This window comes from Anaeromyxobacter sp. SG64 (assembly GCF_022690745.1).
GTDB classification, from domain to species: Bacteria; Myxococcota; Myxococcia; order Myxococcales; family Anaeromyxobacteraceae; genus Anaeromyxobacter; species Anaeromyxobacter soli.
In genome coordinates this window covers 1-47,136 of record NZ_JALCZB010000019.1, presented here as the reverse complement: position 1 = coordinate 47,136, position 47,136 = coordinate 1, and the positions used below count along the sequence as shown (strand labels likewise).

Below are 47,136 nucleotides of genomic sequence, written 5' to 3'. Positions count from 1 at the left end.
GGCTGCGCCCGCGTGCGCGCGCCCGTTCGCCGGGCTACGAATGGCGCGCGCCGCTCGCGCGGCGCGTCCATGCTCGCCTAGCTCCGGAACCCGAGGCCTCTCTCCTCCCCGCGACGCGGTCACCCCCGCGCGCCCCGGTCCCTCCTGGAGCACGATCATGCCCTCCGTCCGCCTCGAGCGGCTCTCGTTCGCCTACGCGGACTCGAGCCCCATCCTCTCCGACGTCGATCTGCTGCTGCCGTCCGGCTTCACCGCCCTCGTGGGCGAGAACGGCGCGGGGAAGTCCACGCTGCTCGCGCTCCTCGCCGGCGCGCTCGCGCCGGGCCAGGGCCGCGTGCGCGCGGACCCGGAGGGTGCGCTCGTCGCGCTCTGCCCGCAGGAGGTGCACCTGCCGGGCGAGGCGGTCCTCGCGCTCGCCGGGCGCGACGACGGCGAGTCCCGCCGGCTGCGCGCGTCGCTCGCGCTGGCCCCGGAGGAGCTCGGGCGCTGGGGATCGCTCTCGCCCGGCGAGCGCAAGCGCTGGCAGGTCGCCGGTGCCCTCGCGGCGGAGCCCGACGTGCTGCTCCTCGACGAGCCGACGAACCACGCGGACGCGGACGCCCGCGCGCTCCTCGTCGCGGCGCTCCGGCGCTTCCGCGGAGTGGGCGTGGTCGTCTCGCACGATCGCGCGCTCCTCGAGGCGATCGCGCCGCGCACGCTCCGGCTCCACCGCGGCGAGGCGCGGCTGTGGCCGCTCCCGTACGGCGCGGCGCGCGCAGGGTGGGAGGAGGAGCTCCGCGCGGCCTGGGACCGCCGCGGCGCGGCGCAGGAGGCGGCGCGGAGGGGCGCGCGGAAGCTCGACGAGGCGCGCCGGGAGCGCGAGGCGGCGGAGCGCGCGATGAGCGGGAGAGGGCGCGATCCGAAGGATCGCGACGCGCGCACGCTCGGCGCGAAGACGCGGCGCGCGTGGGCGGAGGACGGGCTCGGCGCCCACGTGAACCGGCTCCGCTCGGCGGCGGAGCGCGCGGACGCGGCCGTCCCGGACGCGCCGGGCGCCGCGGTGCTCGGCGGGGCGATCTCCCTCGGGTTCGAGCGAGCGCCGCGCCCGGTGCTCCTCGCGCTCGACGCGGACGTCGTGCGGGCCGGGCCCGCGCCCGTGCTGCGCGACGTGCACGTGCGGCTCCGGCGCGAGGCGCGCGTTCGCGTCGAAGGGCCGAACGGCGCCGGCAAGACGACGCTCGTCGAGGCGCTCCTCACCGGCTCGACGCTCCCGCCGGAGAAGCTCCTCCACCTGCCGCAGGAGCTCCCTCCCGGCGCGCGGGCGCGCCTCCTCGAGGAGGTCCGCGCGCTCGCGCCGGAGCCGAAGGGGAGGGTGCTCTCGCTCGTCGCCGCGCTCGGGAGCGACCCGGCGCGGCTCCTCGCGTCGCGCGATCCGTCGCCGGGCGAGGCGCGCAAGCTCCTCCTCGCGCTCGGGCTCGGGCGGCACGCCTGGGCGCTCGTGCTCGACGAGCCGACCAACCACCTCGACCTGCCCACCGTGGAGCGGCTCGAGGCCGCGCTCGAGGCGTACCCGGGCGCCATCCTGCTCGTCACGCACGACGACGCGTTCGCGGCGCGCGTGCTGGGCGAGCGCGCCGGCGCGCCGGGCGCGGACGCGCGAGCGGAGCGGTGGCGCATCGCGGGAGGACGGGTCGCGCCGGAGTAGCGCGCCGGGGAGGGGCCGCTCAGGCGCGGCGGCAGAGCGCCTCGAGGTAGCGCGACCGCACCTGCTCGGTCGCGAGGAGGCGCTTCGCGGGAGGGAGTCGGAGGACCACGCCGAGGAGCGCGGCGAGGGCCCGGTGGCTGAAGAGCACCCGGTCGTCGAAGACGAGCTCCTGCAGCTTGCCGCGCTCGATTGCCATGAGGACCGCGCGGTGCGCGCCGTTGAGCGGCGTGAGCCGCCGGCGGGCGCGCGGGCGCAGCGCGATGGCCCCGGGAGTGCAGGCGCGGACGCACACGCCGCAGCCGAGGCAGCGCTCCTCGTCGAGCCGCGCCACCGTCCGCTTCGGGTGGCGCGCGTCGTTCGCCGACACCGCCGAGAGCGCCTCCACCGGGCAGGCGCGGACGCATTTCTCGCAGCCGTTGCAGGCCCGCTCGTCCACGGCCGGGAGGAACGCGGTCGTGTGGATGGGGTGCATCACCGCGAACTTCCGCGCTGCGATCATCGCCTCGCAGCAGCAGCCGCAGCAGTTGCAGATGAAGTTCACCGACTCGCGCACGTTCTCGCCGAACTGCACGAGGCCGCGGTCGCGGGCCTGCTGGAGGAGGTCGAGCCCCTCCGCCACGTCCACGGCCCGGGCGTGGCCGTGCCGGACGAGCGAGGCCGCGGAGACGTTGAACGTCATGCAGATGTCCTGCGGCGCGTCGCAGGCGCGGCCGAGGTGCTGCATCTTGTGGCGGCAGTAACAGAGGCCGACGGCGCGGTGCCTCGCGGTCCGGATCACCTCGCTCGCGCGCTCGTAGTCGAGCACGTGCAGGGCGTCGTCCTCCGCGACCGCCTCCTCGTTCACGAACGTCCGCCCGAGCTGCGTCTCGCCGCCGGCGAACAGCGCCCGGACGAAGTCCTCCTCCACGTTGAGGTACTGGTAGAAGAGCTCCGCGAGCGCCTTCTGGTCCAGGTCGCCCCGCACGCGCATCATCGAGAACTCGAAGAACCCCGCCATCGGCGGGGGCAGCACGTAGCGGAAGCCGTCCTTGCCCTCGATGTCCACGAGCAGCGCGCGCGCCGCGAGCGCCTCGAGGACCTTGCGCGCCTCCGCCTCGGTGGTCTTCCAGACGGCCGCGGCCTTCGCCACGGTGAACGGCTTCAGGGGGAGGACGGACACGAGCTCCGCCTCCCGCTCGCTGAACAGGAGCCTCAGGATCTCGAAGAGGCTCCGAGAGGGCGGCGCCCCCTGCGGGGAGCGGTTCAGCCGCTCCGTGAGGCGCTCGTAGACGGATCGCGATGCGTGGTGGGCCATGGGCTCTGGTCTCCGGTCTCTCGCGCCGTGCCTGCCGGGGCAGCACAGCAGAATCGCGGCTCCTCCGGAGCGCTCGAACGGGGGTCGCGACGTTTGGCGCATCGCGTCGGGCCGATTCCGGGGAGGTTCTCGCGCGGGAGGACCTGGCGCCCGGCGGTCCGCCCGTTAATCGAGAGGCGCCGCGCGTGGCCCGTGCGCCCTACCGGCGAGGGGGCTGCAGTCGCAACGTTTCCACGGGAGCGAGACCATGACCCCCAGCGAGCGCGCCATCGCGAGCCTCCCGCCGCACCTGCGCCGGTTCGTCGTCTCGCAGGAGTACGACGCGTACACGCCGCGGGACCACGCCGTCTGGCGCCACGTCCTGCGCCGGCTCACGGCCCACCTCCGCGAGCGCGCCCACCCGCGCTACCTCGCGGGGCTCGACGCCACCGGCATCGAGGTGGAGCGCATCCCCAGGCTCGACGAGATGAACGTGAAGCTCGAGCGGGTGGGCTGGTCGGCGGTGGCGGTGCGCGGGTTCATCCCGCCGGCGGTGTTCACCGAGCTCCAGAGCCGGCGCGTCCTCGCCATCGCCGCGGACGTCCGCACCCACGAGCACATCGAGTACACGCCGGCGCCGGACATCGTGCACGAGAGCGCCGGCCACGCCCCCTTCGTCGCGGACCCGACCTACGCCGAGTACCTGCAGCGCTGCGGCGAGGTGGGCTTCCGCGCGATCGCCTCGGTCGAGGACCAGGCGGTGTTCGAGGCGATCCGGAACCTCTCCGTCGTGAAGGAGGACCCGACGGCGGGGCCGGAGGAGGTCGCCCTCGCCGAGCGGCGGCTGGCGGAGGCCGCGGCGAGCGTCCGCTACGTGTCCGAGTCCACGCGGGCGAGCCGCCTGTACTGGTGGACCGCCGAGTACGGGCTCGTCGGGGCGCTCGACGCCCCGCGGCTCTACGGCGCCGGCCTCCTCTCCTCGATCGGCGAGGCCGTCCACTGTCTCACGCCCGCGGTGAAGAAGGTCCCGCTCACGGCGGCGTGCGCCGACGTCGCCTACGACATCACGCGCATGCAGCCCCAGCTCTTCGTGGCGCGCGACTTCGACCAGCTCTTCGAGGTGCTCGACGAGTTCTCGAAGACGCTCTCGTGGCGGCGCGGCGGCGATCACGGCCTCGAGGAGGCGCGGCGCGCCCGCTCCGTGAACCACCTCGTCCTCTCCGGTGGGCGCGAGCTGTCGGGTCGGGTGGTGGGGCGCGTCGAGGCGCTCGCGAGGGTCGGGCCCGGCCTCCGCAGCGCGCTCGCGCGGCTCGACGGCCCGGTGCTCGTGTCGCGGGGCGGCATCGCGCAGGGGAAGCCCTGGCCCGGCGACGTCGTGGTCGCCTTCGGGCGCGCGGAGCTCCCGGAGCGCGGGGCGTTCGGCGTGACCTTCCCCTCCGGCCTCTCGCTCCAGGGGTTCGCGGTCGGCGGCGGCGAGGTGGTGAACCTGCGCGGCGCGATCGCGGGGCGGCCGCTCGACCTGCCCTCGTGGTCGCTCCTCTTCGTCTCGGAGGACCTCAGCTCGGTCGCGGGCGGCCCCGCGGATCCGGGCACGTGGGACCGCTGGTTCGGCGAGCTGGCGTCGTTCACCGAGGGAGAGGGCGAGGCGCGGGCGCGCGCGCGGAAGGCCGAGGCGCTCCCTGCGCCGCTCGCCGCGCTCTACGCCGAGGTGCGGCGCCTGCGGGAGGCGGGCGCGCCGTCACGCGAGCGGCTCGCGGAGATCCGCGAGGCCGCGGCGGCGTTCACGGAGGACTGGCTCCTGCGCGCGGAGGTGGACGAGCTCCTCGGCGTGCCCGCGCCCGCTTGAGCGGGGGAGCGCTCAGGAGACGTGGTGCGTGCCGGTGCGGTGCCAGCGCGCGACCCCCGGCTCGCCGGGGCGGCGCCGCGCCAGGTGCACGGCGAGCTTCGAGTCGTTCACGCGGATGTGGAAGCGCAGCCACTCCGGGAGGCGCGTGCCGAGCCAGACCGCGACGAGGGGCGTCGGGCCCTTCTCGCGGAGCTCGTCGCGCATGCTCGCGAAGTCCGCCATGAACAGCTCGTGCGCGGCCCGGTGGCGGGAGCGATCCGGGTAGAGCGTCTCGTCCATGAGCCGCTCCTCCGATGCGAGGTTCTCCACGATGGCGTCGGCGAGCCGGCTCACGGCGCGCTCGGCGCCCTCGCGCGTGCCGGCGAGCGATCGCGCGGCGTCCTCCAGCCGGCGGAAGATCTCGACGTGCTCCTCGTCGAGCTGGGTGTGGTTCACCGTGAGCTCTGGCGTCCAGTCCGCGGACATGATCGCCTCCGGTGGACCGACGATCTCGCGCCGCGCGGCGACGGACAAGTACCGCGAGCGCCTCACCCGTGAGTGCGGGACCGGCGCCTCGCCGCTCCGCCGGCGCCTCCGGGATTCACCCGATGACCGAGCGGGACGGATCCCCGTTCGAGGCGCGCGCGGTCGCACGCGATCGGGCGGTGTGGCCGGCGATCGCGTCGCTCACCGGCCCGCGGCCCGGATCCCGGCCGCGTCCCGGCAGCTCTGCTCCTCGCCGAGCGCGCACGCCTCCTCGAGGTAGGCGAGGCCGCGGGCTGCGTCCGCCGGACGGCCGTCGCCGGTGGCGTGGCGGTAACCGAGCATCCGCGCGACGCGGGCAGCGGAGCGGCGGACGTCGTCGCGGAGCGGCGCGCCGGCCGAGGTCGCGAGCTCTCGCAGCGCCTGGAGCGCCCCCTCGAGATCTCCCTCGTGCGCCCGTACGAGCGCGCGGAAGTAGGCGAGCGCGGGCGAGCGCTGGCCGCGTGCCTCCGCGATCGAGAGGAGGCGGCGCGCCTCGGCGGGGTCCTCGCGCCCGAGCGCCGCGTGGACCTCGCGCTCGAGCTCCTCGGCCTGGAACTGGGTGGTCCCGGGGCGTGGCCAGACGGCGAGGAGCACCATCGCCACGAAGGCGAGGCCGAGCGCCGGCCACGGCCAGGCGGCGCTCGAGGCGGGCCGCGTGAGGAGCCACGCGGCCGCGACGCCGGCGCCGAGCCCGCCGCCGTGAGCGAAGTCGTCCGCCGGGAGGCGCCCCGGGTAGAGCCGCGAGGCGACGAAGCCGAGCGCGAGCGCGCCCAGGACGAGCGCGACGTGCGGCGCGGCGAGGAAGCGCCGCACGCTCCCTGCCCGGCGCAGCTCCAGCACGAGCAGGGCGCCGACCATCCCGAACACCCCGCCGGAAGCGCCCGCCACGACCGCGTCGTGGCCGAGGAGCGAGGCGGCCGAGGCGACGACGATGCTCGCGAGGTAGAGGGCGAGGAAGCGCACCCGCCCGAGCCGCCGCTCGACGATGGGACCGGCGAGGAGGAGCGCGCCGAGGTTCATGGCGAGGTGCTGCCAGCCGCCGTGCAGGAACCCGGCGGTCACGAGCCGCCACGCCTCGCCCGCCCACACGCGGCTCCGCTCCAGCGCGCCGAGCTGGACGAGCAGCGCGGGGTCGCTCGGGTCGCCGCGCGACAGGACGAGCGCGAAGAGAGCGGCGTTCACCGCCGCGAGCGCCCAGGTGACGGCCGGCGCGGTGCGCGTGCGAGGAGGCGGGGGAGGGGAGGCGAAGCCGTGCATCGGCGACGAGCATAGCGGGCGCCGCCGTGCGTGCACATCGCACAGGGGTAGGCGCGACCCTTCGGCGCGCCCGCGTGGACGGGCGAGCTGCACCTCCAGTGATCTCGACGCGTTGACTCGTCGTGCAATGCGAGCTGTGCGGCGGTGTGCGTTCGCGCCGCTGGTCGATCGTCAGACGAATGCCGCGCACCGCGAGTGACTTGAACCCATGGTGATCCAACCGGTTGCGATGAAGATCGAATCCGGCGTTGACATCGAGTGAATTGCGCGCGCAGTCTATGCCCCGACGGCACGACAATAGCGACCTCGTCGAAAGGCGAGCAGGCAAAAGCCCGGACCCACGCGGTCCCAGGGCCGACCGAATGCCGGTGAGTGCGTGATCGCGCACCCCCGGATGCGATCCCAGGGGTGGGCATGGTTCGCGCGACGCGTGGGTACCTGATCGTCCTCGGCGGCATCATCGCCGCGGCGTGCAGCGGCGGCTCGACGCGCGAGTCCGTGCCGTACACCGCGACGGCGGCGCTCGGCGCCTACGAGGACGGGTCGGGGCGTCTCGGCCTCGCGGTGCTCACCACGATCCGGAGCGACGCGGGCGCGGGGCCGGAATCGGACTGGCTGCTCGAGCTCGGGCGCGACGGTGCGGCGCTCGGGAGGCCCGCCGCGTACGCAGCCGGCGCCGGCTACGCGGTCTCCCTCTGGCCGGACGTCGCGCCGGTCGAAGGTGCGGCCTTCCAGATCGTCGCATCCAGCGGCGGGCAGACGCTGGCGACGGCCGCGACGCTGGCTGACGCGATCCCGCTCGCGGTGCCCGGCGCCGCGCTCTCTCTCGACGGGACGCGCCTGGAGTGGGGCGACGTCGCCGGCGCGGAGGCGTACGCGTGCGTCCTGACCGCGAACGGGGCGATCCAGGAGCAGCAGGTCTCGGCGGCTGCCGGCTGCGACGTCTCGGCGCTCCCCGACGGCTCTTACCTCGCGTCGATCCAGGCGCTCGGCGCCGATCCGACGGCGCTGGCGCCTGGAGTCGCTCCAGCGATGCCGCGGAGCTTCCGCGTCTCGCAGGCACGGCTGGGGTTGCTCCTGCGTGCCTCTGGAGCGCCGCTCGTGCTTCGCGCCGCCGGCGGGCGCATCGACTACGGCCTCGTCCCCGGGCTGGCGATCTGGGTCGGTCTCTCGGCGCCGGACGAAGCGCCGGACGGGGGCGTCTGGTCGATCACCGTGACCGGTCCCGACCTGCCGGAGTCGGATCCCCTGCGCTTCGAGCTGCCGGTCAACTTCACGAAGCGGCTGGTCTGGGCCTACGGCCTGCCGCCGACCCCCGGGCTCTACACGCTGGTCGCGAGCGACGGGGTCGAGTCGATCACGACGCAGTTCGCCATCGCGCCGCCGCTCCCGCTGCCGCTCCCCGAGGGCGTGTCCGCCAGCGGCGACGTGAAGGGCGGCGCCCACGTGACCTGGGCCCGCGTCCCGGGCGCCCAGAGCTACTTCGCTTCCGTGTGGCTCGGGAGCTCCTACGTCGCCGGGCAGTGGGTGACGGGCACGTCCGCGGATTTCCTGGCCGGCACGTTCACCTCGGGGCTCACCTACGAGGTCTACGTCGCGGCGGCCGACTTCGACGTCACGGCGGGTCCTCCGCCGACGCGCGTCTCCGCATCCGAGAACAGCTACACCCCGGCGCGCTTCGCCGCGCCGTGAATCGGGGGCATGGAAGCATGGTCCGCACGAATCGAAATCTCCCGGCCGCGTGCCTCATCGCCCTCGCCGCCTTCGCCGGCTGCAGCCGGTCGTCAGCCCCGGAGCACATCGTCGGTCCGACGATGCGCCTGTCGCCCGTCAGCGTGCAGGGCGGCGCGGGGACCGATCTCTTCGCCGTCGCGGACCGGGACACGACGACGGGGACGCCCGTCAGCGGGCTGCTCGACGTCGTGGTGCGCTTCGACCACGCCGTCGAGATCCGGGCCGTGAAGGTGCGCGGCGACGGCCTCTCCGTAGCCGTCCCGGGGCAGGGCGAGCTCCCGCTCACGGGCAGCTGGGGGGCGATCTCGTTCCCCGCGCCCGTCGTGGCCAAGGAGCTGACCGTTCGCGTGAGCGGCGCGGGGACCGCGGCGATCCTCCAGGAGCTCGAGGTCTGGGGCGCCGGTCGGAAGCGCTCGCCGCGGAGCGTCGCGGCGATGGCGGAGGCGACCCGCGCCGACGCGACCGCCTTCGAGGACGTGCGCGTCCTCGGCGCCACGCCTGCCGCGGCGACGCTCGATCCCACCGAGAGCAACGGCGGCGCCCGGTGCCTGAAGGCCACCTTCCCCAGGGTCGAGGTGGCCGGCGCACGGCGGGCGTACCTCGCCTACGAGGCAAACGTCCCGCGCGCCTTCGCGCTCGAGCGGATCCTCGACGGCGACGCGGTGACGGGCGGATTCTGGGTGGGGAACGTCGCGACGCCGAGGACGCTCGTCGACGAGCTCGACCCGGAGCGGCTGGGGACGGCGAGCGGGGTCACCCTCTGCGTGCCACCCGACGCGACGGGGAAGGTGCAGGTGGCGGGGCTCCGCCTGCTCGTGGTGTCGGACGACGGGCTCGATGTCTTCGATCGAGAGACGCACCTGAAGCAGGCGGACGCGGTGGACGGTGAGGCGACGCCGTCGCCGGTCTCCGGGACCGTGGAGCTCACGCTGGATCGTCCGATCGCGCTCGACGACGGCTCCGTCCGGCTCGGATCGGCGCCGTTGACGCTCGCGGCGCTCGAGCTGCGGGACGCGAGCGGCTGGGATCGGGTGCCGGACGTGGAGCTCGCGACGGAGTCGAGCACGCTGCCCGTGGCGGGGCGCGAGGCGAGCGCGCTGCGGCTCGTCTTCCCGTCGTCCGCGCGCGCCGACGTGCCGGCGGCCAGCGTGGCGGAGATCTCGGTGGCGGGCAGCGGCGTCGGTCCGAGGGTCGGCGCCGCCCGCATCGTCCTGACCGCGCCCCACCTCACGTTCGAGGGGGGACGCGAGGTGGGTGAGCGCTTCGGCGATCGCGCGTGGATCGCCGGCTGGGCGGAGTCGCCCGCCGGCGTCGGGCGCGTGGAGATCGGGGGCGCGGAGGTGGGCGTCGCGGGAGTGTTCGGGGTCGCGCTCGACCGCCCCGCGGCGGCACCGACCCCGTGGACGGTGGACGTCAAGGCCACGTTCCCCGACGGGACGACGGTGGTGCGCACGGTGGTCCTCGAGCGGGACGGCGCCGCGGAGCTGCTGACCGGCGCCTCGGGGAGCGCGGCGCTGCTCTCCGATGCCGCGCGCTTCGGGCAGGAGAACCAGACCGGCTGGGGTACCATCGATCCCGACGCCGGAGGGAAGGTGATGCTCGGGACCGACGTCACCTTCGAGGCGGGGCCGGGCGCCGTCGGAAAGCGTACGAACGTAGGCATCACGCGGAAGGGGCCCGAGTTCATCCCGCCGCTCGACGCGGGGATGGTGAACGTGACGGCGCCGGCCAACGGCGCGTACCGGTTCCTGCCGAAGGGGCAGAAGTTCGCGAAGCCCGTGCGCGTCGGGCTCCCCTACGACCCGTCGCTCCTCCCGGAGGGGATCGCCCCCGAGGAGATCCAGACGTGGTTCTACGACGAGGCGGCCGAGCAGTGGACGGCGCTCCCGCGCGCCGAGCTGCAGCGCTCGACGAACCGCGTCGTCAGCGAGACGACGCACTTCACGTTCATGATCAACGCTGTGCTCGTGCTCCCCGAGCACCCGGGGCCGTCGTCGTTCAACCCGAACTCCATCAAGGATCTGAAGGCCTCGGATCCGTCGGCCGCGATCGACCTCATCGCGCCCCCCGGCGTCAACAACCTGGGGACCGCCCAGCTCGCGTTCCCGATCCGCCTGCCGGCGGGTCGCGGCGGCTACCAGCCGGAGCTGCGCCTCGCGTACGACTCCGGCGGGTCCAACGGCTGGCTCGGCGTCGGCTGGGAGCTCCCGTCGTCGAGCGTCCAGATCGACACGCGCTTCGGGGCGCCGGAGTACGGCGCCAGCGAGCCCCGCTACCTCCTCGACGGCGAGCAGCTCGTGCCGACGAGCGAGTCGCCGAGGTGCGAGGACGGCTCGGCGGGGACGCGCTATCGCGCCCGGGTGGAGAAGAGCTTCCGCAGGATCCTCCGCTGCGGGACCGGCCCGACCGACCACTGGTTCCAGGTCCAGGACAAGCAGGGGAACCTGTACGTCTACGGCAGGAGCGGCGCGGCGCGCCTCACCAGCTACGAGGGGCTGGCCAACATCGGCGCGTGGTACCTGGAGCGTGTCGTCGACACCAACGGGAACCTGACGCAGTTCGTCTACGACACGGACGCGAAGGCGCGTCCCACCGTCCGGCACCCGCAGCAGACGGCGGCCACGCACGAGGAGGACTTCCGGCAGCTCTACCTGAGCAGCATCCAGTACACGGGGCGCGCGTACGACGGGGCGCGGGATCCCTTCGGGACGGCGGAGATCGGCCACTACCACGTCGAGCTGCGGAGCGAGCAGGACACGCGCGGCCGTTACCTCGATCGTCCCGACGAGATCACCTCGGGCCGGCTCGGCTTCAAGACGGTGCTCCGGCGCCGCCTCAAGTCGATCCTCGTCCAGCTCGACCGGGACGGCAGGACCGACACCATCCGGGAGTACCGGTTCTCCTACGAGCGGAAGGCGGAGAGCTTCTGGAAGTCGCGCCTGACGAAGGTCGAGGTCTTCGGAGCGGGAGAGGGGACCGCGCGGAAGCTCTTCCACACCCACGCGTTCTCCTGGTTCGACGCCGACTACAGGAACTCCTTCGCTGCGCCCGTCGCCTGGAGCTTCAAGGAGGCGCCGGACGACCTCTCGCTCTCGCACGCCGAGGAGAGCGGCTGGTCGATCCACGGCTACGGAGGGATCGGCTTCACCTACGACAAGATCACCGGCACCGTCGGCGCCCGCGTCGGCCGCACGCAGCACCGGTCGGTGACGAACAGCCTCTTGCTCGACGTGAACGGCGACGGGCTGCCGGACCGCGTCACGGGCCGAGGCGGAAGCTACGACGTCCGGTTCAACAGCGGCTCTCTCGTCTCCGGGTCGCGCGAGCTGCGGCGCGCGCTGCCGGCCGGGGATCCGGGCGACGGCGAGGTGGCGTCCGTGCCGCTCCCGACCCTGGGCAAGGAGGAGGGCAAGGGGTGGAACACGGCGGGGCAGGCGTCGTACGGCCCGGTCTCGGTCAACGCCGGCTACTCGCACTTCTCGTCCAAGACGACGGAGTTCCTGGGAGACGCCGACGGGGACGGTCTCGTGGACGTCGTGCAGGAGTCCGGTGTCCTCCTGAACCAGCACCGATCGGGCACCGCGAAGGCGTTCGCCTTCGCGCCGATGGTCACCGGCACGAGCCTGGCGTCGACGCCCACCGGCGCCAACCCGGACCAGGAGGCGCTCGAGCAGAGCATCCGCGAGCAGCTCAAGCCCTCCGACGCCGTCCTGGAGTGGATCGCGCCGTTCACGGGACGCGTCGACGTCGCCGGGAACCTCTTCTTCGTCGATCACGCCCAGCCTTCCCCCCTCCCGGCGGAGCGGGACGGAGTCCGCATCCAGGCGTTCGTCTGGGACGGAAGCCGCGATCACGCTGCGGTGAAGGTCTTCGAGCGCGTGAAGACGCTCGCGGACGCGGGCGTGCCGACCCCGGTGGGCATCGCGAACCTGGACGTGTTCCCCGGGTTGCGCGTCTTCTTCGTGCTCTCGACGCTCGCGGACTTCCCCGTGGATCGGGCCGTTCCGTCGCCCCTCGAGGACGTCCACTTCTCGCCGACGATCTCCTACTCGCACCTGGGCCCGTGCAGTGTCGGGGCGTGCCGTCCCCTGAGCGACGAGGAGCAGGGCCGCGTCGACCCGAGCGGCGCCGCGACGTTCCAGTTCGACCAGGCCAGTGACTTCAGGATCGCCGGCCAGCCCGCGCCTTCCGTCGCGATCCCGGCCACCGGGGCCCTCCGGATCGAGACCTCGCTCGTGAAGAAGGAGTCGACCGACGACGTCCGCGTCTGCGTCCAGCGCTTCGCGCAGAAGGCCGAGGTGAAGGACCTCCGCTGCGAGGAGAAGGACGGGGGGTTCGACACCCTCATCGACGAGATCCTGCCCGCGGACGCCGTCGGGAAGTGGGACCTGGCGGCCACCGCCTCGGTCCTCGCCGGCGAGAAGCTGGTGTTCCGGATCCAGACGGACCTGCCCGTCGATCCGGCGGTCGTCGACTGGACGATCGGCGGCCGGATGGAGACGGCCGGCGGCCTGGGACCGAACGGCTGCGAGGCGCCGCCGCCCGAGCTCGCCGAGGCGATGTCGTTCACGGGCGACGCCTGGTTCCCGGTGCACAACGCGATCTCGCCGCGCTGGTACCTCCTCCCGAACGCCGACGTCTCGGCGGCGCCCGACGATCGCCCGATCGAGCCGTGGGTGGCGCCGGAGCCCGGCACCATCCGGGTCTTCGTCAACCCGAAGTACCCGGATCCGCGAGATCCACGCGGGTACATCCCGGCGCTCCGGGTCGGAGACCACGCGTCCGACGCGCTCTACGTCGCGGCTCGAACGGCGAAGTCCCTGATCGTGAAGCGGCGCTTCGACCAGCTCTACGGCTCGCCGTACGAGTCCATCATCCAGGAGCTGCACGTCGACGCCGGAGAGCGGGTCTTCTTCGAGATCTTCTCCGACGCCCAGTTCGACGCGACGTGGACGCCGGTCGTCACGTTCGTGCGGGACGCGACGGGCCTGTCGTCGACCGAGAGCGTGAAGGTCAACGAGCGGTACTCATCGTACCGGAGCGGCTCGAACACCTACGCGGTCCGCTCGCGCTTCGGCGGCGGCCATCACCTCTTCCACTACGGCACCTGGCGCGCCGCGAACGACCAGGACCTCGATCCCCGGCGGCTCTACAAGAAGGTGGACGCCTACGAGCAGGGGGAAGTGGACGTCGAGCACCAGGACCCGGACGTGAAGGACACGACCGAGGTCGCGTCGCCCCTCGTGCCGAGGCGGCTCGGGACCTGGGTCTCGCAGGCGGAGCCGGGGCTCGCGCCGCGCGTCCCGTCCTTCGTGAGCAGGGAGGGGACCACCTTCATCTCGGCGGGGATCTGGCACGCCTCCCGCGAAGGGGAGTTCGTCCAGCAGGGCGGCGGGGCGGGGGAGACCACCTCGCTCATGGCGATGTTCGCGCTGGGGCCGGCGCTCCGGCAGAGCGAAGGCGATTCCACGTCGCTCTCGGCGGGGGTTTCGGTGGGCCCGGTCGGCGTGAGCCTCAACGTGGCGACGGGCGCGAGCTATCAGAAGACGGACGTCCTCGACATGAACGGCGACCGCGTTGTCGACGTCGTCTCTCGCGCCGACGACGGAACGGCCGTTCGCGTGACCGACATCCGCGATCCGGGCAGGCCCGGCATCCAGAGGGGCACCGAGGGCTTCCGGCTGCGCGTGAGCAAGGACGGCTCGGCGAGCCTCGGGCTCGGCGTCTCCGACCCGTGGCGACGCATGTCCGACGACGGCGTCGTCAAGGCGCTCGTCGCCATGTACCCGTCCGTCGGCGGCGGCATCGGCGTCAACTTCAGCTCGACGGAGCGTGAGCTGGCCGACGTCAACGGCGACGGCCTTCCCGACGAGGTCTCCCGGGACGGCGGCTACTTCCTGGTCCGCCTGAACCTCGGCTCGCACTTCGCGGCGTCCGCGGACCGCATCCCGGTGGGCAGCTGGAGCGAGGGGAACCTCGACGAGCTCATCGGGAGCCTCGGGAGCGCCCTCCCGGACGAGATCGTGTCGCCGGAGCGGGTGCGCAAGACCACCTCGATCAGCCTCAACGCCAACGCCGGCTTCACGCTCTACGAGAACTACGGCGCCTCGGTGAACTGGGACTCGAGCGTCGCGGCGACCGGCATCTCGCTCGCGGACGTCAACGGCGACGGCCTGCCGGACTACGTCCGAAAGACCACCGGGACGAGCCACTTCACCGTCCGGCTGAACAACGGCTTCGGGTTCGACGACGAGGTGCAGCTCCCAGTGCAGCCGTGGCCGGCCTCGGTGACGAAGCCGTGGCTGCGCGACACCGGGCTCGCCGCCGGCGTCAACAAGGTGCTCCGGCTGGTGAACGGTGACACGCCCAGCGTGGACGCCGTCGAGGCGAGCGGGACGTACGGCGAGCTGCCGTCCATCGGCTTCGTCGTCTCCTGGGGTGTCGGGCCGCTGTCGCCCGCGATGACCCCCTGGCTCCACTTCTCCGTGGGGGGCGACAAGACCTTCAAGCGCGTCTCCGGCTTCGCGCTGGGGCTCCAGGACATGGACGGCGACGGCCTCGCCGATCACGTCCTCAAGGCGGAGAAGAACCCGGGCGGTGACAACGAGGCGGTCTGGGTCCGGCTCAACCAGCTGCGGAAGGGGAACCTGCTCAAGGCGGTCTCGCGGCCGCTCGGCGGGAGCTTCGAGCTCGACTACGCGCGCAAGGGGAACAGCGTCGCGATGCCGGAGAGCCGCTGGGTCCTGTCCAGCGTCGTCGTCCACGACGGGCGCGCGGACGGCACCCCCGGTCACGACCTCGCCACCTCGTTCGACTACGGCGACGGCCGCTACCACCGCTACGAGCGCGACTTCCTCGGGTTCGACGCGACGACCGAGACCCGCGGCGACGGAGCGAAGGTCGTGCGCACCTACTGGAACGACTCGGTCCTGAGGAAGGGCCTCGTCGTGACGGAGACGCTCTCGGACGTCTCGGGGCGGGTGCTGACCACGACGACCAACGCCTGGTCCGCGCCGTCACGCTTCGCGGACACCGAGGCGAGGCCCGCGCCGGCCGTCGACCCGTGCCGGGAGGCGGCGCCGTTCTTCCTGAGGCCGACGCTCGACGAGTGGTGCGGCTCGCACGTCATCACGCTCGACAGCGTCACGCAGGAGCTCCACGAGACGACCGGCGACCCCAACGCCAAGCTCGTCACCTACCAGAGCTACACGTACGACCGCTCGAACGGGAACGTGCTGACCTTCACCGACCTGGGTGACGCGGATCCCCTCGACACGGGCGACGACGTCCACGCGACGGTCAACTACGCCGACGACGAGGCGGCGAGGGCCTTCTACTCGATCGCGCGCCCGGAGCTGCTGCTGGTGAAGGCGCACGCGACCGACGCCGACGACGCCTTCCTCCGCAAGCGGATCGGCCACTACGACGCGAGGGGAAACCTCAAGGACCTCCAGTCCTTCGTCGACGCCACGAGGTACGTGCAGGTGGACCTGGCCTGGAACGCCGACGGAAAGCTGTTCGAGGTGCACCAGCCCAGGGTGAAGAGCGGCCGGTACTGGGTCCGCTATCTCTACGACACGAGCGGCGTGACCCGGAACTTCCCGACCCGCGTCGAGGACGCGCACGGGTACGCGTCCTCGGCCGTGTATGACGAGCGCTTCGGCGAGGTCGAGACGGCGACCGACCTCAACGGCAACCTCACGCGCCGCGTCCTCGACGCGAACGGCCGCATCTTCCAGGTGTTCGGGCCCTACGACAGCACGATCCCTGCGGTCCGCGTCGAGTACGCGCCGGACGCGAGCCCGGCGCGCGCGGCGACGCACAACCTGCTGCCGAGGAACGGCGGCTGGCTCGACACGTTCGTGTACACGGACGGGCTGGGGCGCACCCTCCAGACGCAGAAGACCGTGCTGGCCCACGGCAAGGGGCTGGGCGTGACCGCGTCGGGGCGCCAGCGCTTCGACGTCATGGGACGCGTCACGGAGCAGGGGATCCCCTACTTCATCGGCGGCCGGGACCCGGGGTTCCGCGAGGACGCGCCCGTCTACGAGACCACCACGACCTACGACGTGCTGGGCCGGAAGACCCGGACCGTCGAGCCGAACGGCGGCGTCTACGAGCTGACCTACGACCTCGCGCGCGCGGCGAAGGATCCCTTCCTTCGCCGGCGGGCCACGGTGGTTGACCCGCTCCGCAAGACGCGGGTCATGTACCGGCGCCTCGACGAAAAGATCTCCGCGGTGGAGGAGCACATCGACTCGCTCGTCCACACCACGCGGTATCAGTACGATCCCCTGGGCGACCTGCGCGCCGTGATCGACGCGAGGGGGAACGAGACGCGCGTCGAGTACGACCGGCTCGGCCGGCGGAGGCAGCTCGTCAGCCCCGACGCAGGGACGACGGACTTCGCCTACGACGACATGGGAAACCTCGTGTCGCGCCAGGACGGGAACCTCGTCCAGGCCGCCAAGGGTGGCAAGCTGCCCGCAGACCAGGCCTTCGTGTTCTACGAGTACGACCTCGACCAGCTCATCGCGGTCAACAAGCCCTTCGGCACCGACGTGAAGTACGAGTACGGGCCGCCGGGAGCTCCCGAGAACGGCGCGGGCAGGATCGTGCGGGTGGTCGACGACGCCGGCGCCGAGACGCGCGGCTACGGGAAGCTCGGAGAGACGATCCGTTTCACCCGGACGGTGAAGCCGCTGAAGCCGAACGACTCGCCCCAGACCTTCGAGACGCGCTTCGAGTTCGACTCCTTCGGCCGGATGCTGCGGCTCTGGTATCCGGACGGCGAGGAGCTCACGTACCTGTACGATGCCGCCGGGCTCGTGAACCACGCGGAGGGACACCGGCCCGCCACGAAGCACTGGGAGGAGGCCACCGAGGTCTACCTCACCACGCTCACCTACGACGAGTTCGGGGCGCGCCGCCACGCGGTCCTCGGGAACGCTGCGACGACCACCTGGACGTACGAGCCTGACACGCAGCGGCTGAAGCACGTGGACACCGCGTCGCAGGGGCGTACGCTCCAGGCGCTGACGTACACCTACGACCTGGTGGGCAACGTCAAGACGCTCACGAACGCGCTGGGCGAGGCGACCGGCCGGCGCTCCGGCGCCGTCTCGTACACGTACGACTACGACGATCTGTACCGGCTCACCACCGCGACCGGGACCGCGCTGTCGCGTCCGGGCGTCGTCGACAGGTTCAAGACGACGTACGAGTTCGGCGACGAGATCCACAACATGACGCGGCTCCACCAGAAGCACTGGCTGACCACCGCGAACGATCCCGACGACGAGACGGCGCACCCGCCGCACACGAACCACGACTTCGACTACGCCTACGGCGATGCCGGGCCGCACCAGGCGACGAAGATCGGGGATCGTAACCTCGTCTACGACGCGAACGGCAACACGCTGCGCGAGTGCCGCGACCACGGCGATGCGGCCTGCCAGGCGAACTCCGACAAGCTGCGCCGGTACTTCTGGGGCGAGGAGAACGAGCTGAACGCCGTCATCGACGGCGGCGGCTGGAACATCACCCGGTTCATGTACGACGCCGGCGGCCAGCGCGTCGTGAAGCTGGGGCGCGGAGGCGAGTCGATCACGATCGGCCAGTTCTTCGCGCTGAAGGGGCGCAAGGCGGCGACGAAGCACATCTTCATCGGGGAGACGCGCGTCGCCTCGAAGCTCTTGCCGTCTCCCGGCTGGGAGCCGAGCTGGAGCGAGGGGACGGCGGTCTCCGGGCCGATCCTGGCCGGAACGGCGGTGGAGACGGTCAGCGGGTGCGATCCGAGTACCTACCAGCCACAGAAGTGTCCGATCGATCCCGCCGCGAACCCGGTCATCGACCGGCGTCCGGATACGACGAAGATCAAGCCGGCGACCTACTACTACCACTCGGATCACCTCGGCTCGACGTCGTGGGTGACCGATCAGAACGGCCGCGTCCACGAGCACGTCGAGTACTTCCCGTACGGCGAGGTCTGGCGCGACGCACGGTACGACTCCGACGGCGACCCCGTGCATCGGCAGCAGTTCCTCTTCTCGTCCAAGGAAATGGATGAGGAGACGGGGCTCTACTACTTCGGCGCGCGGTACCTGGATCCGGTGAGGGCGAGGTGGGCGAGCAGTGATCCGATGCTGGCTTCCTATCTTCCTGGCCAAGAAGTTGGCGAATCCCTTCCTGGGCGTGGAGGGATCTTCAGAACGGAGAACCTGTCTCTCTACCTCTACGCCCACGCGAGTCCCGTTGTTCTCCAGGACCCTGACGGCAACGAGGTGCGCGTCGACTTTCATGAAGTGGCTCGGGGGTCTTTTCACTCGCTTGTTCGCATCACGCCGGAAAATCAGGCGCGGTGGGCGAACGATCCGCGTTTTCGCGATCCGGCGACAGGTCAGCCACTTCGAGACGACCAGGGTCGTGTATTCATGACCCTCGGAGCTGGGCCCGTACCTGCGATCAACGGCAGTCTCGTGAGTGAGCACAATCGGACGCGGGACGCACGGCCTCATCAGGGCGGGATTGTGGTCCCGAATCCTGCGGACGTGAAGGCCGGGCCGCTCGGGCCAGGAGATCCAGTGGGCGAGGATCAGTTCATTGATAGACTCCTGACACTCGACGCCAACTACGCCGACGACCTGGATTACGACCTGTTTCCTGAGGCCAACCCGGCAAATAGAAGCATGTTCGTGGCCGATGATGGATTCAATTCGAACTCCTACGTCTCCGGCCTGCTGGAGGCGGCCGGCGTTGCGCCTCCGGTGCTGCCGGTAAGCACGCCGGGTTACGACCGCCCAGTCCCAAGGGCGTCGTTTGCGCCTAACGGAGCCGGTCAGGGAGGGGGAGCCCAGCCCGGTGTCCCCGTGCCGCAGGGGAGGGCAAGGTGACGATAGTGGCGTCAACGATCGGATTGATCAGTCGACGTATCGTGACGAGTTATGTCGCGTTCGGGCTGGTGTTGCAGTGGTTGGGCGATGCTCTGGGAACGCGGTATGACGATCGCGGGGTTCGCGGTCTTTTGAATGTCGTGTCCTTGTTGTTCAGCGCCGTGACGTGGGGCATCGGAGAAATAGCGCGCGCACTCAATGGTGGTCACTCGGCGCCAGGGCAACGCCTGTGGGTCCCGGTCGTGTCACTGGGTCTCGCGGTGGTGCTCGATCTAGGTATTGCGACCCTGAGAAGGAGAATGAGGCATCCCGACCGAGAGTAATGAGAGCCCGTCGTGGAGCGGTCATGGCATCGCGGTCGGGCAATTATCAGCCGCAACGCCACATTGACCGCGGGTCTAGCTGGCCAGAAACGGTGATCGAGTGAGCGACAACGAGACTCCTGCAGGACTCACCAGCTCCAGGCGACAGGTCGTGACCGCCGTCATCGCGGCGGTGATCGCCGGTGTCGCGGGCTATTTCATCGGCCACGCTGGCGGTGGCGGCAGCCCGCTCGACGGCCGCCCGTCGAGCGGCGCCGTCCTCGCGCGGTTCGACGGTGAGAAGGTGACCGCCGACGAGATCGAGGCGCTCGCCGGGCCGAAGGATGGTCCGCTTCGCGCGCAGCTCACGGACCCTGCGGCGCGAAAGGAGTTCGTCGAGGGCTGGACGCGGACGCTCCTGCTCGCGCGTCGAGCCGAGGCGGAGGGCTTCCACCGCACGGGCGAGTTCGCGCGGAGCTACGCGCAGGAGCTGTCGAGCGCCTTCGTCGAGAAGAAGGTCGAGGAGTCAGCCGCCGGCCGGCCGTTGAGCGACGATGAGGTGCGGGCCTGGTTCGCGGAGCACGAGATGGAGCTTCAGCGGCCGGAGCGGGTCCGGCTCGCGGTCATCACCTTCGAGGCTCCGGACGCCGCCGCGCGGGCGCGGAAGCTGGGCGCGGCCCAGGCCGCGCTGGCGGCGGCGCAGCAGCGCCCGCTCGACCCGCTCGCGTTCGGAAACCTCGCGCGGCTCCGCTCGGAGGACCCGCGCACCCGGGCGCTCAACGGCGAGCTGCCGCCGATGAGCCGCGAGGAGCTCACGTCGCTGTACGGGCCCGAGCTGTCCGCCGCCGCGTTCGAGCTGACCGAGGCCGGGGCGATCCTCCCGCGCGTGGTCGAGACGGCGAGCGCGCTGCACGTCGTGAAGCTCGTCGTCCGGGAGCGAGAGCAGCGGCCGTCGTTCGACGACCTGAAGGAGGTGCTCCGACAGCGGCTGACGTCGGAGCGGCGCTCCAGGGCGCGCAGGGAAGTCGTGGAAGCGGCGGTGAGGGACGCCGCGATGAAGGTCGACGAGAAGGCGATCGCCGGGATGTAGGCAGGCGGGCGCCGAGCGGCGCCATCGGCTCCTACGCAGGGACGGGCGCCGGTCTTCGCGGGCGGCCCTCGGGGAGAGGACATGTCCAGGCATTCAACGGTGAGTCTAACGGCAGCTCTCGCGCTGGCGCTCGCCGCCGGTGGCGGCTGCTCGAGCCGAGGTAGGTCCTCGGAGGCCGCCCCCGCCGGAGCCGAGCGGATCGCGCGCGTGGAGCAGCCGATCCCGGATCAGTACCTCGTCGTCCTCGCGGCTGGCGACGGCGCAGCGGACGTGGCCGCGGTCGCGGCGAGCGTCGCGAACGATCACGGCGCCACCGTGCTGAACGTCTACCAGCACGCGCTGCGCGGCTTCTCCATGCGCGCCGGGCTCGCCGCCGCCGGCGCCGTCGCGCTCGATCCGCGCGTGGAGCGCGTCGAGCAGGACGGCGTCGCCCGGGCGGCCGCCGTCGCCTGGCAGTACGGTCCGACCTGGGGTCTGGACCGCGTCGACCAGCGCGGCGCCGCGCTCGACGACAGGTACGGCTGGGACGATCGGTGGACCGGAGTAGGCGTGGACGCGTTCGTGCTGGACACCGGCGTGCTCACGTCACACGCCGCGTTCGGCGGGCGGGCCTCCTTCGCGTTCGACGCCCTCGGCGAGGGCGTCGTCGGGGACTGCAGCGGTCACGGCACCCACGTCGCGGGGACCATCGCCGGAGGGCCCTACGGCGTCGCGAAGGGCGCCAGCATCCGGTCGGTGCGCGTCCTCGACTGCAGCGGGAACGGCAGCGCCTCGAGCGTCGTCGCGGGGCTCGACTGGGTGATCGCGAACCACTCCCGGCCGTCCGTCGCGAACCTCAGCCTCTTCGCCAGCCCATCCTCGGCGATCGACGCGGCTGTGGAGGCGGCGACCGCGAGCGGCATCGTGGTCGTGGTGGCCGCGGGCGACGGTGGCAAGGACGCCTGCGACGTCTCTCCGGCGCGCGCGCCCGGCGCGCTGACCGTCGCCGCCCTGCAGCAGCGGACGCCTCCGGTGGTCGGTGGAGCGCCGGTGGATGAGCTCGCGCCCTTCTCGAACGTCGGCGACTGCGTGGACTTCGTCGCGCCCGGCGCCGGGATCGTCTCTGCGTGGAACACGACGGCGGTCGCCGACCTGCCGCTCTCCGGCACGTCGATGGCGGCGCCGCACGTCACCGGCGCGGTGGCCCTCCTCCTCTCGCGGAACCCGGCGGCGACCCCGCAGGACGTCGTCCGGGTGCTCGTCGCGAGCGCGACCCGCGCTCCGGCGGGCGCGCCCGGGTTCACGCCCGATCGGCTCGTCTACACGCGAGGTGTGGAGCTCACGCCCACCGCCGACGACGCCGCTCCGACGGTGGCCGTCACGGCGCCCGTGGAAGGCGACGCCCTCACGGGCGCCGTGAACGTCACCGGCACGGCGAGCGACGACCACGGGCTCACGCGCATCGAGCTGCTCGTCGACGGGCGCTGGCGAGGCAGCAGCGACTCGAGCTCGTTCGAGATCGCCTGGGACACCTCCACGTCGCTCGACGGCGCGCACTCCCTCGTGGTCCGGGCGTACGACTCGGCCGGCCACGCGACCGACTCGACGGCGATCTCTGTCACGGTGAGCAACCCGGGCGTCGCCCACCTCGACCCGGGGCTGCGGATCGCGCGGTGCGAGACGCTCGCCGCCTCCTGCGACTCGCGGGACCTGGTCCGCGGGCGCGCGGCGCTCGGCCCGGAGCGGTACGCCCCGAGCGTGCTCCGCGACGGGTGCGACGCAGATCCCGCGGGCTGTGTCTGCCACGACGGCGAGCTCGGGGTGTACCAGCTGGACGAGTCGATCGAGCAGCTCCGGATCTCCTCCGACGACGGGAAGCCGCTCGTGGTCGGCGGAAACGTGAAGCTGGAGGTGGACGCGATCGTCGGCGGCGAGCTGGGTGACTCCCTGGACCTGTACGCGTCGCCGGCGGTGAGCCCGCCCTCGTGGCGCCACCTCATCACGCTGACGCCGGTGGCCTCCGGCCCGCAGACGCTCACGGCCTGGTACACGCTCTCCGCGGGCGGCACGCAGGCGGTCCGCGCGGCCTTCCGTCGCGGCGGGGACGCGGCGGCGGTCTGCACCTCGGGCGGCTTCGACGACCGGGACGACCTCGTCTTCGAGGTGGGGGGCGGCACCGCGGACGGCGCGCCGCCGACGGTGGAGATCGTTGCGCCTGCGGCCGGCGGGGTGCTGGCGGAGAGCACCACGGTCGAGGTCGCGGCGGCGGACGATCGGCTCGTGTCGAAGGTGATGGTGACCGCCGACGACTGGAAGGGGAAGACCTACGCGATCGCCCAGCTCACCGCGACGCCGTACACGGCGGCTTGGAACCCGGCGCTCCTTCCGAACGGTGAGTACGTGCTGCGGGCGGTCGCGCACGACGGCGCCGGCAACATCGCGACCGACGAGGTGGCGGTCACGCTCGCCGATCTCACCGGGCCCACGGTGGCGATCCTGGAGCCGCTCGACGCGGCGTCGCTGCCGTCCAACCTCATCGAGGTCGCGGCGAGCGCGACCGACGCCGGAGCGGTGGCGAAGGTGGACCTGTTCCTCGACGGCGTCTTCCAGGGGAGCGACGTCGTGGCCCCGTGGGGGTTCGAGCTGCGGGCCCCGGCGAACGGCACGTACGCGCTTCGCGTGCGCGGGACCGACCTCCAGGGGAACGTGACCGAGTCGGCGCCGGTGACCCTGACGGTGAACGACGTGACGCCTCCGGACGTGAAGGTGCTCGCACCGGAGGAGGGGGCGGTCGTCCCGAACGCCGTCACGTTCTCGGTGGACCCGACCGACGACAGCGGGATCCGCAAGGTGGAGTTCTTCCTCGACGGCGTCTCCCTCGGCACCAACACGGGCGCGCCTTGGGAGATCCCGTACGACTTCTCGCGCGCTCCCAACGGCAGCTACGTCTTCTCCGCGAGCGCGTACGACGGCGTCGGCAACGTCGGGACCGCGAGCGTCACCGTGAGGCGTGAGGACCTGACCCCGCCGACGGTGAGCGTCACGTCACCGCCGTCCGGCTCCTATCTCAGCGGCGAGGTCCAGCTCACCGCCGACGCCGCCGACGACAGCTCCGTGAAGCGCGTCGAGTTCTGGCTGCACGTGCCCTACACGACCTACGGGTTCAAGGTGGGCGAGACGACCTCCGGCGCGCCGTGGACGTTCACGCTGGCGAGCAGCACCGTTCCGTCGGGGACCTATCTCCTCTACGCCAAGGCGTTCGACTTCGGTGGAAACGTCGGGGACTCGAAGTCGGAGCCTCTCGTCTGGGTGAGGACCGGCGACATCACGCCGCCCACCACCACGCTGCGGGCGCCGGTCTCCGGGCTCGCGCAGGTCGCAGGCACGATCCGCGTGGCGGCCGACGCCGCCGATCCGGGCGGTGAGCTGGCGAAGGTCGAGCTGCGCGTGGACGACGTGCCGTTCGCCACGTTCACCGCCGCGCCGTTCGAGGCGACGCTCGACACGACCTCCGTTGCCAACGGCGATCACGTCCTCACGAGCAAGGCCTACGACACCGCGGGCAACACCGCCGTCAGCGACCCGGTGACGATGAACGTCCAGAACCCCGGCGCCGCGTTCGATCCCGTGGCGGGGGCGCCGTCCTGTGACGTGGTCTCGCCGTTCTGCCACACGGGGATCCTGCTCATGGGGCGCGGGCCTCTCGGCCCGGAGGCGAACGCCTCGAACACGGTGGACGGGTGCCCCGACGGCACGGAGGGCGTGTACCGGAGCGACGAGTCGATCGAGCACGTCGCGATCTCGTCGCTCGACGGCGCGCCCCTCACCGGCGGCAAGCTCGCGCGGGTGGAGGTGCGGGCCTTCGTCGCCGATCCTGTTTACGACCGGCTCGACGTCTACGTCGCGGCCGACGCTGCGGCGCCGCAGTTCGTGCTCCGCGCCACGGTCGAGCCGACGCTCACGGGCGAGCAGATCCTGTCGGCGACCGTCCCGCTCGCCTACTCGGAGCGGCAGGTCGTCCGCGTCGCCCTCCGGGGCGGCGGGCTCCCGGAGGCCTGCGGGACCACCGGGTACGACGACCGGGACGACGTCGTGATCGCCACCGAGCCGGGCACGCCGGACACGACGCCTCCGTCCGTGTCCATCTCCGCTCCCACGGCCGGCGCGAAGGTGCGCGATGCGGTCGCGGTGTCCGCCGCCGCGAGCGACGACGTCGGCGTGGAGCACGTCGACTTCGAGGTGGACGGGGGCGCCCTGTCCTCCGACGGGTCCGCGCCCTTCACGGCGAGCTGGGACACCACGGGGCTCGCGCCGGGGACCTACAGCCTGACGGCCGTGGCGTTCGACTACTCGGGCAACTGGACGAGGAGCGCGCCGGTCTCCGTGGAGGTCGAGGACGTGGTGAAGCCGACCGCCACCATCACGGCGCCCGTGGACGGCGAGACGGCCTCCGGGGCGATCACGGTCCAGGTGGCGGCCACCGACAACGTGGCGGTGACGGAGGTGAAGCTCGTGCGGCTCGACGCGGCAGGCGTCGAGACGCTCGTCGCCACCGACACTGCCGCGCCGTGGGCTTTCCCGACCAGCCTCGCGGGGCTCGCGGACGGCGCGGACTACCGGTTCGTCGCGCGCGCCTACGACGCGGGGAAGAACGTCGGGGAGAGCGCACCGGTGACCGTGCACGTGGCTCAGACGGGGCTCGCGTCCTTCGACAGGAAGCTGAAGGCTCCGAAGTGCGCGCTCGCGGGGGCGAGCTGCTGGACGGGAGGGCTCGTGGTGGGACGCGGCCCGCTCGGCCCGGAGCCCTCGGCGCCCAACACGATCGCCGCGAGCTGCCCGGACGGCGGGTCGGGCTTCTTCCACCAGGACGAGTCGGTGGACGTCGTCACGGTGCGGGCGCTCGACCCGGTCGCGGGTCTCAAGGAGGGCGGCGCCGTGCGGATCGAGGCGAAGGTCTGGGCGACCGCGAGCTACGTGACCGACGCGCTCGACGTCTACGTCGCGCCGAACGCGCTGTCCCCCTCCTGGCGCTGGGTGGCGACGCTCACGCCGACCCGCGCCGGCCTCCAGGTGCTCGGCGTCGATCACGTCCTCGAGCCGGGGGCGCTGCAGGCGGTGCGAGTGCAGCTGCGCCACGCGGGGACGCAGCAACCTTGCAGCACCGGAGAGTTCGACGATCATGACGACCTCGCGTTCGCCGTCTCGAAGTGAAACGCTGGAGTCGGGAGGACACATGACGTCGAAGAGGATCGCGCTTTCGTTCCTGCTCCTCGCCGCCGCGTGCTCGAGCTCCGGCGGAGGCGACCCCGGCGGCGGTGGCGGCCCCGGCGGCGGATCGGCGCCCGCGACGGTCTCCGAGTACTGCGACGCATACTGGGGCGCGTACGCGGCCCGCTGGGCGGCCTGCGAGCGGGCCTCGGCGGCCGAGGCGGCGGCGGTGTTCGCGCCGGCGGCGCGATGCGCGGACCCGGTGCAGGCCGTGGCGGCGGGACGCGCGACGTACGACGGCGCGCGCGCCGGTGCGTGCCTCTCCTTCCTCGAGACGGCGAGCTGCGACGTGCTCGAGGCGTTCATGAACGGGACCTACCCCCAGGCGGACTGCGGGGCGGCCGTCGCCGGCAAGCTCGCGGACGGCCAGGCGTGCTTCTCGGACGAGAGCTGCGCGTCGGGCGTCTGCCTCTGGTCGCCCGACGCGTGCCCCAGCACCTGCTGGACGCCGATCCCTTCCGGATCACCGTGCGAATCGGGCCTGCCCTGCGCCGCGGGGACCTCCTGCAACATCCTCCTGGCGACGCCCGTGTGTACGCCGCTGGCGGGGGTGGACGGCCCATGCCTGAACGACATCTGGTGCGGCCCCGGCCTCTTCTGCCAGTGGAACTCGTATTACGACAGCAAGTGCCGCCCGCGGGCCACGTCGGGGAGCTGTACGCGGGATGAGGAGTGCGCGATCGGCTACCGGTGCTCGAGCGCCTCCACCTGCGTCGCGTGGCGCGGACCAGGCGAGAGCTGCACGCAGGGGGAGAACGCCTGCGGCCCGGGGCTCTATTGCAGCGCGGGCGGCACGTGCGTGGACGGTCCGAAGCCGTCGGAGCTCTGTAGCAACGTCAACGGCGAGGGCCGCCCCTGCATCGGCGGGTGGTGCTCCTGGAGCGGCGTGGCGTACGTCTGCACGGCCTGGCGCGCGCCGGGCGAGACCTGCTCGCTGCAGTCGCAGTGCAGGCCGACGGACGTGTGCGACTACGCGAGCAGCGGACAGTGCACGACCCTCTGCGCGGAGCCTTGACCGGCCCGCACCCACGGGAACAAGGACGTGACTGCCCCTCCAGGCCGGCAGACGCAGCCTCGTGCCGCCTTCACGACCTGGGGAGGCGAGCGGCGCTGGCGAGCGTGTCTGCGGCAATGGGGTTGGCCATCGCATCGCTCTCCGCGGCGTGGATCAGCGCCATGGATCTGGGTCGCCGGTGGGGTCGCGTTCCGGCCGGCTGCTACGAGCTGGACCACTGTGGCCGCTCGTCGTGGTGGACGCTTGGGTTCCTCGTCGTGGGGTGGGGCCTGCCCGCCATGGCTTTCGCAGCGGCCGGGTGGAGGGCACCGGGAGCTCGTTGGTGGGTCCGTATTCGCGCTGCACTCATTCTCTCGGTCGGGGTGCTTGCTTACCATTGCGCTTGCGAGTCCATTTTCGTCTTCGTCGCGTATAGATGACCATTGGGACGGTGACGGCGAATGAGGAGGTCGGTCCGTGCCCGGCGCAGTACCAGGACGAGCAGCGGTCATGGCACCGCGGCCGGGCAACCCACTGATCATCTCGAATGACCTGCGCCTGGCGCCGGAGTTGCCATGAGCAGCAGAACCTGGAAGGTGTTTGCAGCGCTCCAGGTGGCCGGGGTGGCGTGCTACCTCGGGTCGCCGTGGGTGCTGTGCTGCGGCCCGGAGATCTTCTTCTCGGGCGTTGCCCTTCTCTTGCCCGGAAGCCCCGTGGGCCTGTTCGTCGTGGAGAAGCTGCTGCCCGAGCTGTTCTCCCCGAGCAAGCTCGCTGGAGCGATTGGCGAGGTGTCCGTCGCCGTGATCGTCAACGCGCTTCTGTGGCTCGGGGCTGCCAGGTGGGCGCGGCGCGTGAGGCACGGGCGGTTGCGTGTCGGCCCGAGGCGGCGACAGGGGTAATCGCGCTGCCATGCATCGGCCACGAGCATGGCGGGCGCCGCCGTGCGTGCACATCGCACAGGGGTAAGCGCGACCCTTCGGCGCGCCAGGGCGGGCGACGAGCCGCACCTGCAGTGATCGCGTAACGTTGACTGTTCGTGCTTGACACTGACGGTGCGCTCCCGCGAACGTGGGGCCCTCGGCACGGACGAACCCCGACGCGTCGAGGCTCGTGCAGCGCTTCCTCGTGGACGACTTCCGCTCGAAGGGGCTCCTCGAGCGCGAGGTCGTGCTCGACGCGCAGGGCGCGACGCTCGTCGAGAGCCTGAACCAGTACGAGCCGGAGCTCGTCGGCACGCCGGCGGGCGAGTGCCTCGACCGCACGCCGATGAACCTGAGGTACCCGCAGGACGAGTACTGCGCGCCGACCTTCATGAAGCTCACCGCCTCGGAGAAGCGGCTCTTCGAGGGGGAGGCCACGGCCGGAGTGATCTCGCGGCAGGTCTTCGGTTACGACGGTGCGGGCAACGTGTCCTCGTTCCACGACGAGGGCGACGTGGCCGATCCCGCCGACGATGTCTTCGCCACGGTGCTCTACGGGCCTACGCAGGCGGCAGCCATCCACTGCACCGGCGCGCCCACCGAGATCACCGTGAAGAACCGGTCCGGGGGAGTGCTGCGCTACCGCCGCGGAGTCTACGACGCGTCCTGCAACCTCACCGAGCTGCACTCCCGGATCGAGGGCACGGCCGAGGCGGTGGCGGCGCTCTCGTGGTTCCGAGAGGGCTCGCCGTGGGCCGGGAACGTCGAGAGGGTCACCTCGCCCGAGAACCACCTGGGCGACGCGTACTGGGTGGAGTACCAGTACGAGGGGCGCAACGGCGTCCACGTGGCCCACACGAACGACGTGCACGGCTACGTCTCGGAGGCGCGCTACGAGACCCCGTCGCCCCCGACGAGAGCACCTGGACCCAGGACGTGAACGGCCAGGTGACCGCGCGCGCGTTCGACGGCTTCGGGCGGCTCACGAAGGTTGCCGCGCCGGGCTTCACGCTCGACGCCCCGACGATCGACATCAGCTACGACCACACGGCGAAGCCGGCGGCGTGGGCGTTCACGCGGAACGCGCTACCCCAGGGCGGCACGCTCGACACGGTGGTCGTCGCCGACGGCCTCGGGCGCGTCATCCAGACGAAGAAGACGGCCGAGGTCTGGGCGGGCAGCGACGAGGCGACGCGCGTCGGGTGGTCCGTGACGGGCGGCCAGGTGTTCGACGCGATGGGGCGCGTGGCCGAGCAGGGGCAGCCGTTCTTCGACCCCAGCATGACCCCGGGCTACGCGCCGCGGCCGCTCGAGCGTCCGACGCGCTTCGCCTACGACGCGCTCGGCCGCACGATCCAGACCGTCGAGCCGAACGGCGCAATCACGCGCATTGCCTTCGCGTTCGGGAGGGCGGTCGGCGATCCCTTCCTCCGCCACCAGACGACGGCCACGGACGCGCTCGGCAAGACGCGCGCCGTGTACCGCGACGCGACCGAGAAGACGGTCGCGGTCGAGGAGCACGTGGAGGGGCGCACGCCGACGACGCGCTACGCGTACGACCCGCTCGGCCAGCTCGAGCACGTGACGGACGCCGCCGGCAGCCGGGCGAGCGGCTCTTGCAGAACCTGTTCTACTCGTACGACCTCGTCGGCAACGTGCTCGGCGTGAAGAACGCGCTGGGCGAGGCCGTGCCGTCGCACGCGGGGGACGTGGAGTTCACGTACCGGTACGACGACCTGCACCGGCTCACGTACGCGCACGGAGAGGCGAAGTCGCGGCCGTCGACGCTAGACACGTTCACGTCGGTGTTCAAGTACTCGGACATCCACAACATGACGTCGAACGTGCAGGAGCATCACGTCTTGCACGGGCCGACGGGCGGGGGCGAGTACCGGCCGCACACGAACCACGCGCTCGAGTACGGGTACGGTGGGAAGGGCGCGCACCAGGCGACGCGGATCGGACCCGCGTCGTTCGTCTACGACGCGAACGGCAACACGCTGTGGGAGTGCCGGGACCCGGCGGACTCGACCTGCACGGCGCGCCCGGCGCATCTGCGGCGCTACGAGTGGACGGAGGAGAACCGGCTCGACACGGTGATCGACGGCGGAGGGAGGAACGCGACGAAGTCTACGACGCGGACGGCCAGCGGTTGGCGAAGCTGGGGCGCGGGGGCGAGTCGATCACCATCGGGCAGTTCTGGGCGCTGAAGGGCCGGCGCGCGGCGACGAAGCACGTGTTCGCAGGGACGGCCCGCATCGCCTCGAAGCTGCTGCCGCCACCGGGCTGGGACGACGTTCCGCGCGGGCCGGTGGACTCAACCGCCGCGGTGGTGACGACGGTGGGCGAGGTCGACAACGGCTGCAACCCGTCGAACTACCAGCCGCAGAAGTGCGGGGTCTTGCCCGGCGGCGAGCCGGTGCTGAACGACTACTACGCCGACGCGAAGGTGCGGCCGGAGACGTACTACTACCACCCGGATCACCTGGGCTCGACGAGCTGGGTGACGGACCAGAACGGGCGGGTGCACGAGCATGTGGAGTACTTCCCGTACGGCGCGGTGTGGAGGGATCCGCGGAGCGACATCGGCGCGTCGCCGGTGAAGGGGCAGCGGCTCCTGTTCACGGGGAAGGAGCTCGACGAGGAGACGGGGCTCTACTACTTCGGGGCGAGGTACTGGGACCCGTCGCTGGCGCGCTGGAAGACGCCGGACCCAGCCGATCGATTGACCGACCTCGTTCCCAGTGCTCTCGACCCATATCAATACGCAAGATGGAGCCCACTCCGGTTCGTTGACCCCTCGGGCCGTCAGGAAGTTACGCAGGAGGAGCTGGACTACTACTTCAGTCAGCACCGAGTCGCTGACACCAAGACAAGAGAGACTTTCGCGAAGATGAAGCCGTTCGCGGAGGCGCTCGTCCAGCTGCACCCTGCAATCGCAGCGAACGTGGTGCTCTCCGGCGAGCAGGCAACCGGAGGCAAAGCCTCATTATGGGACCGTTTCCTCGCAGGCGTCGGGATAGTTCCTATCGCCGGGGTCCTGAAGTTCGCTAAAGGAACACTAGTCGAGCATGCAGCGGAAATTCTGGCGCGAGCGCACATCCGAGACGATGAGGTGATCAAGGTCTTGGTCGGGCACTTCCCGAACGCAGGCAGGAGCGCAGTGAAGAGCGTGTTCTACGAAGGAACGGACTTCCTCCAGCTCGTCGAGACCGCGGTGAGGTCTGATAGTAAGACGATGTACGAATCCGGCGGCAGGCTCGTCGTAGAGCATGCCTTCGATGCAATGATCGGTATCGACAAGAGTGGACAGGCGACAAACAAGCTGCGGGTTGTCCTAGAACCGAACGGCCAGGTCGTAACGGCCTTCCCGTTCCTGTAAAGGTGTTCCATGCACGAAGAGCTCGAGGTGGAGTATGTGATCCCGGACGACGAGTGGCTCACCGTCGCGTCAGGAGGTCCCGGCCTGGAGGGCGAGGCGGCATTCAATTACCTCAAGGGAACTGTCGAGCTCCAGCTTGCCGGGCGATCTCCGTGGCCGGCACCGTTCTACGTGTCAGTCGCGGATCTGGCGCTGCAGTTCTTGAACGCCGCAGAGAGCGGGTTTCCGGCGTCTGAGCGAAAGGCGTTCGTATCCGAGACAGACGGCGGGCTCGACCTTCAGTTGGAGCGCATAGGCGAGCACGTGAAGATGCGCGTGCCGCCGTACTCAGCGGTCGAAGTATCGATCCGCGGATACATCGAAGGGGTAGAGCGCTTCTTGCGGCGCTTCGCAATCGAGATCAAGGCGCGTGCGCCGAACGTACTGCTGGTGGACGAGCTCGCGGCATTGGCACCGTGGGCCGCGTCCGGAGTCCCCTGACGCCGCGTGCCGACGGTGATGCCCTCGCAGGCGTGGACGTTGAGTTCACGTACCGGTACGACGATCTGCACCGGCTGACCTACGTGTACGGCGAGGCGAAGCTGCTCCGCCGTCGATCGTGGCCCCCAGACCGAGAGTTCCGCCTTTCGACCGAAGCGGACGCGGGTGCCCCTGTGCCCGGGTGCCCCGACCGAGAGTTCCTAGCGCCCTAGCGCCCAGACCGAGAGTTCCGTGTTTCGGTCGAAGCGGACGCGCGGCGGCCGGAAGCCCAGCTCACGAAGGTGGAGGGATGAGCTCGGGGAGGAGACGCCTCGTTCGTCTACGACGCGAACGGGAACACGCTGCGGGAGTGCCGCGACCCGGCGGACTCGACCTGCACGGCGCGCCCCGCGCACTTGCGGCGCTACGAGTGGACGGAGGAGAACCGGCTCGACACGCTGATCGACAGCGGCGGGAGGAACGCGACCAAGTTCTTCTACGACGCGGACGGTCAGCGGGTGGCGAAGCTGGGGCGAGGAGGCGAGTCGATCACCATCGGGCAGGTCTGGGCGTTGAAGGGCCGGCGCGCGGCGACGAAGCACGTGTTCGCGGGGACGGCCCGCATCGCCGCGAAGCTGCTGCCGCCACCGGGCTGGGACGACGTGCCGCGCGGGCCGGTGGACTCGACCGGCACGGTGGTCTCGACGGTGGGCGGGGTCGACATCGTGATTCTCATTCATGGTACCTGGGCAAAGAACAGGAGAGTGGCGGAAACAGTCAAACGGGTAGTAATTTCGTCTTCGGGGAGACTGGCCGTGCAGGCCACAGGGACCCGCTCGCTACCTTCGACATTCCAGTGAATTACACGAAGAAGAATGGCAAACTGTCTCCGACATCGCATGGAGATCTGCATGCCGGCGAAGTGTGGAACGCTGCGCTCAATGCGTATTTTGAGCTCGAGCAGCGAAGGCTATCTGAATGATGCGAGCTGTCGGTCGCGCCTTTGTCGCCATGCTCGGCGCAGCTCTCGCGGCCGAGGTCGTCGCCTATGTCCTGTCGTATCAGATTTATGACATCGACGGACGGCTGTATCTTTACTTTCTGACGCCGTTGGCCGCGGCAGTCCTGGCTCTTGGCGGCCTACGGGTCGTGCCGAGATTCAGGGTTTCAGCAATGCGGCCGGCTCTCATTATAGTAGTCGTGTTCGTAGGCGCGCTGATAGTGCATTGGGCCGCCATTCGGTCGGGGGCCGTTGGTGGAGGGTACGTGTTGCCTGCTGGGGTCGATCTGTCGACAATGACGGCGCCGGATCTAGAGGATGCGGTCTGGGGCGCCCAGACCGAGAGTTCCGCCTTTAGGCCGAAGCGGACGCACGGCGGCCGGTACTCCCTGGTCCGCTCACGAAGGTGGAGGATGAGCTCGGCGAGGAGACGCGGGGGCACGGCGCGCTCGGGAACCTGGCGCCGTGCACGCGAGCGTTCGACCCGCATGCTCCCGCGGCATCAGTTCGGAGGAAATGGAGAGACGAGTATCCTCGAGAGATGCCGCGCCTCCAGTTTGTCCGTCCAGGAACCGTGCGGCCCGGAGATCGGCGGCGGACGTTCACGACGACGTTCATGTGTCGATGACCAAGCGTGAGGCTGAGGAGCGGGCGCTGATCCACGTGAACCTGGTCTTCGAAGGCCGGAACGATAGTGTAGTCATCGTCGATGAAGCGACGATTCGGAAGCCGTATGGATGGGTATTCTTTTATCAATCGAGGAAGTACATGGAGTCCGGCAACCTGTCGGATATGCTTGCAGGCAACGGTCCGATAGTGGTTCTGGATTCGGACGCATCGATTCACGAACTCGGCACTGCATACGCGGTCGAGGATGAACTTCGGTCGTTCGAGCAGCGCATGCACCTGGCGGGGTGAGTGAGCGCCCGGATCGAGAGTTCCGGATTTCGACCGAAGCGGACGCGCGGCGGCCGCACTCCACGACGACATTCCAGTCCGACGTGTTCGGGCGGATGCTGTCGATGGTGTACCCGGACGGCGAGGTGTTGACGTACGGGTACGACCGCGGCGGGCTCTTGAAGAACGCGCGGGGGGACCGGCCTGCGACGGCGCACGCGCCGGCGGAGTACGAGACATATCTGCAGGCGCTGCTGTACGACCACTTCGGCCAGCGGGTGTACCAGCGGGTCGGGAACGGCGTCGTCACGAAGTACGCGTACGAGCCGGACACGCGGCGGCTCGCGACGCTGTACACGCGCAAGCCGGGCGAGCGGCTCTTGCAGAACCTGTTCTACTCGTACGACCTCGTCGGCAACGTGCTCGGCGTGAAGAACGCGCTGGGCGAGGCCGTGCCGTCGCACGCGGGGGACGTGGAGTTCACGTACCGGTACGACGACCTGCACCGGCTCACGTACGCGCACGGAGAGTCGAGGTCGCGGCCGTCGACGCTGGACACGTTCACGTCGGTGTGGGCTGGGACGACGTGCCGCGCGGGCCGGTGGACTCGACGGGCACGGTGGTCTCGACGGTGGGCGACGTCGACAACGGCTGCAACCCCGTCGAACTACCAGCCGCAGAAGTGCGGGGTCTTGCCCGGCGGCGAGCCGGTGCTGAACGACTACTACGCCGACGCGAAGGTGCGGCCGGAGACGTACTACTACCACCCGGATCACTCGGCTCGACGAGCTGGGTGACGGACCAGAACGGGCGGGTGCACGAGCACGTGGAGTACTTCCCGTACGGCGCGGTGTGGAGGGATCCGCGGAGCGACATCGGCGCGTCGCCGGTGAAGGGGCAGCGGCTCCTGTTCACGGGGAAGGAGCTCGACGAGGAGACGGGACTCTATTACTTCGGGGCCCGGTACTACGACCCGGTCCGCGTGAGGTGGGCGAGTCCGGACCCCGTTGTGCAGAGGTGGACGAAGGCTCCGGAGCCCTGGAACCTTTCGCTCTTCGGATACGCGCTGTGGTCCCCTCAGCGCCTCGTCGATCCCGATGGAGAGGACCCGGTCGAGAGCCGCATCCTGGAGAATCCGATCTCCGTGGATTACCTAGAGCGCTCTGGCCTACTGGATAGGGTCAGCAGTGAGTATCTCTCACAACACGGACTGCTGCGCCACGCGATTGCCCCCTGCGGCGGTCAGCTGCAGGGCCTCCAGGTTTCCGAGCAGAACCTGATGGATGTCGAGATGGCGGCGTCGAGGCCTATGGCCTCCTCGCCGGTGCCGCTGCGTCTACCTTCACGACGCCGGGACTGCGGCGAGGATCGTCAGGGAGCGCACGCGCCGGAGCGACGGAAGCGACCGGAGCAGGCGAAGCAAGGACGGTGACTGTTAGTCGGAGTCGCTTCCCTCAATCCGCCCAGCACATCGAGGATGCGCAGGCTGCCGGCCAACCATCCACTCTCACGATCGATCGCGCGGGTGGCGCCTAGACCGAGAGTTCCGCCTTTCGGCCGAAGCGGACGCACGGCGACCGGGATGCCCGGATCACGAATCTTCTTCTACGACGCGGATGGCCAGCGGGTGGCGAAGCTGGGGCGCGGGGCGAGTCGATCACCATCGGGCACTAAGGTGGTGCCATCGACCGCGACCAGAGCGACGACCGAATCGCTCGCATCGCGGTTTCCAGGGCGTTGTTTCGGGCCGCCTAGCCGTTCATCACGAAGAGGTGCCTGCGGGAGAACGTGTACCGGTTCGCGCCGGGGCAGGCGGAGAGCAAGCCTGGTGGTACGCTGCCGGGGTATGCGAAGTGACGCCACGGCGTTCCGGCGGAACAAAGTCGCGGTGAGGGTCGCCCGGACGGTGATCGCGTATCTCCTCGCGAGCATCGCCCTGACGATCGTCTATTTCGAGGCCGGTGGAGGGCATGCCGACGTGCCGTTCACCACGTTCCCCGACTACTTCGTAGTCGCCCCCGTGCTGCCAGTCCTCGTGCTCGCGGACCTCGGTCGGGTGCGAGGGACCGACGTCCTGAGCCTCGCCGCGTTCGTCGTGACGTTGGTAGCGGTATGGGTCGTGACGGGAGCCCTGATCGCGCGAACGGCGCGGAGCGCGGCGACCTTCTCGTCGAATGAAAGCGAGGACCATCCCTGACTCGCAGGGCGGCGGAGGACGGGCGCGAGCCCCGCGGCGATCGCGCGGCTTGGAGGGAGCGCTCTAAAGGCTGACCCGCTACATCGATCGGCATCGTGCCCGACCGGTGGGGGAGGGAGTCGTCACGCATGGCGGTGGCGGGCGTGCTCGTGCGAGCCGGCTTCCTCGAGATCGAGACGCGCCGAGGAGGCTGTGGACCGGACCGCGGACCTGCGAAACCAGGGCTACCGAGCACCCAGCTACGAGGAGATGATGGCGCCCGCAGGAGCCTCGGACGGCGCGATGCCCTCGACCACGATGGCTGGTTCTGAGCGGAAAGTAGGACGGCCGATGTCGTAGTCGACGAACTCGACAGACCTGACCGTCACCTCGGCGGACCGATCCGCCATCGCGACATGTACCGCGTCTCCCGACTTAACGGAGCCCTCGAGGATCTCGAGCGTGAGCACGGTCAGGCCTCCTGCCAGCGCGAATGAGCTCGTCACGACGGCGCGGATCATTGCGGCACCGTATCACCTGCGCGGAGCGGCGGTTGCTAGGCGGCGTACCGGGTGCACCGACCGAGAGTTCCGGATTTCGGCCCAAGGGGTCGCGCGACGGACCGCGCCCATCCGCGACGCTGGGTGCCCTCACGGACCAGCCCAGCCGACGTGCGTCGCCTCTTCGATGACGCGCCCGAGGCCCGGGTGCGTCCGCCGACGTCGCCGTACGCGTACGATCCGCGCGGACAGCTCGAGCACGTGACGGACGCCGCCCGCAACGTGACGCACGTGAAGTGAGACCTCCTCGGCCGGCGCACCGGAGCGCCCAGACCGAGAGTTCCGTGTTTCGGTCGAAGCGGACGCGCGATCGTCGCTTCAGGACGTCCCGGCCTGGAGGGCGAGGGCGGCATTCAATTACCTCAAGGGAATTGTCGAGCTCCAGCTTGCCGGCGATCTCCGTGGCCGGCACCGTTCCACGTGTCAGTCGCGGATCTGGCGCTGCAGTTCTTGAACGCCGCAGAGAGCGGGTTTCCAGCGTCTGAGCGAAAGTCGTTCGTATCCGAGACAGACCGCGGATGGAACCTTCACTTGGAGCGCATAGGTGATCGCGTGAAGACGCGCGCGCCACCGTACTCAGCCGTCGAAGTATCGATGCGCGGATACATCGAGAGGGTTGAGCGCTTCTTGCGGCGCCTCGCAAGCGAGATCAAGGCGCGGGCGTGGGCCGCGTCCGGAGTCCCCTGACGCCGCGTGCCGACGGTGATGCCCGCGCACGCGGGGACGTTTGAGTTCACGTACCGCTACGACGACCTGCACCGGCTCTCGTACGGGCGCGGAGAGGCGAAGCCGCGGCCGTCGACGCTGGACGGTTCACGTCGGTGTTCAAGTACTCGGACATCCACGACATGACGTCGAACGTGCAGGACCATTACGTCTTGCACGGCCGACGGGGGGGGGCGAGTACCCGCCGCACGCGACCCACGCGCTCGAGTACGGGTAGGGCGTGAAAGGCCCGCAGTAGGCTCCGCGGAGCAGAGACACCTCGTTCGCCTACGACGCGAACGGCAACACGCTGCGAGAGCGCCGGGACCCGGCGGACTCGCCTACTGCCTTGCGCCGGATCACACGGCAGGGGCCGCGATCCTGCAGCGCCCAGCGGATTCACGCAGGGTTGGTCGGTCGAACACGGCGCAGCACCTTGAATGTCGGCAGGATCAGTCGCCGATCTCGAAGTCGAGCCCGGCGAGGCGCGCGGGATCCATGACCAGGTCGATCGCCGTGATCTTGCCATGCGCGATTGTGAAGACGAACGCCGCGCGCACCTTGTCGTCAACCGCCCAGACGGCGCCCGGCTCGCCGTCGATGAGCGCGGGCGAAGCGCCGCGGGAACGGCCCTTGAACGCCTGGGCGATCTCAGCCGAACCACGAACCTCGGGAGCGAGGCGAGGCGCGCCGTGCTTCTCCCTCGCCGCTGCGGTGCGCACCGCCAGCTCGTCGGCGCGCAGCACGGCGTCGGGCGAGAGCACGGCGAGCAGCCCTTCGAAGTCGCCGTCGCGCGATGCGGCGAGGAATGCGCTGACGAGAGCGCGGTTGGGAGCTGCCGAGGGGGCCTCGGCGCCGCGGACGCGCCGGCGCGCGCGGCTCGCGAGCTGACGCGCGGCCGCAGGCGTGCGATCGACAATTGGCGCGATCTCCTCGAACGACAGATCGAACATGTCGTGCAGCACGAAAGCGACGCGCTCGTCGGGCGCGAGCGTATCGAAGACGACGAGCAACGCAGGACCGATGGCGTCCGCCAGTCCAAACTCGAGCTCCGGATCGCTGCCCGCCTCCGGCGGCTCCGGCGCACCCTCGGGCCGCGGTCGCCGCGCGCGCAGCATGTCCAGACAGACGCGCGCGACGACCGTGGTCAGCCAACCGTTCAGGTTCTCGACGCCGCGCGTGTCGGCTCGGCTGAGCTTGAGCCACGCCTCCTGCACGGCGTCGTCGGCCTCGCTGGCCGAGCCGAGCATTCGCTGCGCCACTGCCCGCAAACGAGCGCGGCTCTCCTCGAATCGCTCCGCCAGCCAGTCGCTCATCGGCTCACCAATACTTCTCGGTCGGACGGATTTCCACCGCACCGCCCAGCCGCGCGGCAGGGATCCGGGTGGCGAGCGCGACGGCCGCCTCCACGCTCTCGGCCTCGAGCACGAAGAAGCCGGCGACCCCTTCGGAGAGATGAGTCCCGCTCTTGGTTTGCGGTCTTCCGTCGTGCACCTGCACCGTCCTGGCCGCGTCGGGCAGGCCCAGTGGCAGCCCCGGCGTCAGCCCAGGTGTGTCGTTGAGCGCCGCGTAGTCCGCGTAGATCTTCTTCTGCTCCGCTTCCGGCAGCGCCTTCCAGCGCTCCGACCCGGGCAGCGGCGTCGTCCCCTGGTAGATCAGCAGCACGAATTTCATTTCCAGTCTCCTTTGGCGACATGACGAACGGCGAGGCAGGAATGTGACGGCGCCGACGCCACGAGCACGGTCGCGCCGCCTCCTCAGCCGCGGAGGCTCGCGAAGGCCTGTGCCGGTGCGGGCGGGGTAAGCGGGTTGACGCGAGCGAGCGGACGCCGTCGCACACAGGTCAGGCGCCGTCGCAGCGTAGACAGCGTGTGGACCGTGAACAGTCACCCATGCTCATGCGGCCCGCGCCGGCGCCGCTCGAGCGCCCACGGAGGGGACATGCGGACAGCGTCGTCGCGCTCGCGATCCTGGGCCCTGCAGGAGGCCCGTTGACGGACAGTGATGGACGAGGAGTGCCTGGGCGGCACGTGTCATCTCGGCTCCGGCTGTTCGAGGTGGTGCGTGAGGACCTCGGGTCCAGCGTCGACACACTCCGGATCCGGTGCTCCCACCTCGACGGCAGATGACGCACAGGGGTCGACCCAAACCCGCGGAGGCGTGGATTGTCGACCCGCCCCCGGGTCGCATGGGCCCCGGGAACCTCTCGCACAGCATTTTCTCGGCGCAACGCGGCTCGGCGGCGTTGTGGATTATTTGTGGACAAAGGAACTCATCGCCGAAGCTCGCTGGGAGCGCGCCCCGCCCGTGCCGACGCAGGGCAGGGTGTCGCGGGCACTCTTGCAACGGCCGCAACCTCGGGGTTCATGCGGGCGCGCGCGACGTTCCTCGCGCTGCGCTGGCCTGCGGCCCAACCCGGGCAGCGGTCGCCGTCGCCGCTTCACCCGTCTCGGCCTGCTGCCCGCGCCTCGGGAACCCGCTGAGAGGTGACGATCCGGTTCATGGACGAGCCGCCGGTGGTCGTCGAGCTCGCCAGCGGCGCGCGAGCCCATGGCGCGAGGCCGCGGGTGGCCGGGTCGTCTGCCCTTCGTGACGGTGAGCAGCGCGCCCAGCGCCGCGCTCGATCCGGCGCGCTCGCCCCCGCGTGCCTCGTGCCCACGAGCGTCTGCGACGCGGGCGCGCTCGTCGCAGGGCGGGGACACGCTCGGCCCGGAGCCCGACGCGCCGAGCCCCATCGCCTCGTCCTGCCTCGACGGCGACGCGGGCACCTACCGGGTGGACGAGCCGCAGTCGCCCTTCGTGCTCGAGCCGGGCACCGTCCAGGCGGTGCGCGCCGTCTACCGCGACGCCTCGGCGCCGCAGGAGGCCTGCTCGGTCGGGCCCTTCGTGGACCACGACGACCTCGCCTTCGAGCTCGCCCCCTGACGACCGCGGGCCGCCCGCGCGCCGGCGCGGCGCGGGCGGTCAAATGTGGACCCGTTCCGTCAGGAAATATCCAAGGAAATTCGCGGACCTCCCCTTGACGCCCCGAGCCGGTCGCTGCTACGACCGCGCTGCCGCGCGCCTTTTCGTCACCCCCAGGGAGGCACCGAAATCCCGATGTACAAGATCGTTCGCCGCGAAGCGTTTTCCGACACGACCTTCCTCTGGGAGGTCGAGGCCCCCGACGTCGCCGCCTCCGCCCAGCCCGGCCACTTCGTCATGCTCCGCCTCCGCGAGGGTGGCGAGCGCATCCCGCTCACGGTCGCCGACTACGACCGCAAGGCGGGGACCATCACGATGGTCGTCCAGACGCTCGGCAAGACGACCCGGGAGATGATGACCGACTTCGCGCAGGGCGACAGCTTCGTCGACTTCGTCGGCCCGCTCGGCCTGCCGCAGCACATCCAGAAGTACGGGCACGTCGTGCTCGTCGGCGGCGGCCTCGGCGTCGCGCCGGTCTATCCGCAGCTCCGCTCCTTCAAGGAGGCGGGGAACCGCACCACCGGCGTCATCGGCTTCCGGAACAAGGACCTCGTGTTCTGGGAGGACAAGTTCAAGAAGTACTGCGACGACCTCGTCGTCTGCACCGACGACGGCTCCTACGGCAAGCCCGGCTTCGTCACCGCGGCGCTGAAGGAGATCCTCGAGAAGGACAAGCCGGACCTCGTCGTCGCCATCGGGCCGCTCCCGATGATGAACGCCTGCGTCGAGACCACGCGGCCGTTCGGCGTGAAGACGATGGTGTCCCTGAACGCCATCATGGTGGACGGCACCGGCATGTGCGGCTCCTGCCGCGTGACGGTGGGCGGCAAGGTCGCCTTCGCCTGCGTCGAGGGGCCGGACTTCGACGGCCACAAGGTGGACTTCAAGGAGCTCCTCTCCCGGCAGAAGCGGTTCAAGAGCCAGGAGCAGCGCGCCAGCGAGGACTACGCGCACGTCTGCAACCTCGAGAAGCAGCTCTTCGAGGAGAACAAGAAGAACTACCGCAAGATCAAGGACCTCCTCCCGAAGCAGACGCACATGCCCGAGCGCGACGCGCTCGAGCGGTCGCGCAACTTCAAGGAGGTGAACCTCGGCTACGGCCTCGAGGACGCCCTCCAGGAGGCCGAGCGCTGCATCCAGTGCGCGAAGCCGACATGCGTCTCGGGGTGCCCCGTCCAGATCGACATCCCGGGCTTCATCAAGCACGTCGCGATCCGCGACTTCGACGGCGCGCTCGAGGTCATCAAGCAGGCGAACGCCTTCCCGTCGGTCTGCGGCCGCGTCTGCCCGCAGGAGTCGCAGTGCGAGGCGCAGTGCGTGATCGGCAAGAAGGTCGAGTCGGTCGGCATCGGCCGGCTCGAGCGCTTCGTCGGTGACAACGCGACGCCGAAGCCCGTCGCGCCCCCGCGCTTCGCGAAGAAGCTCGGCAAGGTCGCCATCTGCGGCTCCGGCCCCGCCGGCCTCTCCGCCGCCGCCGACCTCGTGAAGTACGGCGCGGACGTGACCATCTACGAGGCGCTGCACGTCGTGGGCGGCGTGCTGCAGTACGGCATCCCGCCGTTCCGCCTCCCGCGCGACATCATCGCTCGCGAGGTGAAGCAGCTCGTCGACCAGGGCGTGAAGATCGAGACCAACAAGGTCATCGGCAAGACCTTCACCGTCCCGCAGCTCATCAGCGAGAAGGGCTACGACGCGGTGTTCCTCGGCGTCGGCGCGGGCGCGCCGGCGTTCATGAACATCCCCGGCGAGTCGGCGAGCCAGGTCTACTCGGCGAACGAGTTCCTCACCCGCGTGAACCTGATGGGCGGCAACGTCTTCCCGTTCAAGGACACGCCCGTCACGCTCGGCAAGAGCGTCGCCGTGGTCGGCGCCGGCAACACCGCCATGGACTGCCTGCGCGTCGCGAAGCGCCTCGGCGCGCCGACCGTCCGCTGCGTCTACCGCCGCACCGAGGCGGAGGCGCCTGCCCGCATCGAGGAGCTCCGCCACGCGAAGGAGGAGGGCATCGAGTTCTTCTTCCTCCACGCGCCGGTCGAGATCTACGCGGACGCCGACGGCAACGTGACGGGCATGAAGGTCGAGGAGATGGTCCTCGGCGAGCCGGACGAGAAGGGGCGCCGCAAGCCGGTGCCGACCGGGAAGTTCAAGGACCTCGACTGCGACACCGTCATCGTCGCCCTCGGGACCAAGGCGAACCCGATCGTCACGCAGTCCACCCCGGGCATCGCGCTCAACAAGTGGGGCAACATCGCCGCGGACGACGGCCAGCTCGACTCGACGCAGTCGACGAACCTCCCCGGCGTGTTCGCGGGCGGTGACATCGTCACCGGCGGCGCGACGGTGATCCTCGCCATGGGCGCCGGCCGCCGCGCCGCGAAGTCCATCGCGACGTACCTCTCCAGCGGCAAGAAGTGGCCGCTCACCAAGGAGGACGTCGCCGCGTTCAAGCCGATGGCGCCGCTCCCGGAGACCGCGCGCTTCGCCGGCGCCTCCGCCGCGGCGGGCGCGCTCGAGACCCCCGGCGCGACCTGCCCGAAGTGCCACCGGCCGGTCGAGGGCGACGAGGCGTACGTCTGCTGCGCCGGCTCGACGCTGCAGTGGCGCTGCGACGACTGCGGCAAGGTGAGCGAGGGCTTCGCCTTCCCGTACGGCATGTGCCCCGCGTGCGGCGGCAAGCTCGCCGCCCTGGAGCGCGGCAAGGTCGAGGACGCCGCGGCCCAGGACGCCATCCGCGTCGCGTTCGAGATCGAGCTCGGCGGCATGGCGTTCTACAGCCGGGCTGCCAAGGAGACGCCGGACGCCGGGCTGAAGGCGCTGTTCGGGAAGTTCGCCGCCATGGAGCAGGAGCACATGGCGACGCTCTCGCGCCGCTACCACGCGGACATGCCCGCGCCGTCGGCCGACTTCAAGGTCGAGCGCGCCGCGATCTACGCGGGCATCGCGAACCGCCCGGAGGATCCGGCGAACCTATTCCGGATCGCGATCGCCTTCGAGGAGCGCGCGGTGAAGTTCTTCACCGAGCGCGCCGAGAAGACCGTGCCGGGCTCGGCGGAGCGCCAGCTCTACAAGGAGCTCGCGGCGGAGGAGCGGGAGCACGTCGACCTGCTCACCACCGAGTTCGAGCGCTGGAAGCTGGGCAAGCCGGGGCTCCTCTAGCCTCGTGACGGACGGGCGGTGCGCGGGAGCTCGCTCTCGCGCACGCGCCTCGCACCTCGACACCGTGCGGCGGGCCGCCCTCGCGAGAGGCGCGGCCCGCGCCGTTCGTGAGGCCCGCTGACGGGCGACGGGCGCGCCGCGCGCGCGTGGCCGAACGCCGCGGGGATCCCCAAGCTAGATGGGAACCCTCACGTGGAGGACTCCCGCGGCGGCGGACGATGTCGCGGCCGACGTGCGCGCCAGGCGCGTCCGCCGTGCGAGCGGGATCCTGCGTCCAGGGCGAGCGGCCGTCGCCTCGAGGGGCGCGGCCCGTGCTGGCCCCCTGTCCTCCTTCGCCGCCGGGGCTCCCCTCCCTTTGCTCCCGCCGCGCGGGAGGGCAGGGGGACGGTACAGCGCCGGTGCCGTCGCGACCGCCGTGAGGAGCCGCCTGGCTCCTCGCGAGGCGGGGCGGCCCGGTTCGCTAGGCGTGGCGACGCGAGGGGAGGGCGCGGCGAGAATCCGCGCACCCGCGGCGCACTCGCGCATAACCTGCGCGGAGTCCGCGGAAAGTGGACGGCACGCGCACCGAGCTCCTCGGCAGGTCCGAGCCTACGGACTCTCCGGGCTCCTGCTCCGCGAGGACCGGTCCAGCGCAGCTGATCTCACGCAAGACCGCGAGATCCCGGGCGAGGCATGGTGCTCCTGGGGGCGGGGACGCGGCAGGGAGCCGCAGCGGGCGAGCGTCCCGGCGACCGCTCCCGCGCGGATTATTCCTAGCGATCCCGGCGTTCTGCCGGTGGCCCGAAGATGGCAGGGACGCCACGTGGCCGTCGCGGCCGTGCCGCGATGGCCTGGGCTCACCTGTGGGGCCCAACCCGATGTTCGGGTCGCCCGCTTCCGGCGGGAGATCCGGCGTGTCGCCGGATCGTTTCGGAGGGTTCGCGTCGATGAAGAGGCTCCTGAACCAGCTCGCATCCCTGAAGCTCGCCGTGATCCTGCTCGTGCTGCTGCTCATCGGGCTCGCGGCTGGGACGATCATCGAGTCGTCGAGGGGCGCGCCCGTGGCGGCGCGGACCGTCTATTACGCCTGGTGGTTCCTCGCGCTGCAGGGCCTGTTCGCGGTGAACGTCATCGCGTCGATCCTGTCGCTCGCGCCCTGGGGCAAGCAGCGCATCGGCTACCTCATCACCCACACGTCGATCATCGTCATCTTCCTCGGCGCGGGGCTCACCTACTTCTTCAAGACCGAGGGGCAGCTCGGGCTGTGGGAGGGGCAGAGCGCCGGCGAGATCGCCGCCCTCGACGCCAACGGGCAGCCTTCGGCGGCGCACGAGCTCCCGTTCCTGGTGAAGCTCGACGACTTCGAGGTCGAGAACTACCCCGGGACGATGCGGCCCTCGCAGTTCCGCAGCCGCATCCACGTCACCGACCGTGAGACCAAGGAGACGTTCGCGGCCGAGGTCTGGATGAACCACCCGCTGCACTACCGCGGGTACAGCCTCTTCCAGTCGAGCTACCAGCAGGATCGCGACCCGCAGACGAACGAGGTCACCCGGGAGGCGACGGTCCTCTCCGTCTCGAAGGACCCGGGCCAGAACCTGGTCTTCGTCGGCTACGCGTTCCTCGTGCTCGGCATGATCGTCGTGCTCGGCACCCGCATGGCGGAGGCGAAGAAGCGCGGTCAGCTCGAGCGCATGCTCGCGGGCGACGACGCCGGCAGCGCGCGCCCCTCGGGCCGCGCCGGGAAGACCGCCGCTGCGATCGCGCTCGCGCTCTTCGCCTCGGCCGGCTCGGCGCAGGCGCCCGCGCCCGCGCCCGCGGCGATGGACGGCTGGGCCAAGGTCGACGCGATGCGCCGGCTGCCGGTCCAGCACGACGGGCGGACCATGCCGCTCGACACGCTCGCCCGCGAGGCGGTCTGGAACGTGACCGGCTCGTACACCTGGAACGGCGAGGACCCGGTCGTCACCGTCGCGCAGTGGCTCTTCGACCCGATGCGCGCGGCGAACACGCCCCTCGTCCAGCTCGGCAGCCCCGAGCTCGCGGTCGCGGTGGGGCTCCCGGGCGGCACGAAGTACGCCTCCTTCGCGCAGCTCGTCTCGAGCCAGCGCGTCCTCGGCATCATGCAGCAGGCGCGGCAGGCGGCGATGTCCGACCGGCCGCGCACGGGCGTGCTCGCGCAGGCGGAGAAGCTCGAGGAGCGGCTCGTCTGGATGCAGGGCTTCCTCGAGAAGGACAAGCTCCGGGCCATCCCCGTGGCGGGCAAGCCCCGCGCGCGCTGGGGCGTGCCGCAGCCGATGAGCACCGTCGACGACCTGGTCGCGCTCTCCACCGGGCCGCGCCTCGACGGCTGGCCGTCGCCGCAGGCGATCGACCGGGAGATCCTCTACAAGAAGGTCCGCGCGACGCGCGTCGCCTGGATCATCCTCCTGGGCGCGCTGGTGGTCTCGCTCGTCGCCTGGAACCGCAAGTCGAAGCTCCTCGAAGGCCTCGCGTTCGCCGGCCTCCTGGGCGGCTTCGCGGTGATGACCTGGGGCATCGCGATGCGCTGGGCGGTCGCCGGGCGCATCCCGGCGTCCAACATGTACGAGTCGCTCTTGTTCCTCGCGTGGGGCGTCGGGCTCTTCGCGGTGGTGGCGCTCCCGGTGCTGCGGAACCGCCTCGTCGTCCTGAACGCCAACGCGATGGCGGCGCTCACGATGGCGCTCACGGACCTCCTGCCCATCGACCGCTTCATCCACCCGATGCCGCCGGTGCTCTCCGGCACGCCGTGGCTCGCCATCCACGTGCCGATCATCATGATCGGCTACTCGGTGCTCGCGCTCGGCGTCGTCATCGCGCACATGCAGATCGGCTTCACGATCTTCGCGCCGCGCCGGACGGATCTCACCGTCCGCATGTCCGACCTCAACTACTGGTACATGCTGGTCGGCTCGATCCTGCTCATCGCCGGCATCCTCACCGGCTCGGTCTGGGCGGCGTCGTCGTGGGGCCGCTACTGGGGATGGGATCCGAAGGAGGTCTGGTCGCTCGTCGCGTTCCTCGCGTACATGGCGATCGTCCACGGGCGCTTCGACAAGCTCATCGGCCAGTTCGGCGTGGCGGCGCTCTCCATCATCGCCTTCCAGACGATCCTCATGACCTACCTGGGCGTGAACTTCGTGCTCGGCACGGGCCTGCACTCGTACGGCATGGGCGATTCTCCGGTGGTGAACTGGATGATCATCGTCGCGCTCGCCGAGGCGGCGTTCGTGACCTGGGGCTTCCTCGCGCACCGCAAGCAGGAGCAGGCGCTCGGGACGTCCACGGCGGCCTGAGCCGCTCGCCAGCCTCGCCTCGTCCAAGGGCCGGTCCGGGTGCTCCGGGCCGGCCCTTCTCGCGCCCGGCGTCCTGCGGGGCCGTCACTTTCGGTGCGTTCACCCGGGGCCTGTCGAGCAGCCTTCGAGGGTGAACCCCGTGAAGGGAGCGGCCAGCGCACGACTCCGCACACACCGTGCGCGAGGCAAGCGACCGGGCAGGCCATCGCTCGAAGCTCCGGTGAGCGGGATATGGATCGGGCGCTCGCATGGGGGCTGTCATGCGATTTTCCTGTCATCGCTGCGGCGAGCGCTTCGCGACGTCGAGCGAGCCCGTGGCGGGCTGCGTCTATCAGGTGCCGTGCAGGTGCGGGCACAGCACCTTCGTGCTCTCGTTCGACCCGACCATCGCCGAGCCGCCGGAATCCAGCCCGCCGCGGTCGCCGCTCGCCATGGAGCGGATGACGTGGATCGCCATCGGACCTCCGCTTCCACCGAGCGTCTCGGAGGATGCGCCGTGGGTGGAGCCCCTCTCCGACGACTCGGTCGAGCCGCCGCGCCTCGCGCAGCGCGACCCCGACGCGCCCCCGGAGGAGGCGGACGCTCCGGTCCCGCCGGCTCCCGTGCCGTTCGGCGCCGCCGCGTGGCGCTTAATCACCGAGGGTTCCTCCCGCGGCGCCGTCGTGGCCCTGGGGCTGCGCGCCTGGCTCGTCGCTCGCGCGCACCCCCGCGCGACCCTCGCCGCGTCCACCGCGGGCGGCGCCCTGGTGGCGGCGGCGACGGTCGCCGCCCTGTCGACGGCCCTCGCGGCCGGGGCCG

Annotated in this window: 30 protein-coding genes; 23 read left to right on the top strand and 7 right to left on the bottom strand. The window is 71.0% G+C overall.

The window, feature by feature from the left end:
* Positions 1-157: 157 nt before the first annotated feature.
* A complete protein-coding gene (locus MNZ29_RS08280; protein WP_242354824.1) occupies positions 158-1,684 on the top strand; it encodes an ATP-binding cassette domain-containing protein in 1,527 nt (508 codons plus the stop codon).
* Positions 1,685-1,703: 19 nt separating this feature from the next.
* Here the strand turns inward: MNZ29_RS08280 and MNZ29_RS08275 are convergent, their stop codons facing one another.
* On the bottom strand, positions 1,704-2,978 hold the full coding sequence (locus tag MNZ29_RS08275) for a 4Fe-4S dicluster domain-containing protein (protein WP_242337461.1): 1,275 nt from the start codon (positions 2,976-2,978) through the stop codon (positions 1,704-1,706).
* Positions 2,979-3,225: 247 nt separating this feature from the next.
* Between MNZ29_RS08275 and MNZ29_RS08270 the strand changes: the two genes are divergently transcribed.
* Positions 3,226-4,803 (top strand): aromatic amino acid hydroxylase, encoded by a 1,578-nt coding sequence (locus tag MNZ29_RS08270; RefSeq protein ID WP_242337463.1) that lies wholly within the window; start codon positions 3,226-3,228, stop codon positions 4,801-4,803.
* Positions 4,804-4,815: 12 nt separating this feature from the next.
* On the opposite strand, the gene MNZ29_RS08265 is transcribed toward MNZ29_RS08270, so the two are convergent.
* Positions 4,816-5,316 carry a bacteriohemerythrin gene (locus tag MNZ29_RS08265; RefSeq protein ID WP_242337465.1) on the bottom strand — a complete coding sequence of 167 codons (501 nt, stop codon included), beginning with the start codon at positions 5,314-5,316 and terminating at the stop codon, positions 4,816-4,818.
* 153 nt (positions 5,317-5,469) lie between these two features.
* On the bottom strand, positions 5,470-6,564 hold the full coding sequence (locus tag MNZ29_RS08260) for a rhomboid family intramembrane serine protease (protein ID WP_242354819.1): 1,095 nt from the start codon (positions 6,562-6,564) through the stop codon (positions 5,470-5,472).
* A 414-nt stretch (positions 6,565-6,978) separates the two neighbouring features.
* Here MNZ29_RS08260 and MNZ29_RS08255 point away from each other — a divergent pair, with 414 nt between their 5' ends.
* From MNZ29_RS08255 to MNZ29_RS08180, 16 genes are all read left to right on the top strand, one after another.
* A complete protein-coding gene (locus tag MNZ29_RS08255; protein ID WP_242354815.1) occupies positions 6,979-8,256 on the top strand; it encodes a hypothetical protein in 1,278 nt (425 codons plus the stop codon).
* Positions 8,257-8,273: 17 nt separating this feature from the next.
* Positions 8,274-19,190, top strand: coding sequence for a SpvB/TcaC N-terminal domain-containing protein (locus MNZ29_RS08250; protein ID WP_242337471.1), 10,917 nt, complete (start codon positions 8,274-8,276; stop codon positions 19,188-19,190).
* A 474-nt stretch (positions 19,191-19,664) separates the two neighbouring features.
* On the top strand, positions 19,665-20,582 hold the full coding sequence (locus tag MNZ29_RS24910; protein ID WP_242337473.1) for a peptidyl-prolyl cis-trans isomerase: 918 nt from the start codon (positions 19,665-19,667) through the stop codon (positions 20,580-20,582).
* Positions 20,583-20,789: 207 nt separating this feature from the next.
* The gene (locus MNZ29_RS08240; protein ID WP_242337475.1) at positions 20,790-25,772 is read left to right on the top strand and encodes an Ig-like domain-containing protein; all 4,983 of its coding nucleotides are present in this window, start codon (positions 20,790-20,792) and stop codon (positions 25,770-25,772) included.
* A gap of 22 nt (positions 25,773-25,794) precedes the next feature.
* A complete protein-coding gene (locus MNZ29_RS08235; protein WP_242337477.1) occupies positions 25,795-26,844 on the top strand; it encodes a dickkopf-related protein in 1,050 nt (349 codons plus the stop codon).
* 554 nt (positions 26,845-27,398) lie between these two features.
* Positions 27,399-27,722, top strand: a complete 324-nt coding sequence (locus MNZ29_RS08230) for a hypothetical protein (protein ID WP_242337479.1) — start codon at positions 27,399-27,401, stop codon at positions 27,720-27,722.
* Between the two features lie 211 nt (positions 27,723-27,933).
* Complete coding sequence (locus MNZ29_RS08225) at positions 27,934-28,683, top strand: hypothetical protein (RefSeq protein WP_242354811.1); 750 nt, start codon at positions 27,934-27,936, stop codon at positions 28,681-28,683.
* Positions 28,680-29,411 carry a hypothetical protein gene (locus MNZ29_RS08220; protein ID WP_242354807.1) on the top strand — a complete coding sequence of 244 codons (732 nt, stop codon included), beginning with the start codon at positions 28,680-28,682 and terminating at the stop codon, positions 29,409-29,411. The genes MNZ29_RS08225 and MNZ29_RS08220 overlap by 4 nt, the downstream gene beginning before the upstream one ends.
* Positions 29,360-29,953: a hypothetical protein gene (locus tag MNZ29_RS08215; protein WP_242354804.1), complete on the top strand. Its 594-nt coding sequence runs from the start codon at positions 29,360-29,362 to the stop codon at positions 29,951-29,953. The genes MNZ29_RS08220 and MNZ29_RS08215 overlap by 52 nt, the downstream gene beginning before the upstream one ends.
* A complete protein-coding gene (locus tag MNZ29_RS08210; RefSeq protein WP_242354800.1) occupies positions 29,896-31,125 on the top strand; it encodes an RHS repeat domain-containing protein in 1,230 nt (409 codons plus the stop codon). Before MNZ29_RS08215 ends, MNZ29_RS08210 begins: the two co-directional genes overlap by 58 nt.
* A 9-nt stretch (positions 31,126-31,134) precedes the next feature.
* Positions 31,135-31,605 carry a hypothetical protein gene (locus MNZ29_RS08205; protein WP_242336834.1) on the top strand — a complete coding sequence of 157 codons (471 nt, stop codon included), beginning with the start codon at positions 31,135-31,137 and terminating at the stop codon, positions 31,603-31,605.
* 395 nt (positions 31,606-32,000) lie between these two features.
* Positions 32,001-32,444 (top strand): hypothetical protein, encoded by a 444-nt coding sequence (locus MNZ29_RS08200; protein WP_242354796.1) that lies wholly within the window; start codon positions 32,001-32,003, stop codon positions 32,442-32,444.
* Between the two features lie 764 nt (positions 32,445-33,208).
* A complete protein-coding gene (locus MNZ29_RS08195; protein WP_242354793.1) occupies positions 33,209-33,502 on the top strand; it encodes a YrhB domain-containing protein in 294 nt (97 codons plus the stop codon).
* Between the two features lie 83 nt (positions 33,503-33,585).
* A complete protein-coding gene (locus tag MNZ29_RS08190; protein ID WP_242354789.1) occupies positions 33,586-34,278 on the top strand; it encodes a hypothetical protein in 693 nt (230 codons plus the stop codon).
* Positions 34,275-34,913, top strand: a complete 639-nt coding sequence (locus MNZ29_RS08185) for an RHS repeat domain-containing protein (protein ID WP_242354786.1) — start codon at positions 34,275-34,277, stop codon at positions 34,911-34,913. The genes MNZ29_RS08190 and MNZ29_RS08185 overlap by 4 nt, the downstream gene beginning before the upstream one ends.
* Positions 34,914-35,387: 474 nt before the next feature.
* Positions 35,388-35,678 carry a hypothetical protein gene (locus MNZ29_RS08180; RefSeq protein ID WP_242354784.1) on the top strand — a complete coding sequence of 97 codons (291 nt, stop codon included), beginning with the start codon at positions 35,388-35,390 and terminating at the stop codon, positions 35,676-35,678.
* 239 nt (positions 35,679-35,917) lie between these two features.
* On the opposite strand, the gene MNZ29_RS08175 is transcribed toward MNZ29_RS08180, so the two are convergent.
* Positions 35,918-36,178, bottom strand: a complete 261-nt coding sequence (locus MNZ29_RS08175) for a hypothetical protein (RefSeq protein WP_242354782.1) — start codon at positions 36,176-36,178, stop codon at positions 35,918-35,920.
* A 150-nt stretch (positions 36,179-36,328) separates the two neighbouring features.
* On the opposite strand from MNZ29_RS08175, the gene MNZ29_RS24390 reads away from it, so the two are divergent.
* Complete coding sequence (locus MNZ29_RS24390) at positions 36,329-36,457, top strand: hypothetical protein (protein ID WP_255821624.1); 129 nt, start codon at positions 36,329-36,331, stop codon at positions 36,455-36,457.
* Positions 36,458-37,374: 917 nt separating this feature from the next.
* Here MNZ29_RS24390 and MNZ29_RS08170 read toward each other — a convergent pair.
* Entirely contained in the window at positions 37,375-38,238 is an 864-nt protein-coding gene (locus MNZ29_RS08170; RefSeq protein ID WP_242336838.1) for a sigma-70 family RNA polymerase sigma factor, read from the bottom strand.
* Between the two features lie 4 nt (positions 38,239-38,242).
* Positions 38,243-38,596: a YciI family protein gene (locus MNZ29_RS08165; protein ID WP_242336841.1), complete on the bottom strand. Its 354-nt coding sequence runs from the start codon at positions 38,594-38,596 to the stop codon at positions 38,243-38,245.
* 915 nt (positions 38,597-39,511) lie between these two features.
* Between MNZ29_RS08165 and MNZ29_RS08160 the strand changes: the two genes are divergently transcribed.
* From MNZ29_RS08160 to ccsA, 3 genes are all read left to right on the top strand, one after another.
* A complete protein-coding gene (locus MNZ29_RS08160; RefSeq protein ID WP_242354780.1) occupies positions 39,512-39,847 on the top strand; it encodes a hypothetical protein in 336 nt (111 codons plus the stop codon).
* Between the two features lie 174 nt (positions 39,848-40,021).
* Positions 40,022-43,042 (top strand): NADPH-dependent glutamate synthase, encoded by a 3,021-nt coding sequence (gene gltA, locus MNZ29_RS08155; protein WP_242354777.1) that lies wholly within the window; start codon positions 40,022-40,024, stop codon positions 43,040-43,042.
* Positions 43,043-43,968: 926 nt separating this feature from the next.
* On the top strand, positions 43,969-46,338 hold the full coding sequence (ccsA, locus tag MNZ29_RS08150; RefSeq protein WP_242354775.1) for a cytochrome c biogenesis protein CcsA: 2,370 nt from the start codon (positions 43,969-43,971) through the stop codon (positions 46,336-46,338).
* Between the two features lie 331 nt (positions 46,339-46,669).
* Here the strand turns inward: ccsA and MNZ29_RS24385 are convergent, their stop codons facing one another.
* Positions 46,670-46,795, bottom strand: coding sequence for a hypothetical protein (locus MNZ29_RS24385; RefSeq protein WP_255821625.1), 126 nt, complete (start codon positions 46,793-46,795; stop codon positions 46,670-46,672).
* A gap of 43 nt (positions 46,796-46,838) precedes the next feature.
* On the opposite strand from MNZ29_RS24385, the gene MNZ29_RS08145 reads away from it, so the two are divergent.
* Positions 46,839-47,136: hypothetical protein (locus MNZ29_RS08145; RefSeq protein WP_242354773.1), on the top strand; the 298-nt coding region annotated here is incomplete at its 3' end.

Coding starts and splice junctions, on each gene's coding strand:
- gltA (WP_242354777.1), top strand. CDS start 40,022: ATGTACAAGATCGTTCGCCGCGAAGCGTTTTCCGACACGACCTTCCTC.
- MNZ29_RS24385 (WP_255821625.1), bottom strand. CDS start 46,795: ATGGCGATCCACGTCATCCGCTCCATGGCGAGCGGCGACCGCGGCGGG.
- MNZ29_RS08175 (WP_242354782.1), bottom strand. CDS start 36,178: ATGATCCGCGCCGTCGTGACGAGCTCATTCGCGCTGGCAGGAGGCCTG.
- ccsA (WP_242354775.1), top strand. CDS start 43,969: ATGAAGAGGCTCCTGAACCAGCTCGCATCCCTGAAGCTCGCCGTGATC.
- MNZ29_RS08195 (WP_242354793.1), top strand. CDS start 33,209: ATGACCAAGCGTGAGGCTGAGGAGCGGGCGCTGATCCACGTGAACCTG.
- MNZ29_RS08275 (WP_242337461.1), bottom strand. CDS start 2,978: ATGGCCCACCACGCATCGCGATCCGTCTACGAGCGCCTCACGGAGCGG.
- MNZ29_RS08170 (WP_242336838.1), bottom strand. CDS start 38,238: ATGAGCGACTGGCTGGCGGAGCGATTCGAGGAGAGCCGCGCTCGTTTG.
- MNZ29_RS08260 (WP_242354819.1), bottom strand. CDS start 6,564: ATGCACGGCTTCGCCTCCCCTCCCCCGCCTCCTCGCACGCGCACCGCG.
- MNZ29_RS08165 (WP_242336841.1), bottom strand. CDS start 38,596: ATGAAATTCGTGCTGCTGATCTACCAGGGGACGACGCCGCTGCCCGGG.
- MNZ29_RS08280 (WP_242354824.1), top strand. CDS start 158: ATGCCCTCCGTCCGCCTCGAGCGGCTCTCGTTCGCCTACGCGGACTCG.
- MNZ29_RS08255 (WP_242354815.1), top strand. CDS start 6,979: ATGGTTCGCGCGACGCGTGGGTACCTGATCGTCCTCGGCGGCATCATC.
- MNZ29_RS08250 (WP_242337471.1), top strand. CDS start 8,274: ATGGTCCGCACGAATCGAAATCTCCCGGCCGCGTGCCTCATCGCCCTC.
- MNZ29_RS08235 (WP_242337477.1), top strand. CDS start 25,795: ATGACGTCGAAGAGGATCGCGCTTTCGTTCCTGCTCCTCGCCGCCGCG.
- MNZ29_RS08205 (WP_242336834.1), top strand. CDS start 31,135: ATGCACGAAGAGCTCGAGGTGGAGTATGTGATCCCGGACGACGAGTGG.
- MNZ29_RS08270 (WP_242337463.1), top strand. CDS start 3,226: ATGACCCCCAGCGAGCGCGCCATCGCGAGCCTCCCGCCGCACCTGCGC.
- MNZ29_RS08230 (WP_242337479.1), top strand. CDS start 27,399: ATGAGCAGCAGAACCTGGAAGGTGTTTGCAGCGCTCCAGGTGGCCGGG.